Origin of the sequence: Enterobacter cloacae complex sp. IR5418, assembly GCF_049238105.1 — a bacterium.
GTDB classification, from domain to species: domain Bacteria; phylum Pseudomonadota; class Gammaproteobacteria; order Enterobacterales; family Enterobacteriaceae; genus Enterobacter; species Enterobacter hormaechei.
This window is the reverse complement of sequence record NZ_JBMKHS010000014.1, coordinates 1-57671: the sequence shown is the minus strand read 5'-3', so window position 1 is coordinate 57671 and position 57671 is coordinate 1. Positions and strand designations below refer to the sequence as shown.

Annotated in this window: 53 protein-coding genes; 15 read left to right on the top strand and 38 right to left on the bottom strand. The window is 55.6% G+C overall.

All coding sequences use genetic code 11. The features are described from left to right. Positions 1–109 precede the first annotated feature (109 nt). Positions 110–568: a redox-sensitive transcriptional activator SoxR gene (gene soxR / locus ACOTX7_RS12900; protein ID WP_003860275.1), complete on the bottom strand. Its 459-nt coding sequence runs from the start codon at positions 566–568 to the stop codon at positions 110–112. 97 nt (positions 569–665) lie between these two features. Between soxR and soxS the strand changes: the two genes are divergently transcribed. Continuing rightward, complete coding sequence (gene soxS, locus ACOTX7_RS12895; protein WP_003860277.1) at positions 666–992, top strand: superoxide response transcriptional regulator SoxS; 327 nt, start codon at positions 666–668, stop codon at positions 990–992. A 6-nt stretch (positions 993–998) separates the two neighbouring features. Here soxS and ACOTX7_RS12890 read toward each other — a convergent pair whose 3' ends face one another. Further along, entirely contained in the window at positions 999–2516 is a 1518-nt protein-coding gene (locus tag ACOTX7_RS12890) for an EAL domain-containing protein (protein ID WP_313771849.1), read from the bottom strand. Positions 2517–2900: 384 nt separating this feature from the next. Next, entirely contained in the window at positions 2901–3158 is a 258-nt protein-coding gene (locus tag ACOTX7_RS12885) for a hypothetical protein (protein WP_221813578.1), read from the bottom strand. A 64-nt stretch (positions 3159–3222) separates the two neighbouring features. Here ACOTX7_RS12885 and ACOTX7_RS12880 point away from each other — a divergent pair, with 64 nt between their 5' ends. After that, positions 3223–3504 carry a YjcB family protein gene (locus ACOTX7_RS12880; protein ID WP_022646751.1) on the top strand — a complete coding sequence of 94 codons (282 nt, stop codon included), beginning with the start codon at positions 3223–3225 and terminating at the stop codon, positions 3502–3504. 61 nt (positions 3505–3565) lie between these two features. Here ACOTX7_RS12880 and ssb1 read toward each other — a convergent pair whose 3' ends face one another. Then, positions 3566–4096 (bottom strand): single-stranded DNA-binding protein SSB1, encoded by a 531-nt coding sequence (ssb1, locus tag ACOTX7_RS12875; protein ID WP_006810470.1) that lies wholly within the window; start codon positions 4094–4096, stop codon positions 3566–3568. A gap of 251 nt (positions 4097–4347) precedes the next feature. Here ssb1 and uvrA point away from each other — a divergent pair, with 251 nt between their 5' ends. Further along, positions 4348–7170: an excinuclease ABC subunit UvrA gene (uvrA, locus tag ACOTX7_RS12870; protein WP_006810471.1), complete on the top strand. Its 2823-nt coding sequence runs from the start codon at positions 4348–4350 to the stop codon at positions 7168–7170. Between the two features lie 3 nt (positions 7171–7173). Here the strand turns inward: uvrA and ACOTX7_RS12865 are convergent, their stop codons facing one another. The 6 genes from ACOTX7_RS12865 to dnaB all read right to left on the bottom strand — a co-directional run bounded on the left by ACOTX7_RS12865 (position 7174) and on the right by dnaB (position 12800). Continuing rightward, the gene (locus ACOTX7_RS12865) at positions 7174–7527 is read right to left on the bottom strand and encodes an MmcQ/YjbR family DNA-binding protein (RefSeq protein ID WP_006810472.1); all 354 of its coding nucleotides are present in this window, start codon (positions 7525–7527) and stop codon (positions 7174–7176) included. Positions 7528–7529: 2 nt separating this feature from the next. Next, positions 7530–7946, bottom strand: a complete 417-nt coding sequence (locus tag ACOTX7_RS12860; RefSeq protein ID WP_214592563.1) for a secondary thiamine-phosphate synthase enzyme YjbQ — start codon at positions 7944–7946, stop codon at positions 7530–7532. 112 nt (positions 7947–8058) lie between these two features. Further along, a complete protein-coding gene (gene aphA / locus ACOTX7_RS12855; RefSeq protein ID WP_006810474.1) occupies positions 8059–8772 on the bottom strand; it encodes an acid phosphatase AphA in 714 nt (237 codons plus the stop codon). A 216-nt stretch (positions 8773–8988) separates the two neighbouring features. After that, positions 8989–10182: an aromatic amino acid transaminase gene (tyrB, locus tag ACOTX7_RS12850; RefSeq protein WP_006810475.1), complete on the bottom strand. Its 1194-nt coding sequence runs from the start codon at positions 10180–10182 to the stop codon at positions 8989–8991. A 109-nt stretch (positions 10183–10291) separates the two neighbouring features. Then, positions 10292–11371 (bottom strand): alanine racemase, encoded by a 1080-nt coding sequence (gene alr / locus ACOTX7_RS12845; protein WP_221256784.1) that lies wholly within the window; start codon positions 11369–11371, stop codon positions 10292–10294. 16 nt (positions 11372–11387) lie between these two features. Beyond that, complete coding sequence (gene dnaB, locus ACOTX7_RS12840) at positions 11388–12800, bottom strand: replicative DNA helicase (RefSeq protein ID WP_003860298.1); 1413 nt, start codon at positions 12798–12800, stop codon at positions 11388–11390. Positions 12801–12860: 60 nt separating this feature from the next. Here dnaB and ACOTX7_RS12835 point away from each other — a divergent pair, with 60 nt between their 5' ends. Continuing rightward, on the top strand, positions 12861–13844 hold the full coding sequence (locus ACOTX7_RS12835; RefSeq protein ID WP_221256783.1) for a quinone oxidoreductase: 984 nt from the start codon (positions 12861–12863) through the stop codon (positions 13842–13844). Between the two features lie 184 nt (positions 13845–14028). Here the strand turns inward: ACOTX7_RS12835 and pspG are convergent, their stop codons facing one another. Both pspG and dusA read right to left on the bottom strand, forming a co-directional pair. Next, complete coding sequence (gene pspG, locus ACOTX7_RS12830; protein WP_017382623.1) at positions 14029–14271, bottom strand: envelope stress response protein PspG; 243 nt, start codon at positions 14269–14271, stop codon at positions 14029–14031. Positions 14272–14407: 136 nt separating this feature from the next. Beyond that, positions 14408–15403: a tRNA dihydrouridine(20/20a) synthase DusA gene (dusA, locus tag ACOTX7_RS12825; RefSeq protein WP_006810479.1), complete on the bottom strand. Its 996-nt coding sequence runs from the start codon at positions 15401–15403 to the stop codon at positions 14408–14410. A gap of 147 nt (positions 15404–15550) precedes the next feature. On the opposite strand from dusA, the gene ACOTX7_RS12820 reads away from it, so the two are divergent. Continuing rightward, entirely contained in the window at positions 15551–15814 is a 264-nt protein-coding gene (locus ACOTX7_RS12820) for a type II toxin-antitoxin system HicA family toxin (RefSeq protein ID WP_006810480.1), read from the top strand. Next, positions 15811–16146 carry a type II toxin-antitoxin system HicB family antitoxin gene (locus ACOTX7_RS12815; protein ID WP_006810481.1) on the top strand — a complete coding sequence of 112 codons (336 nt, stop codon included), beginning with the start codon at positions 15811–15813 and terminating at the stop codon, positions 16144–16146. Before ACOTX7_RS12820 ends, ACOTX7_RS12815 begins: the two co-directional genes overlap by 4 nt. Positions 16147–16178: 32 nt before the next feature. Here ACOTX7_RS12815 and traF read toward each other — a convergent pair whose 3' ends face one another. Both traF and ACOTX7_RS12805 read right to left on the bottom strand, forming a co-directional pair. Next, a complete protein-coding gene (traF, locus tag ACOTX7_RS12810; RefSeq protein WP_260630871.1) occupies positions 16179–17465 on the bottom strand; it encodes a conjugal transfer protein TraF in 1287 nt (428 codons plus the stop codon). Positions 17466–17657: 192 nt separating this feature from the next. After that, entirely contained in the window at positions 17658–18146 is a 489-nt protein-coding gene (locus ACOTX7_RS12805) for a cupin domain-containing protein (protein ID WP_006810483.1), read from the bottom strand. A 117-nt stretch (positions 18147–18263) separates the two neighbouring features. Between ACOTX7_RS12805 and zur the strand changes: the two genes are divergently transcribed. Continuing rightward, complete coding sequence (zur, locus tag ACOTX7_RS12800) at positions 18264–18776, top strand: zinc uptake transcriptional repressor Zur (protein ID WP_006810484.1); 513 nt, start codon at positions 18264–18266, stop codon at positions 18774–18776. 47 nt (positions 18777–18823) lie between these two features. Here zur and ACOTX7_RS12795 read toward each other — a convergent pair whose 3' ends face one another. From ACOTX7_RS12795 to ACOTX7_RS12780, 4 genes are all read right to left on the bottom strand, one after another. Next, positions 18824–19033 (bottom strand): CsbD family protein, encoded by a 210-nt coding sequence (locus tag ACOTX7_RS12795; protein WP_003860314.1) that lies wholly within the window; start codon positions 19031–19033, stop codon positions 18824–18826. 119 nt (positions 19034–19152) lie between these two features. Beyond that, on the bottom strand, positions 19153–20490 hold the full coding sequence (gene dinF, locus ACOTX7_RS12790) for an MATE family efflux transporter DinF (RefSeq protein ID WP_221256781.1): 1338 nt from the start codon (positions 20488–20490) through the stop codon (positions 19153–19155). A gap of 62 nt (positions 20491–20552) precedes the next feature. Then, positions 20553–21161, bottom strand: a complete 609-nt coding sequence (lexA, locus tag ACOTX7_RS12785) for a transcriptional repressor LexA (RefSeq protein WP_006810486.1) — start codon at positions 21159–21161, stop codon at positions 20553–20555. Between the two features lie 108 nt (positions 21162–21269). Beyond that, positions 21270–21638, bottom strand: a complete 369-nt coding sequence (locus ACOTX7_RS12780; protein WP_006810487.1) for a diacylglycerol kinase — start codon at positions 21636–21638, stop codon at positions 21270–21272. Between the two features lie 154 nt (positions 21639–21792). Between ACOTX7_RS12780 and plsB the strand changes: the two genes are divergently transcribed. Beyond that, on the top strand, positions 21793–24213 hold the full coding sequence (plsB, locus tag ACOTX7_RS12775; protein ID WP_221256780.1) for a glycerol-3-phosphate 1-O-acyltransferase PlsB: 2421 nt from the start codon (positions 21793–21795) through the stop codon (positions 24211–24213). A gap of 89 nt (positions 24214–24302) precedes the next feature. Here plsB and ubiA read toward each other — a convergent pair whose 3' ends face one another. From ubiA to malK, 5 genes are all read right to left on the bottom strand, one after another. Next, complete coding sequence (gene ubiA, locus ACOTX7_RS12770; RefSeq protein WP_214592565.1) at positions 24303–25172, bottom strand: 4-hydroxybenzoate octaprenyltransferase; 870 nt, start codon at positions 25170–25172, stop codon at positions 24303–24305. Between the two features lie 12 nt (positions 25173–25184). Next, positions 25185–25682 (bottom strand): chorismate lyase, encoded by a 498-nt coding sequence (gene ubiC / locus ACOTX7_RS12765; RefSeq protein WP_003860326.1) that lies wholly within the window; start codon positions 25680–25682, stop codon positions 25185–25187. Positions 25683–25854: 172 nt separating this feature from the next. Beyond that, positions 25855–26793 carry a maltose operon protein MalM gene (gene malM, locus ACOTX7_RS12760; protein WP_006810491.1) on the bottom strand — a complete coding sequence of 313 codons (939 nt, stop codon included), beginning with the start codon at positions 26791–26793 and terminating at the stop codon, positions 25855–25857. Between the two features lie 114 nt (positions 26794–26907). Continuing rightward, on the bottom strand, positions 26908–28218 hold the full coding sequence (locus ACOTX7_RS12755; RefSeq protein WP_026080558.1) for a maltoporin: 1311 nt from the start codon (positions 28216–28218) through the stop codon (positions 26908–26910). A 42-nt stretch (positions 28219–28260) separates the two neighbouring features. Further along, positions 28261–29370 carry a maltose/maltodextrin ABC transporter ATP-binding protein MalK gene (malK, locus tag ACOTX7_RS12750; protein ID WP_003860329.1) on the bottom strand — a complete coding sequence of 370 codons (1110 nt, stop codon included), beginning with the start codon at positions 29368–29370 and terminating at the stop codon, positions 28261–28263. A 370-nt stretch (positions 29371–29740) separates the two neighbouring features. Here malK and malE point away from each other — a divergent pair, with 370 nt between their 5' ends. The 3 genes from malE to malG all read left to right on the top strand — a co-directional run bounded on the left by malE (position 29741) and on the right by malG (position 33501). Then, entirely contained in the window at positions 29741–30931 is a 1191-nt protein-coding gene (gene malE, locus ACOTX7_RS12745; RefSeq protein ID WP_032673704.1) for a maltose/maltodextrin ABC transporter substrate-binding protein MalE, read from the top strand. 120 nt (positions 30932–31051) lie between these two features. Beyond that, positions 31052–32596, top strand: a complete 1545-nt coding sequence (malF, locus tag ACOTX7_RS12740) for a maltose ABC transporter permease MalF (protein ID WP_213828431.1) — start codon at positions 31052–31054, stop codon at positions 32594–32596. Between the two features lie 14 nt (positions 32597–32610). Then, complete coding sequence (gene malG / locus ACOTX7_RS12735; protein ID WP_006810496.1) at positions 32611–33501, top strand: maltose ABC transporter permease MalG; 891 nt, start codon at positions 32611–32613, stop codon at positions 33499–33501. A gap of 96 nt (positions 33502–33597) precedes the next feature. On the opposite strand, the gene psiE is transcribed toward malG, so the two are convergent. The 6 genes from psiE to pgi all read right to left on the bottom strand — a co-directional run bounded on the left by psiE (position 33598) and on the right by pgi (position 39980). Beyond that, positions 33598–34008, bottom strand: a complete 411-nt coding sequence (psiE, locus tag ACOTX7_RS12730) for a phosphate-starvation-inducible protein PsiE (protein ID WP_000202963.1) — start codon at positions 34006–34008, stop codon at positions 33598–33600. Between the two features lie 181 nt (positions 34009–34189). Continuing rightward, positions 34190–36286, bottom strand: a complete 2097-nt coding sequence (locus ACOTX7_RS12725; protein WP_047354146.1) for a YjbH domain-containing protein — start codon at positions 36284–36286, stop codon at positions 34190–34192. Next, a complete protein-coding gene (locus ACOTX7_RS12720) occupies positions 36286–37023 on the bottom strand; it encodes a capsule biosynthesis GfcC D2 domain-containing protein (RefSeq protein ID WP_221256778.1) in 738 nt (245 codons plus the stop codon). Before ACOTX7_RS12720 ends, ACOTX7_RS12725 begins: the two co-directional genes overlap by 1 nt. Next, complete coding sequence (locus ACOTX7_RS12715; protein ID WP_221256777.1) at positions 37020–37658, bottom strand: YjbF family lipoprotein; 639 nt, start codon at positions 37656–37658, stop codon at positions 37020–37022. The genes ACOTX7_RS12720 and ACOTX7_RS12715 overlap by 4 nt, the downstream gene beginning before the upstream one ends. A gap of 63 nt (positions 37659–37721) precedes the next feature. Continuing rightward, on the bottom strand, positions 37722–37964 hold the full coding sequence (gene yjbE / locus ACOTX7_RS12710; protein ID WP_003860341.1) for an exopolysaccharide production protein YjbE: 243 nt from the start codon (positions 37962–37964) through the stop codon (positions 37722–37724). A 366-nt stretch (positions 37965–38330) separates the two neighbouring features. Next, the gene (gene pgi / locus ACOTX7_RS12705; RefSeq protein WP_047354149.1) at positions 38331–39980 is read right to left on the bottom strand and encodes a glucose-6-phosphate isomerase; all 1650 of its coding nucleotides are present in this window, start codon (positions 39978–39980) and stop codon (positions 38331–38333) included. A 374-nt stretch (positions 39981–40354) separates the two neighbouring features. On the opposite strand from pgi, the gene lysC reads away from it, so the two are divergent. From lysC to ACOTX7_RS12690, 3 genes are all read left to right on the top strand, one after another. After that, positions 40355–41704, top strand: coding sequence for a lysine-sensitive aspartokinase 3 (gene lysC / locus ACOTX7_RS12700; protein ID WP_006810501.1), 1350 nt, complete (start codon positions 40355–40357; stop codon positions 41702–41704). Between the two features lie 93 nt (positions 41705–41797). Next, positions 41798–42742, top strand: a complete 945-nt coding sequence (gene panS / locus ACOTX7_RS12695; protein ID WP_221256776.1) for a ketopantoate/pantoate/pantothenate transporter PanS — start codon at positions 41798–41800, stop codon at positions 42740–42742. Between the two features lie 50 nt (positions 42743–42792). Beyond that, positions 42793–43065, top strand: coding sequence for a DUF3811 domain-containing protein (locus tag ACOTX7_RS12690; RefSeq protein WP_047354151.1), 273 nt, complete (start codon positions 42793–42795; stop codon positions 43063–43065). Here the strand turns inward: ACOTX7_RS12690 and rluF are convergent, their stop codons facing one another. The 5 genes from rluF to metH all read right to left on the bottom strand — a co-directional run bounded on the left by rluF (position 43066) and on the right by metH (position 50358). After that, positions 43066–43938, bottom strand: coding sequence for a 23S rRNA pseudouridine(2604) synthase RluF (gene rluF, locus ACOTX7_RS12685; RefSeq protein WP_006810504.1), 873 nt, complete (start codon positions 43936–43938; stop codon positions 43066–43068). 53 nt (positions 43939–43991) lie between these two features. After that, positions 43992–44330, bottom strand: a complete 339-nt coding sequence (locus ACOTX7_RS12680; protein ID WP_006810505.1) for a helix-turn-helix domain-containing protein — start codon at positions 44328–44330, stop codon at positions 43992–43994. A 2-nt stretch (positions 44331–44332) separates the two neighbouring features. Continuing rightward, positions 44333–44683: a type II toxin-antitoxin system RelE/ParE family toxin gene (locus tag ACOTX7_RS12675; RefSeq protein ID WP_006810506.1), complete on the bottom strand. Its 351-nt coding sequence runs from the start codon at positions 44681–44683 to the stop codon at positions 44333–44335. Between the two features lie 142 nt (positions 44684–44825). Next, positions 44826–46457 carry a Na/Pi cotransporter family protein gene (locus ACOTX7_RS12670; protein ID WP_047354152.1) on the bottom strand — a complete coding sequence of 544 codons (1632 nt, stop codon included), beginning with the start codon at positions 46455–46457 and terminating at the stop codon, positions 44826–44828. A 217-nt stretch (positions 46458–46674) separates the two neighbouring features. Then, on the bottom strand, positions 46675–50358 hold the full coding sequence (metH, locus tag ACOTX7_RS12665) for a methionine synthase (RefSeq protein WP_221256775.1): 3684 nt from the start codon (positions 50356–50358) through the stop codon (positions 46675–46677). A gap of 193 nt (positions 50359–50551) precedes the next feature. On the opposite strand from metH, the gene iclR reads away from it, so the two are divergent. Then, positions 50552–51379, top strand: a complete 828-nt coding sequence (gene iclR, locus ACOTX7_RS12660; RefSeq protein ID WP_000258962.1) for a glyoxylate bypass operon transcriptional repressor IclR — start codon at positions 50552–50554, stop codon at positions 51377–51379. Positions 51380–51401: 22 nt separating this feature from the next. Here the strand turns inward: iclR and aceK are convergent, their stop codons facing one another. The 4 genes from aceK to metA all read right to left on the bottom strand — a co-directional run bounded on the left by aceK (position 51402) and on the right by metA (position 57409). After that, positions 51402–53153, bottom strand: coding sequence for a bifunctional isocitrate dehydrogenase kinase/phosphatase (gene aceK / locus ACOTX7_RS12655; protein ID WP_221256774.1), 1752 nt, complete (start codon positions 53151–53153; stop codon positions 51402–51404). A 118-nt stretch (positions 53154–53271) separates the two neighbouring features. Beyond that, the gene (gene aceA, locus ACOTX7_RS12650; RefSeq protein ID WP_047354155.1) at positions 53272–54576 is read right to left on the bottom strand and encodes an isocitrate lyase; all 1305 of its coding nucleotides are present in this window, start codon (positions 54574–54576) and stop codon (positions 53272–53274) included. Between the two features lie 31 nt (positions 54577–54607). Beyond that, a complete protein-coding gene (gene aceB / locus ACOTX7_RS12645; RefSeq protein WP_047354156.1) occupies positions 54608–56209 on the bottom strand; it encodes a malate synthase A in 1602 nt (533 codons plus the stop codon). Positions 56210–56479: 270 nt separating this feature from the next. After that, complete coding sequence (metA, locus tag ACOTX7_RS12640; protein ID WP_006810513.1) at positions 56480–57409, bottom strand: homoserine O-acetyltransferase MetA; 930 nt, start codon at positions 57407–57409, stop codon at positions 56480–56482. Between the last annotated feature and the right edge of the window lie 262 nt (positions 57410–57671).

The window sequence follows — 57671 nt, the reverse complement described above, 5'->3', positions numbered from 1 at the left end:
CCTCCCGTGAACCAGCGGGATAGAGAGAAAGACAAAGACCGGAAAAAACTAAAGCGCCCTGAGTGGCGCTTTAGTTCTTTATGCTGTTGCCGGGTGGCGGCTGCGCCTCTCAATCCTCCTCCAGCAGCCGTGCCCCTGTTCCCTGCTCGCCCAGCCTGTCGCCGGGGTTACGCAACGGGCAGTCGCTACGTGAGAGACAGCCGCAGCCGATACAACCGTCCAGCTCATCACGCAGCGCGACCAGCGTATGAATGCGCCTGTCCAGCTCCTCTCGCCACTGGGACGACAGCTGCTTCCACTCTTTCGCGCTCAACGAGTGCCCTTCCGGCAAAACGCCGAACGCGTCACCGATGGTGGCCAGGGGAATGCCAATACGTTGCGCAATTTTGATAATCGCCACGTAGCGGAGCACGTCACGGGTGTAGCGCCGCTGATTTCCGGCGTTACGGATACTTTTTATTAACCCTTTGCTTTCATAGAAGTGGAGCGCCGACACCGCCACACCGCTTCGCTTCGCCACTTCACCGGGGGTTAACAGCGCTTTGATGCGCGGTAATCTCTTTTCCATAAAACCTCTTTACCTCAAGTTAACTTGAGGAATTATACTCCCCCGCAGAGAAAACGACGAATCAACCGAGAAAGTTGTATCTACAGAGGGCAACCTTATGTCGCATCAGCAGATTATTCAGACACTTATTGAATGGATTGATGAACATATCGACCAGCCGTTGAACATTGATGTGGTCGCTAAGAAGTCGGGCTATTCGAAATGGTATTTACAGAGAATGTTCCGCACCGTAATGCATCAAACGCTGGGTGACTACATTCGCCAGCGCAGGCTACTGCTGGCGGCGCAGGCGTTACGTTCAACGCAGCGGCCCATTTTTGATATCGCAATGGATCTGGGCTATGTGTCGCAGCAGACCTTTTCCCGCGTCTTCCGCCGCGAATTTGACCGTACGCCGAGCGACTACCGCCATCAGCTTAATTAATGCGTGTTAACGCGAGGGTTGCTGCTGCCAGGCCATAAATGCCTGCGGCGGCATCGCTTTCGCGAAGTGCCATCCCTGACAATACTGCACGCCACGTTTCAGTAGCCAGTTCACCTGCTCCCCCGTCTCGACCCCTTCCGCAATGGTTTTCAGCCGCAGGCTTTGCGCCATCTCAATGATGTGCTCGGCAATCAGGTGGCTGGTGCTGTTGGTGGTTAAGGTATCGATAAAGGATTTGTCGATTTTCAGGATATCGACGTTGAGCGAATAGAGGTTATGCAGGTTAGAGTAGCCGGTTCCGAAATCATCGATCGCCACTTCATAGCCCGCCTGGCGAAACGCCTGGATGACCGGCGTCGTTTTAGGTACATCAATAAAACCACGCTCTGTCACCTCAATTTTGATTTGCTGCGCGCGAACCGAGTAATAGCGGGCTTTGTCGGAGATCAGAGCGATAAGACGCGAGGAGTGGAAATCTGAGGCCGACAGGTTTATTGAGACATACAGATGAGGATGAGCGGCAAGGAAATGCCCCAGATCGCTGAACACCTCCTCCACGACGTAGTCCGTAATGCGCTCAATCATCCCCTCTTTTTCTGCCAGGGGAATAAATTCCGCGGGGCTCATAACCTGCCCGTTGAATCCCGGCCAGCGTAACAACGCCTCTGCCCCCACGCACTGATTATGTTTAATATCAATAATGGGCTGATAATGGACGCACAGCTGGCGTTTATTCAGCGCCCGATGCAGAAGACGGCCAGGCGAATTGAATTCACGGTGTGTACGCGACCACACCAGCAGCATAATAATGCTGCAAATCATCCCCAGCGGTAGCGTCAGGGTAGCCTGATGATAAAGCGTTTTATAAAAACGGGCATTGGACGTTGAAACGATAGCCGCAATCGGTCGCTGCTGCGATTTGACGATCGTATAAAAACGCTCACCTTTCTGAAAAGTCGTTTCCTGATGTCGAATCATCGAATGCATTAAAGAAATATTGGCTTTCTGGCTGACAGAAAAGAATGCATTGCTGACGGTGTCATACACTCCCCACGACAGAGAACGATCGTCTGACATCACCTCACTGTACGAAAGCGGATTAACCACGACGACATAATTTCCGCGCTGCATATATATCATTTTATAACCATTAAAAAATGGCGTATCGCGAAAATAATAGATGGCAACGTCGGGTTTACGTGTGTAATTGGCAGCGGGGATAGTGTAAGGATGGTCCGGTGTGAAAAGGGTCGAGCAAAGAAAACGCTGCCCTTCAGCGTAAATTAAATCGGCAACAAAAAGACGACCGCGTGCAACGTTCAACATATATTGACGATGCGTCGGCGTACAAACGTTACCCTGATATTTTTCCGCCTCTTCCCGAGCCAGATCAACCTGTTGAATAACCCGTTCAGTTTTGTTTAAAGTAAGTTCAGCAAACGTGCGCAGCTGGGCGCTGATTTCCGACACGGCTCTGATCTGGGCAAACCATAGCGCAAGCATCACCGGCAGCATAACTACCATGAAAATCCCGACCACGTTGAGCATTTTGCGCCGCGCTACGATTCATTTCCCGCTCTGTATCCCTGCATGTTGTACGCCTGTAGTAATGAAGGCCGGCTGCTGTGATAAACAGGTGATTACGTTGCATGAATCATGCGAAGTTAGCAACTGACTTTTGGTATTAAAAATCCTAAAATTCGTGATGCCGATAATATTTTCCCGTAAGCTAAACTGAAAGTATTCGTTCAATTTCTATTAAGGAAAATAATTATCCAGCACAGCCGGGCGGTTTAAGTTAGCACGGCAGAGAATCGTTGATTTAACCAAACGTCTGAGCGCATGAAAAAGATGCAGGATGAACCAGCAACGCCGTGATAATTGTTCGTGGATGCTACGTTATTTGATTTATTCATAATCAGATGCGACCACATTATTTTTTGCAACGCCCGACAAATAGCGTTTCCATTTTTCCGTAAAACGACTCACCCGACGCATTCCCTGCATGGGCCGCGTGTTCACCTGCTCTCTTGCGCACATGCCCACGCCGACGCGGCGCTGAGGCACCAGCCCCGCTGACAAAGATATATTCTCCAGGGTGATAAATCGCCCATTTTTCCTCAATGTGACACTGGCGAATAAAACAGCAAATGTGATATAGTTCACACATCTTATGTAACGAGAAACATTGTTTCATTCTAGTTCGTCTGTTTTGTCGAGGATGGGTTTTATGGCAACCATTACCACCAGCATGGTGCTCCTGCGCTGGCCGTTGTTGAGCGCGGTTTTGATGTTTTTAGCCAGCACGTTAAACATTCAGTTCCGAAAGTCCGACTACGCAGGTCTTGCGGTGATTAGCACCCTGTTAGGGTTGGGCGCCGCATGCTGGTTCGCGACAGGTTTGCTCGGCATTACGTTGGTGGATATGGCCGCCGTCTGGGAAAACATTAAAGTGGTGATGGTTGAAGCCATGAGCCATACGCCGCCAGACTGGCCGATGGTGATTACCTGATCGCCTGTTATTAAAAAACCCAGACAGGTGTCTGGGTTTTTTTGTTTTACGCGTCTGGATATCAGAACGGAATATCGTCGTCGAAGTCCATTGGCGGTTCGTTAGACGGTGCCGGAGCAGACTGCTGCTGCGGACGAGACTGCGCGCCGCCGCTAAACTGGTTGCCGCCCTGTGGCTGCTGAGGCTGACCCCAACCGCCCTGCTGCTGGTTCTGGCCGCCACCTGCCGGTGCGCCACCGCCCTGACGGCCACCCAGCATCTGCATGGTGCCGCCCACGTTTACCACCACTTCCGTGGTGTATTTTTCCTGACCGGACTGATCGGTCCATTTGCGGGTACGCAGCTGGCCTTCGATATAGACCTGAGAACCTTTACGCAGATACTCACCGGCCACTTCTGCCAGTTTGCCAAACAGCACAACGCGGTGCCATTCGGTCTGCTCTTTCATTTCACCGGTCGCTTTATCACGCCAGGATTCGGAAGTAGCCAGCGTAATGTTGGCAACTGCGCCACCACTCGGCATGTAGCGTACTTCCGGGTCCTGGCCCAGATTACCGACGAGAATCACCTTGTTTACGCCTCTGCTGGCCATGTTCGTGTCTCCTGAATACGTTTCTTAATAGTGTAAACGCGCGAGTGTACCATTTCCATGCGACACTTTGATAGTTGCGTAGCATGTTCCAGAGTTCTCTTGCGGACTCGACATTGTTACACAGTGAATCAGAAAATGCATTCCAATACTGTATATTCAAACAGGTCATTTTGTGTCATAATTAGCCGTTTCTGACAGCCGTTTGTCCTTCAAACAAATCAGGCAATCCGTGTTCCAACCGGGAAAGGTGAATGGATAAGATCGAAGTTCGGGGCGCCCGCACCCACAATCTCAAGAATATCAACCTCATAATCCCTCGCGACAAACTCATCGTCGTGACCGGGCTTTCGGGGTCTGGCAAATCCTCACTGGCTTTCGACACCTTGTATGCCGAAGGACAGCGTCGTTACGTTGAATCACTCTCGGCGTACGCGCGTCAGTTCCTGTCGCTGATGGAAAAACCGGATGTCGACCACATTGAAGGGTTGTCCCCTGCTATCTCCATTGAGCAGAAATCCACGTCGCATAACCCGCGTTCAACGGTCGGTACCATTACCGAAATTCATGACTACCTGCGCCTGCTGTATGCACGCGTGGGCGAGCCGCGCTGCCCGGATCACGACGTCCCGCTGGCAGCCCAGACCGTCAGCCAGATGGTCGATAACGTGCTGTCGCAGCCGGAAGGCAAACGCCTGATGCTGCTGGCGCCAATCATTAAAGAGCGTAAAGGCGAACACACCAAAACGCTGGAAAACCTGGCAAGCCAGGGGTATATCCGCGCCCGTATCGACGGCGAAGTGTGTGACCTGTCCGATCCGCCAAAGCTGGAGTTACAAAAGAAACACACCATCGAAGTGGTGATTGACCGCTTTAAGGTACGTGAAGATCTGGCGACACGTCTGGCGGAATCTTTTGAAACGGCACTGGAACTGTCGGGCGGCACGGCGGTGGTGTCAGACATGGACGATGCGAAAGCGGAAGAGCTGCTCTTCTCCGCCAACTTCGCCTGCCCGATTTGCGGCTACAGCATGCGCGAGCTGGAACCGCGCCTGTTCTCGTTCAACAACCCGGCGGGCGCGTGCCCGACCTGTGACGGCCTCGGCGTTCAACAGTATTTCGACCCCGACCGCGTGATCCAGAATCCGGAGCTGTCGCTGGCGGGTGGCGCCATTCGCGGCTGGGATAAGCGTAATTTTTACTACTTCCAGATGCTGAAGTCGCTGGCAGAGCACTATAAGTTCGACGTTGAAGCCCCGTGGGCCAGCCTGAGCGCGAACGTACATAAAGTGATCCTGTTCGGTTCCGGCAAAGAGAACATCGAGTTCAAGTACATGAACGATCGCGGTGACACCTCCGTGCGTCGACACCCGTTCGAAGGGGTGCTGCACAATATGGAACGCCGCTACAAAGAGACCGAATCCAGCGCGGTGCGCGAGGAGCTGGCGAAGTTTATCAGCAACCGCTCCTGCGCCACCTGTGAGGGCACACGTCTGCGTCGCGAAGCGCGTCACGTGTTTGTGGAAAACACGGCGCTGCCGACCATCTCAGACATGAGCATCGGTCACGCGATGGACTTCTTCAACAACCTGAAGCTCTCCGGCCAGCGCGCGAAAATCGCCGAAAAAGTGCTGAAAGAGATCGGCGATCGCCTCAAGTTCCTCGTGAACGTCGGCCTGAACTACCTGACGCTTTCCCGCTCGGCTGAAACGCTCTCCGGCGGTGAAGCTCAGCGTATCCGTCTGGCGAGCCAGATTGGTGCCGGTCTGGTCGGCGTGATGTACGTGCTGGATGAGCCGTCTATCGGCCTGCACCAGCGCGACAACGAACGCCTGCTCGGTACGCTGGTTCACCTGCGCAATCTCGGCAATACGGTGATCGTGGTGGAGCACGACGAAGATGCGATCCGCGCGGCTGACCATGTGATTGACATTGGCCCGGGCGCTGGCGTGCACGGCGGCCAGGTGGTGGCTGAAGGGACGCTGAAAGACATTATGGCGGTGCCCGAGTCGCTGACCGGTCAGTACATGAGCGGCAAGCGTAAAATTGAAGTGCCAAAACAGCGCGTGGCGGCGAACCCGGAAAAAGTGCTGAAGCTGACCGGCGCGCGCGGCAATAACCTGAAAGACGTGACCCTGACGCTGCCTGTCGGGCTGTTTACCTGCATCACCGGCGTGTCCGGTTCCGGTAAATCGACGCTGATCAACGATACGCTGTTCCCGATTGCACAGACGGCGCTGAACGGCGCAACGCTGGCCGAACCTGCACCGTACCGCGACATTCAGGGGCTGGAGCATTTCGACAAGGTTATCGACATCGACCAGAGTCCGATTGGTCGTACGCCACGTTCCAACCCGGCGACCTATACTGGCGTCTTTACGCCCGTACGTGAACTCTTTGCCGGTGTGCCGGAATCACGTTCACGTGGCTATACGCCAGGACGTTTCAGCTTTAACGTGCGCGGTGGCCGCTGTGAAGCGTGCCAGGGCGACGGCGTGATCAAGGTTGAGATGCACTTCCTGCCGGATATCTACGTGCCGTGCGACCAGTGCAAAGGCAAGCGCTATAACCGCGAAACGCTGGAGATTAAGTACAAAGGCAAGACCATCCACGAAGTGCTGGATATGACCATCGAAGAGGCGCGCGAGTTCTTTGACGCCGTCCCTGCGCTGGCGCGTAAGCTGCAAACCCTGATGGACGTGGGTCTGACCTATATTCGTCTGGGGCAGTCAGCGACAACGCTGTCCGGCGGTGAAGCGCAGCGCGTGAAGCTGGCGCGCGAGCTGTCCAAACGTGGAACCGGTCAGACGCTGTACATTCTGGATGAGCCGACCACCGGCCTGCATTTTGCGGATATTCAGCAACTGCTTGATGTGCTCCACCAGCTGCGCGATCAGGGCAACACCATCGTGGTGATTGAGCACAACCTGGACGTGATTAAAACCGCAGACTGGATTGTCGATCTCGGCCCGGAAGGCGGCAGCGGCGGCGGTGAAATCCTCGTCTCCGGTACGCCAGAGACCGTTGCAGAGTGCGAAGCCTCGCACACCGCACGCTTCCTCAAACCGTTGCTGTAATCGTCATACGGAGAGCTGCTGTCGGATCGTTTCCGGCAGCAGTTCAACCGCCTGTTGATACGACGCATCCACCAGGTAGTAAATTTGCGAATCTGGCAGCGAGCCGTCGAGAAACACCGTACTCCAGTGCGCTTTATTCAGATGCTTACTTGGCCTGACATCATCGTGCTGCTGGCGCAGTAAATCGGCCAGTTCCGGACTGGTTTTCAGCGATGCTGCCGGGCGACCTTCCACCTCTTTCACCATTGCGAACAGCACATCACCCACTTTTATCTGCGTGGCTTTCCAGTCGCTGTGAACGCTTTGTTCCGCACCCGGCTTACTCATGCAGTACTGAAGTATCTCCGAAATTGTCATCTTTATTCCCCTTGTAGCGTTGCGATAATTTTACGCGAACCACCGTGAATGCGATGTTCTCCCAGCCAGATCCCCTGCCACGTGCCCAGCAGTAGCCGTCCGTTGTGGACCGGCAGCATCAGCGAGACGCTCAGCAAAGAGGATTTGATGTGCGAAGGCATATCGTCCGCCCCCTCGTAATCATGCTCATACGGAGCGTTATCCGGGACGGTTTTCAGAAAATGCCGCTCCATGTCAGACCGGACGGTGGGATCGCAATTTTCATTGAGCGTGAGAGAAGCAGACGTGTGCTGAAGCAGCAGATGCAGCAAACCCGTTTTGACGCGCGAGAGGTCGCGGATTTGCCCGATGACTTCGTCCGTCACAAGGTGAAATCCGCGTGGTTTTGCGCTTAAGGTCAGGGTCTGTTGATACCACATGTGCTGCTCCATTATGAAAGGTGAATCTTTCTAAGTGTGCAGCAAGAAAGCGAAAGGTAAAACCCGCGCGGCGATATTTGAATAAAAAAGCATCCACCCCGCCGTTAATGCATCAGTATTCCGAGTTAACGATCACCTCTTCACCAAATTTTCCGGCCATGGGCAGCGGTCGGTAGGTGGAGTTCGAGGCGCGTAACACCCTGATGCCTCTGGCTCCCACGTCCTGCGCCGCGGTGATGTCGTTATCTGAATCACCGTAGAACACTTTGATATTTTTCTTTTCCAGCCACTGGGTTTTGGTGTTTTGCCCTTCATGGTCCCCGGCAAAAATGACCGGGTTCATGCTGGCTGCCGGGATCAGAAAATCATCCTGTAGCGTTTTCGAGACGGTTTCGGTTTTGGTCTGGCTACGTCCGGTCACGAAGTAAATGCTGTCGCCGCGCTTTACGTGCATGGCGATCAGCGCACGGGCAACCTCTTTCGGGATACTGAACTCATCCCAGCCGTTGTTCATCTTTTCCCAGAACTCCGGGTTTTTCAGATAGGCTTCGCTGTCCGGGGAGTACGTTTTTTTGCCGCGCCAAAAACCGGGGCTGGAGAAGAGAACGGTATCGTCAATGTCGAAGCCCACGGCCATCGGCGGGCGGCCCGTCAGGCTGTTTTCGATTTGTGCCACTGAAACCCAGTGAATGGGCGCCTGTTCGGCAAGAATGGCGGCGGTGGTGCCGGTGTAAAGCGGCGTCGGTGCAGAAGCCCGCGCAACAACGGTACTATTTAGCGAGAATAATAAGCAGGCGGCGCTGAGCGCCAGTGTGATCTTGCGCATATTTTCCCCTGAATATTCAGTTTGTTATCGTTTTATTTTGAGCGGATGGTCAAAAAACTATCCGACCATAACCCCAGCGGGAGGGGAAGGAAAGGAGTTTTTACTTATGAAGTTGAATAAAAAGAAGACGATCACATAATGCCGGGCATCCTGTTTGTGCGGCCTGATGCCCTCACCCCAGCCCTCTCCCACGGGGAGAGGGAGGTAAGTGAATACTTACATTACGGCAGCGAAGGCCTGCGCCACGCGCTGGACGTTGCCAGCATTCAGCCCCGCCACGCACATACGGCCGCTGGCGATCAGGTAGACGCCGAACTCTTCACGCAGGCGATCGACCTGCGCAGCGCTCAGTCCGGTGTAGCTGAACATCCCGCGCTGCTTAAGCAGATAGTCGAAATTCTGCCCTGGCACTGCCTCTTTAAGCACGTTAACCAGCGCCTGACGCATCGACAGGATCCGCTTACGCATGCCTTCCACTTCCGCAAGCCAGGTGGCTTTCAGCTGTTCGTCGCCCAGTACGGTCGCGACCACCTGCGCACCAAAGTTTGGCGGGCTGGAGTAGATGCGGCGGACCGTCGCTTTCAGCTGACCGAGTACGCGTCCCGCGGCTTCGGCGTCTTCACACACCACGGACAGACCGCCAACGCGCTCACCGTACAGGGAGAAAATTTTTGAGAAGGAGTTGCTGACCAGAGCGGGAAGCCCCGCGCTGGCAATCGCGCGAATGGCGTAGGCGTCCTCCTCCATGCCCGCGCCAAAGCCCTGATAGGCGATGTCGAGGAACGGGATCAGGTTACGCGCCTTCAGCACCTCGATCACCGCATCCCACTGGGCATGGGTGAGGTCCGCACCGGTCGGGTTATGGCAGCACGGATGCAGCAATACGATGCTGCGCGCCGGTAACGTGTTAAGCTTTTCCAGCAGCGCATCAACGCGCACACCGTTGGTTTCGCTGTCGAACCACGGATAGGTTTCAACCCTGAAGCCTGCGCCTTCGAAGATCGCAACGTGGTTTTCCCACGTCGGGTCGCTGACCCATACGCCGGAATCCGGGAAGTACTTTTTCAGGAAATCTGCGCCCACTTTCAGCGCCCCCGAGCCACCCAGCGTCTGGATAGTCGCCACGCGCTTTTGCGCGAGCACCGCGTGGTCCGCACCAAACAGCAGCGGCGCGATGGTGTTGCGGTAGGTGTTTAACCCTTCCATCGGCAGATAAAGTGAAGCACCGTGCGGGGTTGCGTTAAGACGCGCTTCGGCCTCGGCAACGGCTTTCAACTGAGGAATGATGCCCTCTTCGTTGTAGTAAAGACCAATGCTGAGGTTCACTTTGTCGCTGCGAGGATCTTCTTTGAAACGCTCCATCAAGGAGAGGATAGGGTCGCCAGCGTAGGCGTCTACTTTCTGAAACACGCGATGTTCTCCGGATTATTATCAGGCAGGGAATTCAACAATAAACCGGAAGCGGAAGAAGATCGAGGGGATGTTAACAGAAGCGGGATGCATCGCATCCCGCTAACGCTCAGTCGACGTATTTCATCGCGACCCTTGAGGTAAGGCGCGTGATAAGTTCGTAAGCACTCACTTTTGTTATTTCAGCAATCCGCTCTACGGGCAGGCCTTCGCCCCACATCACCGCATCGTCCCCCGCTTTATCCTGCGCGTCCGGCCCCAAATCAACACAAATCATGTCCATCGCCACGCGGCCAACAATCTTCACTTCACGGCCATTCACCAGCACCGGCGTGCCCGTTGGTGCGGCGCGCGGATAGCCATCGCCGTAGCCCATCGCCACCACGCCAAGACGCGTGTCGCGCTCGCTGGTCCAGGTGCCACCGTAACCCACCGGCTCTCCCGCTTTGTGCTCACGCACGGCAATCAGCTTTGACACCAGCGACATCACCGGCTTAAAGCCAAAGTCCGGCCCCCAGGGTTTGTTCTCCAGCGGCGAAACGCCATAAAGAATGATGCCCGGACGCGCCCAGTCGAAGTGCGACTGCGGCCACAGCAGGATCCCGCCGGACGCCGCAATCGAGCGCATCCCCGGTTTGCCTTCGCAGAAGGTATTAAAGATATCAAGCTGCCGCTCGGTTGCGCCGCAGTCAGGTTCATCAGCACGGGCAAAGTGGCTGACGATGTTCACCGGCTGACGCACATTTTTGCACTGGCACAGGCGCTGATAAAACGCCTCGGCGCCTTCAGGACGCACGCCAAGACGGTGCATGCCCGTGTCGAGCTTCATCCAGACGGTGACCGGCTCGCTCAGCGCAGCGGTTTCCAGCGCGGCCAGCTGTTCTTCGTTATGTACCGCCGTGTGCAGGTGCTGATCGGCAATGGTCGGCAGGTCCGAGGCTTCAAAAAAGCCTTCGAGGAGCAAAATTGGTTGCGTAATTCCACCTGCGCGCAGGCGGAGAGCTTCTTCGAGACGGGCAACGCCAAAAGCGTCGGCATCGGGGAGCGTTCGCGCGGTCTCAAGAAGATCGTGTCCGTAAGCGTTCGCTTTCACGACTGCAACGAGCTTACTGGCGGGCGCCAGTTCACGCAGACGTTGCAGGTTGTGTCGCAGAGCGCGGCGGTTAATCACAACAGTTGCCGCTTGCATTTGAATTCCTTAGAAATTACTCATCATCATATTGAGGACCGGCATAGTTGTCGAAACGCGACCACTGGCCGTTAAAGGTCAGACGTACCGTACCGATGGGGCCGTTACGTTGCTTACCAATAATAATTTCGGCGATCCCTTTCAGATCGCTGTTCTCGTGATAAACCTCATCACGGTAGATGAACATGATTAAGTCGGCATCCTGCTCGATGGAGCCGGACTCACGCAGGTCGGAGTTGACCGGGCGTTTATCGGCGCGTTGTTCCAGAGAGCGGTTAAGCTGCGACAGCGCCACCACCGGCACGTGTAGCTCTTTGGCTAACGCCTTGAGCGAGCGGGAAATCTCGGCGATCTCCAGCGTACGGTTGTCAGAGAGCGACGGGACGCGCATCAGCTGAAGGTAGTCGATCATGATAAGGCCGATACCGCCGTGTTCACGGGCGATACGGCGCGCGCGGGAGCGTACTTCCGTCGGCGTCAGGCCAGAGGAGTCATCAATATAGATGTTCCGTTTTTCCAGCAAAATGCCCATGGTGCCGGAGATCCGCGCCCAGTCCTCATCGTCCAGCTGACCGGTACGAATGCGGGTCTGATCCACGCGCGACAGGGACGCCAGAGAACGCATCATGATCTGTTCTGAGGGCATCTCAAGACTGAAAATGAGCACCGGCTTATCCTGCAACATCGCCGCGTTTTCGACGAGGTTCATCGCAAATGTCGTTTTACCCATCGACGGACGCGCCGCGACGATAATCAAATCCGACGGCTGAAGACCCGCCGTTTTCTTGTTGAGATCGTCATAGCCGGTATTTACGCCGGTGACGCCATCGTGCGGCTGCTGGAAAAGCTGTTCAATACGCGCAACGGTGGCATCGAGCACATCGGCGATGTTTTTCGGGCCTTCGTCTTTGTTCGCACGGCTTTCAGCGATTTTAAAGACGCGGGACTCCGCCAGGTCGAGCAGATCTTCACTGGTGCGCCCCTGGGGATCGAAACCGGCTTCGGCGATTTCGTTTGCCACCGAGATCATCTCGCGTACAACGGCACGTTCACGGACGATATCCGCATAAGCGCTGATGTTCGCGGCACTTGGCGTGTTTTTTGACAGTTCTGCCAGATAGGCGAACCCGCCGACGCTGTCCAGTTGCCCCAGACGCTCCAGCGATTCTGCGAGCGTAATCAGGTCAATCGGGCTGCCCGACTCCTGCAAACGCGCCATTTCCGTGAAGATGTGGCGGTGCGGGCGGGTATAGAAATCTTCCGCGACAACGCGCTCGGCAACGTCGTCCCAGCGTTCGTTATCCAGCATTAAACCGCCCAACACCGACTGTTCCGCTTCAATCGAGTGCGGCGGGACCTTTAACCCGGCGACCTGATAATCACGCTCACGAGGTTCAGTCTGTTTGTTGAAGGGTTTGTTTCCTGCCATAGTGAATGGAGTTACCGAGATAAAGAGTGGGTCGAAAGATTACCACATTCTGGAGGAAGCATGGCAACACGTATTGAATTTCACAAGCATGGTGGCCCTGACGTACTCAAAGCGGTGGAATTTACCCCCGCTGCGCCTGGCGAGAACGAAATCCAGGTTGAAAACAAAGCGATCGGCATTAACTACATCGATACCTATATTCGCGGCGGCCTCTATCCGCCTCCGTCAATGCCGAGCGGACTGGGCACCGAGGCGGCCGGTATCGTCAGCAAAGTGGGCAGCGCGGTTAAGCACATTAAGGAGGGCGATCGCGTAGTCTATGCGCAATCTGCCCTGGGTGCTTACAGCTCCATCCATAACGTTCCGGCCGATAAAGCGGCGCTTCTGCCAAATGCGATCAGCTTCGAGCAGGCTGCCGCCTCATTCCTGAAAGGGCTGACGGTCTTTTATCTGCTGCGTAAAACTTACGAAATTAAGCCTGACGAGCAATTTCTGTTTCACGCAGCCGCAGGTGGCGTGGGGCTGATTGCCTGCCAGTGGGCGAAAGCCCTGGGGGCGAAGCTTATCGGCACCACCGGCAGCTCGCAAAAAGCGCAGCGTGCGCTGGACGCGGGCGCATGGCAGGTGATCAACTACCGGGAAGAGAGCATCGTTGAGCGGCTGAAAGAGATCACCGGCGGCAAAAAGGTGCGTGTGGTGTATGACTCTGTGGGGAAAGACACCTGGGAATCTTCGCTGGACTGCCTGCAACGCCGCGGGCTGATGGTGAGCTTCGGTAACGCCTCCGGCGCCGTCACCGGCGTTAATCTCGGCATTCTGAATCAAAAGGGGTCGCTGTACGTCACTCGCCCTTCCCTGCAAGGTTACATCACCAACCGGGAAGAACTTGAGGAAGCCAGCAACGAGCTGTTCTCACTGATCGCCAGCGGGGTGATTAAAGTGGATGTGGCAGAAGCGCAGAAATATCCGCTGACCGATGCGCAACGTGCGCATGAGGTGCTGGAGAGCCGGGCAACGCAGGGGTCTAGTCTGTTAATCCCCTGAGCCTTAAAAAGAAATTGGGCTTCCCGTGGGAAGCCCTTTCTTTTTTTAGTTCGGCTGTATGTAGGGTACAGCTCGATGAATTCTTTAGCGGCAGCAATAGTGACAGATTCGATAAGTAAATCCTATTCTGTTCTAAGGATTGCGGCCGGAAAAGTTGCAGGTATGTGACGTACCCCTCAATACCTTAGTAACGGAAGCGGTTATTACGCTGATAAGTGGGCAGTTTTGGCGATTTAATCGCCCGTATCGCCCATACCACCGCAATGGCCAGAAGTAACCACGGCAAGAGTTTAATCGTCAGCGCAAATAAACCGCCGACAAACATCACCACCGTGGCCACCACGAGCGCGGCCAGAATACCGAGCAGCGACACGCCCGTAACCATCAGCATAATAAAGAAGCCAATCACAAAAAGTAGTTCCAGCATGGTGCTCTCCCACGAGTTCCCGAATGATGCTGCGATCATTACAAGAAACATGCCAAAAATAAGTTGTTGTTCTGAAAGCAAAACGCCCTGCAAGGGTTTGCAGGGCGTGGCGTATTTGACCATCTTTTAGCGAAATTTAACGTTTATCCGCAACCAGACGCAGCGCGTGTTCCAGCACCTCAATGTCCGCACCGGCTTTATGCGCGTTCTCGCTGAGATAACGACGCCACTGGCGCGCACCGGGAATGCCCTGGAACAGGCCAAGCATATGGCGGGTAATGTGGCCCAGATACGTACCATTGCTCAGCTCGCGCTCAATGTACGGATACATGGCGCGCACCACGGCCACCGGATCGGTATCGGCACCTTCAACGCCGAAGATTTCACGGTCAACCGTCGCCAGAATGCCCGGATTCTGATACGCCTCGCGTCCGACCATCACGCCATCCATATGTTCGAGATGCGCTTTGGCCTCGTCCAGGGACGTAATACCGCCGTTGATCGACATGGTCAGGTGCGGAAAGTCGCGTTTCAGCTGGTACACGCGAGGGTAGTCCAGCGGCGGGATCTCACGGTTCTCTTTCGGGCTAAGGCCAGAGAGCCAGGCTTTTCGGGCGTGGATGATAAACATCTCGCATTCGCCCTTCCCTGACACCGTGTTGATGAAATCACACAGGAATTCGTAGCTGTCCTGGTCGTCAATGCCGATACGGGTTTTGACCGTGACCGGGACAGAGACGACGTCGCGCATCGCTTTGATGCAGTCCGCCACCAGGTGTGCATTCCCCATCAGACATGCGCCGAACATACCGTTTTGCACACGGTCGGACGGGCAACCGACGTTGAGGTTAATCTCGTCATAGCCACGTTCTTCGGCCAGTTTCGCGCACTGCGCCAGCGCAGCCGGATCGCTGCCCCCCAGTTGCAGCGCAACCGGATGCTCCTCTTCGCTGTACGCCAGATAATCGCCCTTGCCGTGAATAATTGCCCCGGTAGTCACCATTTCGGTGTACAGCAGCGTATGGCGGGAGAGCTGACGCAGGAAGTAGCGGCAGTGTCTGTCCGTCCAGTCGAGCATCGGCGCAATGGAGAAACGGTGTGCAGGAAAAGCGGTCTGGTGTTCTGACAACATGGCGAAGTTTTAAGCATCTGGTGGAAAAGGGGCGCTACTATAGCACAGGCTTAAAAAGGATACGATCCGGCTTGATGTGATATCAAAAAGTGATATCATTCATTGCAACTTTGGCGGGGAAGAAAATTAAAATGGACTCTATCAACTATGAAAACATTGAACGCCCGCCACCAAAAAACATTGCAGCTGATTTTCTCTGTACCAACGCCAAGTTCTCTGGAATGGCGCAGGATTGAAGCACTTTTCATTGCTCTGGGTGCGAAAGCCTCAGAAGGTAGCGGTTCAAGGGTAAGATTCGAAATCAATGGAGTTGTGGCTTCGTTTCATCGTCCTCACCCGGATAAAGAAGCGAAGGTTTATCAGGTTCGCGACGCAATGGCTTTTCTCATCGCAACGGGGGTATCTCCATGATTAACACCATGACTTATAAAGGCTATGCCGCAAAAATTGATTACAGCGACGAAGATCTGTGCTTCGTTGGGCATGTTGCGGGCATAAGAGATGTTATCGGTTTTCATGCTGATAACGTCGCAGCCCTCCGCAAAGCGTTTGAAGAAGCAGTTGATGATTATCTTGCCTACTGTACAGAACAAGGTCGAGAACCTTTGCGCCCGGCAAGCGGGAAAATCAGCCTGCGCATCGCGCCTGAAATACATTCCGCAATTAACATCGCAGCCGAAGTTTCAGGTAAAAGCGTAAATCAATGGATCAGCGATACGCTGAGCAAAGCGGCACACGGATAAGCTTAGGGCACCATTAACGGTGCCCTTAATATTTAGAACGTCATGCTCAACTGTGCCCCGGCGCCCCAAGTCTCGTCTTCGCCATAAAGCCCCATCAGGTCAACATGGACGGAGTTAAACGGCGCAAAACCGACACCGCCGGTGAAGACGTTGCTGTCGTTCCCTTTCATATCCGCACGATAACCGGCGCGCACTGCCAGCCAGCTCAATGGCGTGACTTCAGCACCAACGCCAACGTACTGGGAGGTGTCTTCGCTTTTAAAGCCCTTGGTTTCGGTCAGGTCGCCGTCCGCGGTCAGCGTGACCAGATCGTTATGCCAGGCGGCCCCGGCAGTGACCAGCGGTCGGATCTGATAGGTGTCTTTATAACTCACCACCTCTCCTGTGCGCCCGTTGCGGATGCGGATATCTTTGGTATCGATATCGCGCGACATCAGGTTTTGCCCGCTCACCCCGACCGTCCAGTGTTCGCCAAAGTCAGCGGCAATACCGGCATCCACGTTAAAGCCAGTGTCGTCGGTTCGGTAGCGGCTGTCGTTCCACTTATTACTGTCATAGTCGTAGATCGAGGTGGTGTAGTTATAGAGCCAGGTTTTTTGCAGCTTCGGCGTGACGCCAACGGAAACCGGAACGCCGCCAAGATCGAACTGACGGGCTACCGCAATACCGTAATCGGACACAATCGCCGCCCGACCAGACGCCGTAGAGTTAAGGTTTTTGGTGATCTGATCGGTACCGTTTAGCGCGGCGTCCAGCGCCACACCGGCAGCCACCGCATCGTTTCGTTGTATACCGCGCAGATAATCAATGTCCTGCTGATCGATTGATGAGCTGACGCGGCCATGGGCATAGCCTTTTGCCATAAAGGCCACGGAAAGGACATCGTTAGGGATACTGACGGCAATCCCCGCCCCTGCGGTGGCGCGTGCGGTTTTGCCTTTCAGGTAGTCCAGCTCATCGGCGAGATCTTTCGCTGCGCCCTGGAACTGATTAATCGAACCTAGAGGATTGGTGATAACTTCAATGGGCGTCAGACTATCAACCACATCCTTGTAATGATTGATTTTGTCGTTAATGGTATCAATCTCGTCCTGAAGATTGTCTTCATCAGTTATCTGCACGCCCACGGACGGCAAAATGACCGTCACATCATCCTCGGGCTTAGATTTTGCCAGCAATGCGGGGTTGATTAACGCCCCGCTGCCATAGCTCCCTGCCGCGACGCCTGTGCCACCCATTGCGTCACTGCGCGCTTCCGTCCAGGTATTGGCTGCTCCCGCCTGATTTGCCATAAAAAAGGAGACAGCAATGCTAACCATCGAAAATTTAAAATGTTTTTTCACAGTGTGCTCGTAAATAGTTTGTTATTAGTTAACCCTGTCTGTTATCACCCAAACAGGAACGAACTATTGCTGTGAATAAGTGCAAAAAGACCCGCTATTTCCTTAAGTTAAATTCCATCCCGGCCTGTTGTAATATGTGACGGCCATCAATATTTATAGAAGAGGAAATTATTTTCGCCCAGGTTTTCCATCGTGCGGCCCAAAAAACTGCGGCGGATGGTCCACCCAGCGGTCTTCGCGCGTCGCGGCATACTCCGGATTGAGCGGATAGTAGATGCGGTTATGTTTTTTATTGGCCTCACCCACCACCAGTAAGCGCACCTCTTCATCGGTATTGTTGATAAAGGTATGGCACACGCCCGTCCCGGCAGGGAACCCCACGCTGTCTCCGGGTTCGAGCTTCCACAGATAGCCATTAATCCAGGCTTCAGGGTAACCCTCCAGAACGTAAACAAACTCCTCTTCGTCGCTTTCCGCATGCGGATAAGACGTGCGGCGTCCGGGCGGCAGCCGTTCATGGTGAATACCAATGCGGCCCAGTCCCAGCTTTCGGGCCAGCGGCGCGCCAACAGAAAAACGTTCGTTGCTGTCAGGATACGTTGCGTCATCGGCGCCTTCCACGTCCCGCCAGTGCCGAATACAGTCAGGTCTTTTCATTATGCGATCTCCCGATTTGCGATGCGTCAGGTATAGCACAGCCTGGCGGATCTCGGTGTTTTTAGCAGAACATGATAAAGTGAGGGTTTTCACCCCTTACCATATCCGAGGTGCCCGATGGACAAGTCCACAAAAGAGCTGTTAGCGCAAGCTGAAAAGCTGTGCGCGCAACGCAATGTGCGCCTGACCCCGCAGCGCCTTGAGGTACTGCGTCTGATGAGCCTGCAACAGGGTGCCATCAGCGCCTACGATCTGCTCGACCTGCTGCGTGAAAGCGAGCCGCAGGCAAAGCCACCGACCGTCTATCGGGCGCTGGATTTTCTGCTGGAGCAAGGGTTTGTGCATAAAGTGGAATCAACCAACAGCTATGTGCTGTGCCATCTTTTTGACCAGCCGACTCACACGTCCGCCATGTTTATCTGCGATCGCTGTGGCGTGGTGAAGGAGGAGTGTGCGGAAGGGGTAGAAGATATTATGCATACGCTGGCAGCCAGAATGGGCTTTGCGCTGCGCCATAACGTGATCGAAGCCCACGGCTTATGTTCTGCCTGCGTGGAGGTGGAGTCATGTCGCCATCAGGACGCCTGTCAGCACGATCACTCTATTCTGGTGAAGAAAAAGCCACGTTAAAGCCAAAGAAAAAGGCGGCTTATAGCCGCCCTTGGGGATAGTGCCGGTTACCAGCGGTAGTCGTTACGGGTTTCCCAGTCTTTGACTTCATTTTCCGCCTGATCTTTTTCGTAACCGTAGCGCTCCTGGATTTTACCTACCAGCTGATCGCGCTTACCTTCAATGACGGTCATATCGTCATCTGTCAGCTTACCCCACTGTTCTTTCGCTTTACCTTTGAATTGCTTCCAGTTGCCGCCGATTTCGTCTTTATTCATAATCGTGTCCTCGTGTTAAGCGTCTATGAGTATCGTCCGCTTCGTTCTTTTCTGCTGGACGTGATTATTATTGTAGTTAAGGATTCGGCAGTTGTTTTTATATTCGGAATCTTTAACCGTTACGATATATCGTGCGAAGCTGGAAACCAGGTATTGTTTCGCCAGTGACGATGCCAGATAACGGCCAGCGAAAGGCCACGCAGTGAAAGAAAGACCGCCAGCGCCAGCCACAGACCGTGATTACCGAGATATGGCAGGGTCAGCAGCGTCAGGCCGAACCCCGCCGCAGCGACGGCCATGCTGTTGCGCATCTCCGCCCCCCGCGTGGCGCCAATAAACATCCCGTCCAGCAAATAGCACCATACGCCCACCACGGGTAGAACCACCTGCCAGAGAAGGTAGCGATCGGCCAGCTCACGTAGCGCGGGTATTGAGGTCAGCAGTGCGACAATATGCTCGCCAAAACAGGCGTAAACGAAGGCAAATACCAGGGCCACCAGACCCGCCTGACGGCAGGCAGCACGCCAGACTTCACGCAACTGGCCGCCTTCACGCGCGCCATAGGCCTGCCCTGAATGTGCCTCCACGGCGTAAGCAAAACCATCCAGCGCGTAAGCGGTAAAGGTCAATAACGTCATGAGCACTGCGTTGACCGCGACGATCTCTGGCCCAAGACGCGCACCAAACACGGTTAATGCGCCAAAGCAGAGTTGCAGCAGGAGCGAACGGAGCATGATGTCGCGATTAAGCGCCAGCAGCTTACGAATGTTACCGCGCCAGGCCGTTTTCAGCAGCGCAAGCGAGATACCGCGCATCGCCAGCACGCGCCAGACCATCCACAAACCGATCAGCAGCGTACCGTACTCGGCAATTGCCGTGGCCAGCGCTGCGCCCCGGACGTTCATGTGCAGTCCCATCACCAGCCAGAGATCGAGCACAATGTTAAGCAGATTGCCCACCACCAGCAGGATCACCGGCGCGCGGGCGTACTGTACGCCCAGTAACCAGCCCAGCAGGACCAGGTTTGCCAGTGACGCGGGCGCGCTGAGCCAGCGAATTTCGAGGAACCGCCGGGCCTGCTCCAGTACGGCATCACTGCCACCCACAATATGCAGCGCAAGATCAATCAGCGGCGTTCGCAACAGAACGATTAACGCGCCAGCACCGAACGCCAGGATAAGCGGCTGAACCAGCGCACGCGCCAGACGGAGGGGATCTTTTGCACCATACGCCTGAGCCGTCAGGCCTGTCGTACTCATGCGCAGAAAGAGTAGCAGCATAAAGAGGAAGCTGGTCGCCGTTGCGCCGATCGCGACACCGCCCAGATAAATCGGCGAATCCAGATGCCCGATTACCGCCGTATCCACCAGCCCCAGCAGAGGAACGGTGATATTGGAAAAAATCATCGGTAGCGCAAGACGCCACAACGCCTTATCGGCAGAAGTTAGCAATGCCATGGAAAGTACCGGAATCAAAAATAGGCCAGGCTGTAGAGAAACTACAGCCTGTCAGGAAGAGATTACAGCCATTCACCGTTGCGGATAACGCCGACGGCCAGGCCTTCAATGGAGAAGCTCTGCTCGCGGAGATCCACCACAATCGGGGAGAATTCGTTGTTTTCTGGCAGAAGCTGAACGGTGTTACCTTGTTTTTTCAGGCGCTTAACCGTCACTTCATCGTCAATGCGCGCTACCACGACCTGGCCGTTACGCACGTCCTGCGTTTTGTGTACCGCCAGCAGATCGCCATCCAGAATACCGATATCTTTCATGGACATCCCGCTAACACGCAGCAGGAAATCGGCGCTCGGCTTGAACATGCCTGGGTCAACCTGATAGTGCCCTTCGATGTGCTGCTGTGCCAGCAGGGGTTCACCTGCGGCCACGCGGCCCACCAGCGGAATACCGGTCTCTTCTTCCACCAGCAGACGAATGCCGCGTGATGCGCCGGAAACAATCTCAATCACGCCCTTACGCGCCAGCGCCTTAAGGTGCTCTTCGGCAGCATTAGGAGAACGGAAGCCCAGACGCTGTGCAATTTCTGCACGCGTGGGTGGCATACCCGTCTGGCCGATATGATCCCGAATGAGATCAAACACCTCTTGCTGCCTGGTCGTTAACGCTTTCATACCGCCCCCTGGGTGTATATACAGTTATGCTGTGAGTATATACAGTCAAAGGCGATTTTGGAACCAAAAACTGCACAAAAAACCAGGGACTTAATTATTCCTCGAGGCTCATCGGAAATGCGACCAAAGCAGCGTGACCCAGGTGATCGCCGCAGTGATAATCGACAGCAGTACGGCAGCGGAACCCATGTCTTTCGCCCGGCCAGACAGTTCATGGAATTCCGACCCAATCCGGTCCACAACGGCCTCAATAGCGCTATTAAGAATTTCCACTATCATCACCAGAAGGACAGATCCGATGAGCAGTACGCGGGTGATAGCATCAACATCAAGGAAGCAGGCGATGACAACCGCAACGATTGCGGCAACCGCCTCCTGGCGGAAAGCGGCTTCATTAACCCATGCGGCGCGGAAACCTTTCCATGAATAACCGGCAGCTTTAATGATTCGGGTTAACCCAGTGGTATTATTGGCCATTAAAAGAACCTTTTATGATAAATAGCGTCAGTTACTACAGGCGCAGCGCGTTTCGCTGCAACCTGAAGTATGACGGGTAACAACAGAAATTTTGCGCGCTTTCTGTTATCCTTGCGCCGCAATTGCATTATTAACCAGAGGCTTTACATCGTTTATGTCCGGCTGGCCACGAATTTACTACAAATTACTTAATTTACCATTAAGCGTACTGGTAAAAAGTAAGTCTATCCCAGCAGAACCCGCGCTGGAATTAGGGCTCGATACGTCGCGCCCGATTATGTACGTTTTGCCTTATAACTCGAAGGCAGACCTGCTTACGCTTCGCGCTCAATGTCTGGCGCATGATTTACCTGACCCGCTTGAACCGCTGGAAGTCGACGGTACGCTGCTGCCGCGCTACGTGTTCATCCATGGCGGACCGCGCGTGTTCACCTATTACACGCCGAAAGAAGAGTCCATTAAGCTGTTCCATGATTACCTCGATCTGCACCGCAGCAACCCCGAACTGGACGTGCAGATGGTGCCGGTGTCGGTAATGTTTGGGCGTCGTCCGGGACGCGAAAAAGGGGAAGAGAACCCGCCGCTGCGTATGCTCAACGGCATTCAGAAGTTCTTCGCCGTCTCCTGGCTGGGACGCGACAGCTTTGTCCGCTTCTCGCCTTCCGTTTCACTGCGCCGCATGGCGGATGAACACGGCACCGACAAAATTATTGCGCAAAAGCTGGCGCGCGTTGCGCGTATGCACTTTGCACGTCAGCGTCTGGCGGCCGTTGGGCCACGTCTCCCGGCACGTCAGGATCTCTTCAACAAGCTGCTGGCTTCCAAAGCGATTGCCCGTGCCGTAGAAGACGAAGCGCGCAGCAAGAAAATTTCGCACGAGAAAGCGCAGCAGAACGCAATCGCGCTGATGGAAGAGATCGCCGCGAACTTCTCCTACGAGATGATTCGCCTCTCCGACCGTATCCTCGGCTTCACGTGGAACCGCCTCTATCAGGGGATTAACGTCCACAACGCCGAGCGCGTGCGTCAGTTAGCGCACGACGGCCACGAGATTGTCTACGTGCCCTGCCACCGCAGCCACATGGACTACCTGCTGCTCTCTTACGTCCTCTATCACCAGGGGCTGGTGCCGCCGCACATTGCTGCCGGTATCAACCTGAACTTCTGGCCAGCAGGCCCGATTTTCCGCCGTCTGGGTGCCTTCTTCATTCGCCGTACCTTCAAGGGCAACAAGCTCTACTCCACCGTCTTCAGGGAGTATCTGGGCGAGCTGTTCAGCCGCGGTTATTCCGTGGAGTACTTTGTTGAAGGGGGGCGCTCCCGTACCGGTCGTCTGCTCGATCCGAAGACCGGCACGCTGTCGATGACCATTCAGGCCATGCTGCGTGGCGGTACGCGTCCTATCACGCTGGTGCCTATCTACATCGGGTATGAACACGTGATGGAAGTGGGCACCTACGCGAAAGAACTGCGCGGTGCGACCAAAGAGAAAGAGAGTCTGCCGCAGATGCTGCGTGGGCTGAGTAAATTGCGCAACCTCGGCCAGGGATACGTTAACTTTGGCGAACCCCTGCCGCTGATGACATATCTGAACCATCATGTTCCGGAGTGGCGCGAGTCTATCGATCCTATCGAGGCGGTACGTCCGGCCTGGCTGACGCCAACGGTCAACGGCATCGCATCCGAGCTGATGGTACGCATCAACAATGCCGGTGCGGCAAACGCCATGAACCTGTGCTGTACCGCGCTTCTGGCCTCTCGCCAGCGTTCACTGACCCGTGAGCAGCTGACCGAGCAGATTGATTGCTACCTCGACATCATGCGCAACGTGCCGTATTCCGTGGATTCGACCGTACCGTCTGCCACTGCCAGCGAGCTTATCGATCACGCGTTGCAGATGAACAAGTTCGAAGTCGAGAAAGATACGATTGGTGACATCATCATTCTGCCGCGCGAGCAGGCCGTGCTGATGACCTACTACCGTAACAACATCACGCATATGCTGATGCTGCCGTCGCTGATGGCGGCCATTATTACCCAGCATCGCCGTATTTCACGTCAGGAGCTGCTGCGCCACATTCAGGCCATCTACCCGATGCTGAAAGCGGAGCTGTTCCTGCGCTGGAGTGAAGATGAGCTGGCGGCAGAACTCGATAAAATGACCGCAGAGATGCATCGTCAGGGGCTGATTACCATCAGCGATGACGAACTGCATATCAACCCGTCACGTTCTCGTACCTTGCAGCTGCTGGCTTCCGGTGCCCGTGAGACGTTGCAGCGCTACGCCATTACCTTCTGGTTGTTGAGTGCAAACCCGTCAATCAACCGCGGTACGCTGGAAAAAGAGAGCCGGACGTTGGCCCAGCGCCTCTCCGTTCTGCATGGCATTAATGCCCCGGAATTCTTCGACAAAGCGGTATTCAGCTCCCTGGTGCTGACGCTGCGCGACGAAGGGTATATCAGCGATACGGGCGATGCCGAGCCGGAAGAGACGATGAAGGTTTATCAGATGCTGGCAGAGCTGATTACCTCGGATGTGCGTTTGACGATTGAGAGTTCGACGCAGGGCGAATGATGCTAAAGCCGGGTGGCGCTAACGCTTACCCGGCCTACATGTTACGCTAAATCGTAGGCCGGGTAAGGCGAAGCCGCCACCCGGCTTTTTTATGACCAGTAACTCATCGCCAGCCCCAGAAACAGCACCAGCCCGACGTAGTTGTTATTCAGAAACGCTTTAAAGCAGGCTTCACGCTCGCGCTTCGCGATCAGCTTCTGCTGATACGCAAACAGCAGTCCCGCCACCAGTACGGACCAGTAAAACGCCCAGTTCAGCCCGTTCAGGCGACCAATCGTCACCATCAGCGCCAGCACCGCCACCTGCAATATGCCGATGATCAGTTTGTCGTGACGACCAAACAGGATCGCCGTCGATTTGATGCCAATCTTGAGATCGTCATCGCGATCGACCATCGCGTATTGGGTATCGTACGCAACGGCCCAGAGAATATTCGCCAGGAACATCAGCCAGCAGCTGAGTGGAACGGACTCGCTGACTGCGGCAAATGCCATGGGAATCGACCAGCCAAATGCCGCACCCAATACCACCTGCGGCAGATGGGTGTATCGCTTCATAAACGGGTAAACCCAGGCCAGCGCCAGGGCTGCAACGGAGAGCAGAATGGTCATGGTGTTAAGCGTTAACACCAGCAGGAAAGAGAGAAGCACCAGCACCACAAACAGGATACGCGCCTCTTTCCCGGTCACCTGACCGCTCGGCAGAGGTCGATTCGCGGTACGCTTCACATGCCCGTCAAATTTACGGTCGGCATAGTCGTTAACCACACAACCCGCAGCGCGCATCAGCCAGACACCCGCCACAAACACCGCCAGGATCCACAGCGGCGGCACGCCCGGCGTGGCAACCCACAGCGCCCATAAGGTCGGCCACAGCAGCAGCAGCGCGCCAATGGGTTTATCAGTACGCATCAGGCGGTGATAGGCCAGCAGCTTATTCTGCGTCAGACTCCACTCCATTTTTTCTCCCTCTTAGTACAACGGCGATGCAGGCAAAAAGAGTTCCGTCAGTATTAACGGCTTGCCACTCAAACGAAGGCGGGAACGGCGCCCCCACAAATCGGCATCGCAACCAATTTCAATAAAATCACGGGTCAGTTCAGACGAGGTGAACAGATAGCGCCCCAGGGGCGTTTTGCCGAGGCGTTGCAATGCCAGCTCCGGCCCCGAAAGTGTAGACTCCGGAACCACCGTCCGCCCGGCAAGCCACGGCTCGCCATCCGCACAAAGTAAAATTTCACGCAGCCAGTAGCGTTCTTCCTGCGGCAGCAGCGGCAACTCGCTGGCAATCTCCGCAGGCGAGACAAACCCTTCCTGAATCATCGTCACCGTGACCGTTTTACCCTGTTGCTCAAAACGTTTTGTCATGGAATCTTCCAGCAGCAGCCAGTCCAGTTGCTCCGGGTTAAGCGCGGGTATTTGGTCGAAATAGCGTAGCGCACGCAGCTGCGTTAGCGCGGGGTGTGACATGCCAGACTCTCCGATACATAACGTAAAGGCATTGTATCGCAGATTGGCAAAATGAGGACGGACAAACCAAATTTAGCGATCACTATCGCAACAATGGTGCAACTTGGCCAAAAAAAGTGCGCCCGGTAAGGCGCACTAAACGACTAACAAAATCAGCACTGCGGGGAGACGGTTACCCCTTGCCTTTTACACTGCTGATAAAGGTGGAACGGGCAGTGGTTGAACCTAAACGCTCGGCTTCATCAAGCAGTTTCAGCGCTTTATCGACGTCGCCGTTTTTAACCGCCTGCTTGATGGCGTTGTTGAAGTACGTTTCCGTGTCGTTAAGCACCGGCTCGGCTTTTTTCGTCGGGGCCGGGGCTGCGGCTGGTGCGGCGGCTGGTGCGGCATACACAGGGGCGGCAGTATTACCCACCGTTACCGGGCCAGGACCCGATGAGCCAAACAGTGGGCCAACGAGCACGCTGGAGGCGCTGTTGGTGGAGACTTTCAGCTTGATCAGACCATCGGTGGTGTGACGGGCAAGCGGGTCAGGAATATCCGGGACGGAGTTACCCGTGCCTTTCGCATAGGCTTTTGCCGGATCAACAAGCTTCGTTGTCTGTTGCAGATCTTTTTCAGTCGTGAACACCAGAACATAAATCTTCTGCTGACCCAGGGCAGGCGTCAGGCGCATAACGCCTTCCAGACGGTCAGCGCTCATGACGCCGGGTTCCTGATAGCTGAAATAGTCGCTTGGGAAGAAAGCGGACGGCGTCATGTTCTGATCGAGGATCAGCACGTTAGGCGCGAAGACGCTGGTCTGTTTATTGACTTCACTGGTCAACGTCAGGGTCAGCTCACCGATATTCGCAGGCACGCTGAAAGCCGCAACCGGACCGCTGACACCCGGCACGTTCAGTGACTGACCACCCGCTGAAAGCTGGGTAGTTTGTGTTTTTGATTGATCAACTGGCGTCCACACCAGTTGCTGAAGTGCCGCGGCCGGAATAGCTGGCGCAGCACTGGTATTCTGAGGAACAAAATTCACATCTGCAAAAGTAACCGCAGGCGCACAGGCCAACAGCCCCGCAGAGAGGCACAGCGCGACGAGACTTTTCTTCATTTTCATTGTTATTACCTCTGATAGCGTGAGCACTGCGGTGGCCAGGCAATAGCGCGCAGCACCCTAAGGAGAGAGGGGCTTACGCCCCTCTTTTCAGATCATTACGTCAGGCTTGACGAATTACCACCAGATTTCCATCTGGGCGCCGAAGGTCCACTCATCGTTGTCGCCACGGCTGAAGGTTTTCGCGGAGGTGTCGCTATACGCTACGCCAGAGGTGTAACCTGCACCAGAGTCGTTGTTTGCATAGCCCCATTTCTCATCCCACTTCGCGTAGGTTGCGAAGACACGGATAGCCGGACGAGACCAGATGCTGTCGCCTGCCTGCCATTGCTGTGCCAGGGTGATTTTGTACTGGCTGTTTTTGTCGTCAGTTTTCTGAGATTTGACGTTGTCGTAGCCCACTTCCAGCAAGGTGCTCATGATCGGCGTCCATTTGAACATTGGACGAACACCCACGGTCCACCACTCGGTACCGTTGTTGTTGTCACGATCGATGTTCTGGTACATACCGACGTACATCAGGTCCCAACGGTCTGCCAGGGTGATTGCACCGTGGTCCAGCACACGCCACATAGAACCGTCGTTATCGATGCTGCCGCCCTGTGGAATCCCTTTACCGTTAGAGGTCATGGAGTCCGTACCGTATTGCAGGACGAACTTGTTGAAGCCTTTCATCATGCTCTGGGTGTGTTCAGCGGTGAACAGCCAGCCATCTTTAGAGGCGCCAGGTTGCAGATAGTAGTCGTCAGGAATGTTGGTATGGCCGTAGTCAACGCCCAGCTCCAGCGTACCGCCCGGGTTGGTTTCCAGACCGGCTAAACGGACGTCGAAGACATCGTTTGGTACCACGTTGTCATAAATACGGTCACCGTTCGCATCACGATCGGCGAAGGTTGCAGAACCGCCGGACTCTGAAGAACGGGTTGCAGCCAGAGAAAGTTTACCAAAGCCCAGATCGATGTTTTCAATACCGGCACCAGGACCAGAAATATCCCAGTAGTAGAAGTCGATCATGTGTACGTCATGACGCTGATAGAAGCGCTTACCGGCCCAGATAGTAGAGCCTGGCAGCCATTCAATCAGGTTTTTACCCTGCACGTTTGCTTCACGGAAGGCCGGGCTGGTGGATTCCCAGTCGTTCTGCTGAGAAACGGAGTACGCTACGTTGGTGTCGAAATAGAAGCTCTTATCGCCTTCTTTCCACACTTCCTGGCCCAGTTTCAGTTCGGCGTAGGTTTCACATTCGTTACCGAGACGGTATTTACTTTGTGCGCCTGTTGCCTGGAAACATTGTTGTTCACCGCCACTTCCGGTCCAGCCAATGCCGGAACGAGCATAACCTTTAAAGTCTACGGCGCCCGCCTGGGCAGACAGGATGCCTGCCGCAATGGCGACAGCCAGAGGGACTTTGCGCAGAGTAATCATTATTCTATCTCCTGAGATCATTGCTTTTCTTTGTAATTGGAATGCTTAAACGCCTGGCTCTTTGTGCAACCGACGACATGCAGTGCCATCCTCACGGAACAGATGGCAACGCTCTGGCGGCAAACCGATAGCGAATGTGGCACCCTCTTCTACCAACACCACGTCATTCTGGCGGTAGACCAGGTTCTGACGGATGGCGGGGATCTGGATATGAATCTGTGTTTCGTGACCAAGCTGTTCGACGACCTGAACTTCACCTTCCAGCGTCACATCAGCGATGTGGCTCGGCAGTAAATGTTCAGGGCGGATACCGAGGGACATATTGGCCCCCACCTGTACGTTGGCGCTGTCGACCGGCAGCCAGACTTGCTGACGGTTTGGCAGCTCCACCTGTACCTGTTCGATTGCCGTCGCGGTCACTTTAACGGGCAGGAAATTCATCTTTGGCGAGCCAATAAAGCCCGCAACAAAGCGGTCTGCCGGGTAGTGATACAGCTCCAGCGGTTTGCCCACCTGCGCCACGCGACCGGCGTCCAGCACCACGATTTTGTCGGCCAGCGTCATCGCTTCGACCTGATCGTGGGTGACGTAAATCATCGTGCGCCCAAGGCGCTTGTGCAGACGGGAGATTTCGATACGCATCTGGACGCGCAGGGCGGCATCCAGGTTGGAAAGCGGTTCATCGAGCAGGAACACGCGCGGCTCGGCTACCAGCGTACGGCCAATCGCCACACGCTGACGCTGACCACCGGAAAGCGCTTTCGGTTTACGCTCCAGCAGATGTGCCAGCTGGAGCACTTCCGCCACCTGGGTGACGCGCTGGTTAATGGTCTCTTTTTTCGCGCCGGCCAGCTTCAGGCCAAAGGACATGTTCTCGGCAACGGAAAGATGCGGATAGAGTGCATAAGACTGGAACACCATGCCCACGCCGCGTTCAGCAGGCGGGATGTCGTTCATTCGGGTATCACCAATAAAGAGATCGCCACTGGTGATGGTTTCAAGACCGGCAATCATACGCAGCAGAGTCGATTTACCACAGCCTGATGGACCCACGAACACCACAAACTCACCTTCGTGGATGTCCAGATTGATGTCTTTTGACACCACTACGTCGCCCCAGGCTTTCGTTACATTACGCAGCTGTACGCTCGCCATGCCCTTCTCCCTTCGTTACAACCTGTCACCGACAGAAACATTCAAGATAAGTTCACTATGCGTGTTCCATTACTTTCGTGAATCCTCCACCCCCCGGCTTTTTTATGGGGGAGGAGGCGGGAGGATGAGAGAGCAGGCTCTGCGACCGCAGCTGAGGGGCTGAGGCGAAAATCGTGAAGCGGCCTGCAAAATTCAGTGGGTTTTTATGTGCGCCAGCACTCATAACTTAAATTTATGTTACAGGGATCACACAAACAGGGGGTGGGGCGTAGGGACTGGGAGGATGGAAAGAGGATGTCAAATAAGGAGACTGAGTCACGTTGAACCACCTTATGTATCCACGAGCACATCACCAAAAAGGATGGCAGATATGAATATCAAGACTGGCGCACGCGTTTTCGCATTGTCCGCCCTCGCAGCAATGATGGTTTCCGCCCCAGCGCTCGCCAAAATTGAAGAAGGCAAGCTGGTAATCTGGATTAACGGCGACAAGGGCTATAACGGCCTGGCCGAAGTGGGCAAAAAATTCGAGAAAGACACCGGTATCAAAGTCACCGTAGAGCACCCGGACAAACTGGAAGAGAAATTCCCGCAGGTTGCAGCAACTGGCGACGGTCCGGACATTATCTTCTGGGCGCATGACCGTTTCGGGGGCTACGCGCAGTCTGGCCTGCTGGCAGAAGTGACGCCAGACAAAGCCTTCCAGGACAAACTGTTCCCGTTCACCTGGGACGCCGTTCGCTATAACGGCAAGCTGATCGCTTACCCAATCGCGGTTGAAGCCCTGTCACTGATTTACAACAAAGACCTGGTGCCAAACCCACCAAAAACCTGGGAAGAGATCCCTGCCCTGGATAAAGAGCTGAAGGCGAAAGGTAAATCCGCCCTGATGTTCAACCTGCAAGAGCCGTACTTCACCTGGCCGCTGATTGCTGCCGATGGCGGTTACGCGTTCAAGTTTGAAAACGGCAAATATGACGTGAAAGACGTGGGCGTGGACAATGCGGGTGCGAAAAAAGGCCTGACCTTCTTGGTTGACCTGATTAAGAACAAACACATGAACGCGGATACCGACTACTCCATCGCGGAAGCGGCGTTCAACAAAGGCGAAACCGCGATGACCATCAACGGTCCGTGGGCCTGGACCAACATCGACAAGAGCAAAATCAACTACGGCGTGACCCTGCTGCCAACCTTCAACGGCAAGCCGTCTAAACCGTTCGTTGGCGTGCTGAGCGCGGGTATCAACGCCGCCAGCCCGAACAAAGAGCTGGCGAAAGAGTTCCTCGAAAACTACTTGCTGACCGATCAGGGTCTGGATGAAGTGAACAAGGACAAACCGCTGGGCGCCGTTGCGCTGAAATCCTTCCAGGATCAGCTGGCGAAAGATCCACGCATCGCGGCCACCATGGATAACGCCCAGAAAGGCGAAATCATGCCGAACATCCCGCAGATGGCTGCGTTCTGGTACGCCACCCGTACTGCGGTTATCAACGCTGCAAGCGGTCGCCAGACTGTCGATGCCGCGCTGAAAGATGCTCAGGGTCGTATTACTAAGTAAGCAGAAAAACGGCGGGTGGCGCGTGCGCTTACCCGCCCTACGACTACGGCACGATCCGTAGGTCAGGTAAGCGCAGCGCCACCTGACGAAAAGTTTCCACCGTTGTAGAGGAAGAACCCCATGGATGTCATTAAAAAGAAGCACTGGTGGCAAAGCGACGCACTGAAGTGGTCAGTGATAGGTCTGCTGTGTCTGCTGGTGGGTTACCTTGTTGTTTTAATGTACGTACAAGGGGAATATCTCTTTGCCATCATGACGCTGATCTTAAGCTCTGCTGGCCTGTATATTTTCGCCAACCGTAAAGCCTATGCCTGGCGCTACGTTTACCCAGGTGTTGCCGGAATGGGGCTGTTTGTCCTCTTTCCGCTGATCTGCACCATCGCAATCGCCTTTACCAACTACAGTAGCACCAACCAGCTCGCGCAGGAGCGCGCCACCCAGGTGCTTCTGGATCGCTCTTATCAGGCGGGTAAAACCTTTAACTTCGGTCTGTATCCCGCGGGAGATGAATGGAAGTTAGCGCTCACTGACGGCGAGAGCGGCAAAAACTATCTTTCCGACGCGTTCAAATTTGGCGGCGAGCAGAAGCTGGTCTTAAAAGAGGCTGCGGCCCTGCCGGAAGGTGAACGCGCCAACCTGCGTATCATTACCCAGAACCGTCAGGCGCTGACCCAGCTCACCGCCGTGCTGCCCGATGACAGCAAAGTGACCATGAGCTCGCTGCGTCAGTTCTCCGGCACGCAGCCGCTGTATACCCTGGCGGATGACGGCACGCTGACCAACAACCAGAGCGGCGTGAAGTACCGTCCGAACAACGATATCGGTTTTTATCAGTCAGTGAATGCTGACGGCAACTGGGGTGACGACAAGCTCAGCCCGGGCTACACCGTCACCATCGGCTGGGACAACTTTACCCGCGTGTTTACCGACGAAGGTATCCAGAAACCGTTCTTCGCCATCTTCGTCTGGACGGTGGTCTTCTCGGTACTGACCGTGATCCTGACCGTGGCCGTGGGCATGGTGCTGGCCTGCCTCGTGCAGTGGGAGTCCCTGAAAGGGAAAGCGATTTACCGCGTACTGTTGATTCTGCCTTACGCCGTACCGTCGTTTATCTCAATTCTGATTTTCAAAGGGCTGTTTAACCAGAGCTTCGGTGAAATCAACATGATGCTGAGCGCGCTGTTCGGTATCAAACCGGCCTGGTTCAGCGACCCGACCACCGCACGCTCGATGATTATCATCGTCAACACCTGGCTGGGTTATCCGTACATGATGATCCTGTGCATGGGCCTGCTGAAGGCTATCCCGGACGATCTGTACGAAGCCTCGGCGATGGACGGCGCGGGTCCGTTCCAGAACTTCTTCAAGATTACGCTGCCGCTGCTCATTAAGCCGCTGACGCCGCTGATGATTGCCAGCTTCGCCTTTAACTTTAACAACTTCGTGCTGATTCAGCTGTTGACCAACGGTGGCCCGGACCGTCTCGGCACCACCACGCCAGCAGGCTATACCGACCTGCTCGTGAGCTACACCTACCGTATCGCCTTCGAGGGCGGCGGTGGTCAGGACTTCGGCCTGGCGGCAGCGATTGCCACCCTGATCTTCCTGCTGGTTGGCGCCCTGGCGATTGTGAATCTGAAAGCCACACGTATGAAATTTGACTAAGGAGGGCACTGAACATGGCAATGGTACAACCCAAATCTCAGAAACTGCGCCTCCTCGCGACGCACTTAGGCCTGCTGATTTTCATCGCGGCGATCATGTTCCCGCTGCTGATGGTTATCGCCATCTCCCTGCGTTCGGGGAACTTCGCCACCGGGAGTCTGATCCCGGATGAAATTTCCTGGGAGCACTGGAAGCTCGCGCTGGGCTTCAGCGTGGAACATGCCGATGGCCGCGTCACGCCGCCGCCGTTCCCGGTGCTGCTGTGGTTATGGAACTCAGTGAAGGTGGCGACCATCACCGCGATCGGCATCGTGACGCTCTCCACCACCTGTGCTTACGCCTTCGCCCGTATGCGTTTCCCGGGCAAAGCAACCCTGCTGAAAGGGATGCTGATTTTCCAGATGTTCCCGGCAGTGCTGTCGCTGGTGGCGTTGTATGCCCTGTTTGATCGTCTTGGCCAGTACGTGCCGTTTATCGGCCTGAACACCCACGGCGGCGTGATCTTCGCCTATCTTGGCGGCATCGCCCTGCATGTGTGGACCATCAAAGGCTACTTCGAAACCATCGACGGTTCGCTGGAAGAGGCGGCGTCGCTGGATGGTGCCACCCCGTGGCAGGCGTTCCGTCTGGTGCTGCTGCCGCTGTCGGTGCCGATTCTGGCGGTGGTGTTTATTCTGTCGTTTATCGCGGCGATCACCGAAGTCCCGGTTGCCTCACTGTTACTGCGCGATGTGAACAGCTACACCCTGGCCGTAGGTATGCAGCAATACCTCAACCCGCAAAACTACCTGTGGGGCGACTTTGCCGCGGCGGCCGTACTTTCCGCCATCCCGATTACCGTGGTGTTCCTGCTGGCCCAGCGCTGGCTGGTGAATGGCCTGACGGCGGGCGGTGTGAAAGGTTAAGTTTCATCTGTTATGCCACTGCAACCCTCAACTTTAGACGTATTGTATTGAACCAACTTGTGACTGTTGTTAGGCGCTCTTCGGAGCGCCCTTTTTTTATTCCCGTTTCAGCCGCTTCGAGTTGCACAGCCAGAGGGTGATCACCAGCAGCAGGATCGCCGCCGAGTAGATCAGCACGTCGAGTGGGGATTTATGATCGACGATGATCAGCCGCACAATGGCGGTGATGCCAATGTAGACAAAATAGCGTAGCGGGAAGTGAAAGCCGGACTGAAAGTACTTCACAATCAGGGCGATAAATTCGAAGTAGAGAAAGTAGACCACCAGGCCTTCCACCAGCGCATATTTGCTGGTTTGCTCAGGGGCGAACAGCACATCCGCCAGATGTACCGTCTCTTTGCCGAGAAAGACAACCAGAATCAGACCAAGACTTAGCAGACCGAGGTTCAGCACGGTCTGGAGGATGGTTGAGATAAACTCAACGCGCGGACGAGTCAGGGATGTCATACAGCACCTCATTCTCCAGGGCGAGGTTCCTGTATAACGCAAAAATGTGACGGGGATCTATATTTTTTGTTTATGTTTGGCGCAACGGAAAGGATTACCCTCACCCCGGCCCTCTCCCTGAAAGGGAGAGGGAGCAAATCATCCCCTCTCCCTTTCAGGGAGAGGGTTAGGGTGAGGGGCATCAGCGGAAGTTAATGTTCTTATCGCTGGTCATGTCATACAGCTGGAATTTACGTCCAAGCTGCTGGCCGCCGTCGCGTGTCAGCGGCGTCCAGCCCACTGCCGCGCGGCTGCGGGTTGGGCCTGACGAGAACAGATCCAGCGGAATCGACACGTACACCCCTTTGGTGAAGTCCCCTTCCCCGTACTCGTCCGGCGAAACGTTGGTGATGGTGGCATAGCCGCCCACCACGACGCCGCTGTCGAAGTGTTTGGAGATATCCAGCGTGCCGCCCTTATCACCCGCCAGGTACTGCCCGACGCTGGCTTTCACCAGCACGTCCTGCGCGAACGACGGCGTCCAGTAGGCGGTCAGGTGGCCGGTTTTGACGCTGTAGTCGGTGAACTTCATCATGTCCTGCGCGCTGCGCCAGTCACGCTGTTTCACGTAGTTGGCATCAATCCCAAACGCCCAGTTGCTGTCAACAGGACGATAAAGCACCTCCGCCCCCGCGCCGCCAAACATGGTTTCCAGATAGCCACCGTAAACCTGGCCGTAGAAGCCGTTGCCGAAGTACTGGAAGTAGTTGGCCTGGAGGTTATTCACGTAGATATCGTTCTGCACATATTCACGAACGCGGGTACGCACGCGCGGCAGTTTTGAATCGTTCGGCGGGTTGGTGTAGTTAAATTTGTCGTAGTTGTTCGCAATGTTGCCGAACAGACTACCGGTGGTCAACAGGTGGTCTGTCACCCACAGATCTGCCGTCGCCATCGCGCCCAGCTGATACATGTAGAAGTTTTCCGGCCCGCCCACGGACTGGTTCAGCACCGGATCGATATGGAAATCGAAGCGGGATTTATCGATATACCAGCCCTGCTCGGTGCTCTCTGGCACCACCGGTTCAACGCGTTTTTGCACCAGCTCGGTTTCATGTCCCAGCGGTTCGCCTTCAAGATGACGCTTAAGGCTGGCAACATCGGTTTCGGTGGTGACCTGCGGCAGGTTGAGACGGTTCTCCGTCACGCGGATCGTGCGGATCCCCTCCGGCAGATCGTTCATGACGATCCGGTTGGCGCGCTCGATCCCTTCCCGGGAGTCGCGGTATTTCACCTGCTCGCCGGTGACGTACAGCGTATCGCCTTTGGTCTGGATCTTCGGATCCGCCAGGCCCGCGTTATATTTCAGCAGCGTCAGCTGGTTCGCTACCACGGAGTGCTGAATGATCGCATCCTGCGGCTCCGGCTGATATTTTGGCCGCGGGTTGTCATTGTAGTGCGGCCGCATGTCGTTAAAGTTAGTGCGCAGGGTAAAGCCAAACATCAGGGTATTACCGCGCTCATAGCTGAGGTTAACGTCGGCCCAGTCGGTGACGCGGTAAATGGCGCCGACGTTAAACTTGCTCTTCTGCTCTATTTTGCCAGCAAAATCTTCGCTGTAGTTATTGCCTTCGTACTCCAGCTTCAGGCGCAGCGGCTGCCATGGTGTCTGGTATTCCACGCCGCCAAACAGCGAGGCCGGGCCGTGGAACATCTGGTCCCCGTTGATGGAACCGGCTTTCTGGTAGCTGTTATCACGGTAGCAGTATTTATCACTGTAGGAGCAGAACGGGTTTTTGACGTTGCCGCTGGTGCCGAGATAGCCCCACCCCAGACCGAGTGAGAAATCAAACGGTCCCCAGGCTTTGCTGGCCACGATGTATTCCGCGTCAAACAGGCCAGTCCCGCCGATATCCTTCGCGCCAACAGAGACCTGCGGCATCCAGTAGCTCTCTTCCCACAGGCGCAGCTTCACGTCGAAAGCTTTATCTTTGTAGGTCTGGTCGCCGGAGAAGGCATCCACGCTGCTGTACTGTTTAGTACGTACGTCGGTGTAGCGCAGCGTGGTCTCCAGCCAGGGGAACAGCTGCACGGACGCAGAGTAGTAACGGTACTGATCGTTATCGCGATAGTTAAGGCTGATTTCCCCCTCGCGGGCCATACGCGCCGTCGGGGTTTGCAGTAAGCCCACGCCGCCAAAATCGGACTGCGACGGGCCGATGGGTGCCGGATACGTTTCTGCATGACAGGCGGCACTTACGCACAGTGCAAGCATGCTGTAGAGATAGGTTTTTTTCATTATTCCGGTATCCGCTGTATCAGGGAGCGAAGGATATCGGCATTAAGCCCGTCATACGCTTTCGTCCAGAAATGGTCGGTAAATCCGACAAAAATGATGCTGCCTGGCATAGGTTCGATATGGCGTTTATTCCAGTAAGCCACCGGCGCTTTTTGGGTATGCCCGTCCGGATAGACCACCCAGGCATAGCTGTTATCCGCGCCGCTGAGCAGGCTTTGCTCGTCGAGATAGCTCGCGACGTCCCGGCCCGGCGTAAACGGCTTTTTGCCGGGGCTGCTGATGAGTCCCATCACGGTGACGGTGGAAGGCTGAGCCGGGAGCCACAGGGTATAGTCCCCTTCCAGCGACGGATTGCCGTTTTCCGCGACGCGCACCTCATCCGGATCGAGATTCACCTTCTGGCGACCCGTCACCTTCACCGCCTGAAGCTGCTGACGCAGGCTGTTAATGGCCGCGGCATCGTCGGCATCTTCCTGTTGTGCCAGCCCGCTTAATCGGGCGAGCAGCGCCTGATGTTTTTGTTCCGCGACTACCGTCGCCTGACGCTCGCTAATAACCGCCCCGGTCCACCAGCTTTTCGCCAGCCTCGGCTGCCCCACCAGATCGAGCAGATGCCCGGCATTGGTTAAGGTTTTTGGTTTTTCGCTGTCCGGGGTGTAGACCTGTACCGTTCCCGCAGACCATGCCAGCGGCGAGGCCAGGCTGGCGAGAAGCGCAACGTGGATAAGCATTTTCATGATTTCGCCGCCTTGATCAGGGTGGTTTTCACCGGGAAGAAACCGGCACCGAGATACTGTAAGGACTGGCGGATTTGCCCCTCTTCGTCCACCCAGAAGCGGTTATGCCAGGTGGCCTGATCGGTAGTCACCTCTTCATCCAGTACGCGCACCTGCGTTTCGTCGCTGCCCACTTTGACACTGTCCGAACCGTCCCAGCGGAAGGTGGAGCGGGCCGTGGCGTAGCGAACCTGCTTATGCTCGGTCCAGCCCATCGTGCGCGTCCAGCTTGCGCCATCGACAATCTGATTAGGCTTGATAAGCGGATCTTCCGCCAGGTTGTTCACCTCAAGCAGATTGTCGCCGCCGAGCAACGTTTTCACGAGCCGGGCATGCTGCGTCACGATGGTGGCCTGATCCTGCGTCACCCATTTCTGCTGCCCGTTTTCGTCGAAAGCGAGCACCACAAACAGTTGCGGACCATCGTTTAGCTGCATGTACTGGCTGGCGTACGGCATGTTCTGAAGTTCGTCATCGGTCAGTTGCACGCCCGGCGTACCGAACAGGCTGTCCCACAGTGAGTGGCCCAGCCCTTTGGTGGTAGCTGAGCAGGCCTGCAACAGCAGGCAAATCAGGATGATTGCAGGTCGCTTCACGACTCTTCTCCGAAGGGGCGAAATAACCACACCGAAGTGTGGTTATGATTAAAACACCCGGTATTACTGGGTGCTGGTCGTCGTAGTGGTCGTGGTTCCGGTATTGGAGCCATCACCGCCACCGGTTGCCGCCAGCGCGACACCCACGGCTGAACTTACGGCGCTGGTGCTGGCTGCGGTAGAACTCCCCGCAGACGCAGACGTCGCTGCCGACCCAGCCGCTTCCCCGACCTGGACCGGAGCTGCATAGACAGACGTCGCCGCAAGTGCAGATATGGCAAAAATGCCATACAGTACTTTCTTCATAACAATTTCCCTTCAATGAATGAATGGAGATTTGCCCGAAAAGAAATTCAGGCGGATTCGAGTATACACAACTAAAGCAGTGGGTTTACCGTGGGGGTAAATAGGAAGGAGGTTTTCAGACTAATGGTTAAAAATGAAAAGAAAGCAGAATTAATTAAATATATAATTACTTAAAATCAATAAGTTATAATATATAACTATTAAAGTGCCACTCCGTATTTTCTTAAAATAAACCGCAGCAATTAACGGGTTAACCGTCTTTTTCGGATTAAACTCAGATTCAGAATTTGAGTTAACTAACAGACATCAGGAATTATCCGATAAAAAAATGCCGGCATATCGCCGGCATTGTTCATGACATATTTATTACGCGCGCCATGCTTTATAACGGTTAATCAGACCATTGGTGGAGCTGTCGTGGCTGTCGATCGCTTTATCGTCACCCAGCTCTGGCAGAATACGGTTTGCCAGCTGTTTGCCCAGCTCAACGCCCCACTGGTCAAAGGTGAAGATGTTCAGGATAGCGCCCTGCGTGAAGATCTTGTGCTCATACAGCGCAATCAGCGCGCCCAGGCTGAACGGCGTGATTTCGCGCAGCAGGATGGAGTTGGTCGGGCGGTTGCCTTCGAACACTTTGAACGGCACAACGTGGTCCAGCGTGGCCGGATCTTTACCCTGGTCACGGTACTCCTGCTCAACCACCTCGCGGGATTTACCGAACGCCAGCGCTTCGGTCTGAGCGAAGAAGTTAGACAGCAGCTTCGGATGGTGGTCGGACAGCGGGTTGTGCGTGATAGCCGGGGCGATGAAATCGCACGGTACCATTTTGGTGCCCTGGTGGATCAGCTGGTAGAACGCGTGCTGACCGTTGGTGCCCGGCTCGCCCCAGATGATTGGGCCAGTCTGGTAATCCACCGCGTTGCCGTTACGGTCAACGTACTTGCCGTTGGATTCCATGTTGCCCTGCTGGAAGTAGGCCGCAAAGCGATGCATGTACTGGTCGTACGGCAGAATCGCTTCGGTTTCAGCGCCGAAGAAGTTGTTGTACCAGATCCCGATCAGCGCCAGCAGCACCGGCAGGTTTTTCTCAGGCGCGGTGGTGGAGAAGTGTTTGTCCATCGCATGCGCGCCGGAGAGCAGCTCAACGAAGTTGTCGAAGCCCACGGACAGGATGATGGACAGGCCAATCGCAGACCACAGAGAGTAGCGACCGCCAACCCAGTCCCAGAACTCGAACATGTTCGCGGTGTCAATACCGAACTCGCCCACGGCTTTACCGTTGGTGGACAGCGCCGCGAAGTGTTTCGCCACGTGCTTTTCGTCACCCGCAGTTTTCAGGAACCAGTCGCGCGCGCTGTGGGCGTTGGTCATGGTTTCCTGGGTGGTGAAGGTTTTGGACGCCACCAGGAACAGGGTGGTTTCCGGGTTCACCTTTTTCAGCACTTCAGCGATGTGCGTCCCATCGACGTTAGAGACGAAATGCATGTTGAGGTGGTTTTTGTACGGGCGCAGCGCTTCGGTCACCATGAACGGGCCGAGGTCAGAGCCGCCGATACCAATGTTCACCACGTCGGTAATCGCCTTGCCGGTGTAGCCTTTCCACTGACCGGAGATGATCGCTTCAGAGAAGGTTTTCATCTTTTCCAGCACCGCGTTCACTTCCGGCATCACATCTTTGCCGTCAACGATAATTGGAGTATTGCTACGGTTGCGCAGCGCCACGTGCAGCACGGCACGGTCTTCGGTGCGGTTGATCTTCTCACCGGAGAACATGGACTTGATGGCATCTGCCAGCTCAGTCTCTTTCGCCAGATCTTGCAGCTTCGCCAGCGTCTCTTCGGTGATACGGTTCTTGGAGAAATCCACCAGCATCAGGTCATCGAAGGTGGCGGAAAACTTGCTGAAACGATCGGCATCTTTCGCGAACAGATCCGCGATGGTGACGTCTTTTATTTCATCAAAATGTTTCTGTAGTGCCTGCCATGCAGCGGTCTGCGTTGGGTTGATGTTTTTCATAGCAATACTCTTCTGATTTGAGAATTGTGACTGCGGTCGATTGTAGCGCCTGCAAATAAAAATTGTGATGGTTTTTATGCCATTGCCCTGGTCTGCATCAAACGCAGGTGAAAAGACCCGAAAAGTATAGCTGCTGTCGCGCCCTTCCGGCGTGGCGAAATGTTGGTCAAAATGGGGTAAAAAGGAGCATAAAATGTGGGCCTGTTATAAGTCCTGTTTCTCAGGGGTACCCCCCCATAAAAAATCCGCATAATCCCAGCATTGACAGGACCTCCCCCACATTTTATTTATAGGGCCGTATTTTGCGCCTGCACCTGTTCTCGCTTCATTCTTGTGCCAAGGTCGCTCTATTCATTCCCTGACACGAGGTTGTTATGACGAGTTTTGTGGTCGCCAAGTTTGGCGGCACCAGTGTGGCAGACTACGATGCCATGAACCGCAGCGCCGATGTGGTGCTGGCCGATCCGAATACCCGCCTGGTGGTGCTGTCCGCCTCAGCCGGCGTGACGAACCTGCTGGTTTCTCTGTCTGAAGGACTGGAAGCGACCGAACGCTTCGTGAAGCTGGATGCACTGCGCAAAATTCAGTTCGATATTCTTGAGCGTCTGCAAAACCCGAACGTTATTCGTGAGGAAGTGGAACGCCTGCTGGAAAATATCACCACCCTGGCAGAAGCCGCGTCGCTGGCCACCTCCAGCGCACTGACCGACGAACTGGTCAGCCACGGCGAACTGATGTCCACCCTGCTGTTTGTTGAGATCATGCGCGAGCGCAATATTCAGGCGCAGTGGTTCGACGTGCGTAAAGTCATGCGCACCAGCGACCGCTTTGGCCGCGCCGAGCCGGACGTTGAAGCCCTGGCAGAGCTGACTAACCAGCAGCTTGCTCCGCGCCTGGATGAAGGCATTGTGATCACCCAGGGTTTTATCGGCAGTGAAGCCAAAGGGCGCACAACCACGCTGGGCCGTGGCGGCAGCGACTATACCGCCGCCCTGCTGGGTGAAGCCCTGCACGCGACCCGCGTGGATATCTGGACGGACGTGCCGGGTATCTATACCACCGACCCGCGCGTAGTGTCTGCGGCAAAACGTATTGATGTGATCGCGTTTGAAGAGGCGGCCGAAATGGCTACCTTCGGCGCGAAAGTGCTGCACCCGGCCACGCTGCTGCCCGCCGTGCGCAGCGACATTCCGGTCTTCGTCGGCTCCAGTAAAGATCCGAAAGCAGGCGGGACGCTGGTCTGCAAGAAAACCGAGAATCCGCCGCTGTTCCGCGCGCTGGCCCTGCGTCGTAAGCAGACGCTGGTTACCCTGCACAGCCATAATATGCTGCACTCCCGCGGCTTCCTGGCAGAAGTGTTTGGCATCCTGGCGCGCCATAATATCTCTGTGGATCTGATCACCACGTCAGAAGTCAGCATTGCGCTGACGCTCGACACCACCGGCTCCACCTCAACCGGCGACACCCTTCTGACGCAGTCGCTGTTGATTGAGCTTTCTGAGCTGTGCCGCGTGGAGGTGGAAGAAGATCTGGCGCTGGTCGCTATCATCGGCAACAAGCTGTCGCGCGCCTGCGGCGTGGGCAAAGAGGTCTTCGGCGTGCTCGACCCGTTCAATATCCGTATGATTTGCTACGGTGCCTCCAGCTACAACCTCTGCTTCCTGGTCCCTGCCGATCAGGCCGAGCAGGTGGTGCAGAAACTTCATCAGAATTTGTTTGAATAAAATTCGTTAGCACGATAAACAATATCAATAAGCCGGGCACAGACCCGGCTTTTTCATAACTAAACAACACGACAATACTGCAAGGAATTCACTATGTTATCCGCTATCACCCGGCTGTTCCCGTTATGGGCGCTGCTGCTCTCTGTACTCGCGTATTATACCCCCTCCACCTTCACGGGCATTGGTCCGTGGGTCACCACGCTGCTGATGCTGATTATGTTCGGCATGGGCGTGCATCTGAAAATCGACGATTTTAAACGCGTGCTGTCTCGCCCGGCGCCGGTTGCCGCAGGGATTTTCCTGCACTACCTGGTGATGCCCCTCGCGGCGTGGCTGCTGGCGATGGCCTTTAAGATGCCACCCGACCTTTCCGCCGGGATGGTGCTGGTGGGGAGCGTCGCCAGCGGCACGGCATCTAACGTGATGATCTATCTCGCGAAAGGCGACGTGGCGCTCTCTGTCACCATCTCGTCCATCTCCACGCTGGTGGGCGTGATTGCCACGCCGCTGTTAACCCGCCTGTACGTGGACGCGCATATTCAGGTGGACGTGATCGGCATGCTGCTGAGCATCCTGCAAATCGTGGTGATCCCGATTGCGCTGGGGCTGGTGATCCACCATCTCTTCCCACGGGTAGTGAAAGCGGTTGAGCCGTACTTGCCCGCGTTTTCGATGGTCTGCATTCTGGCCATCATCAGCGCCGTGGTAGCTGGCTCTGCATCGCACATTGCTTCGGTAGGCTTTGTCGTTATCATCGCGATAGTGTTGCATAACACTATTGGTCTGCTGGGCGGATACTGGGGCGGGAAGCTGTTTGGCTTTGACGAATCCACCTGCCGCACGCTGGCGATCGAAGTGGGGATGCAGAACTCGGGCCTGGCGGCGGCGCTGGGTAAAATTTACTTCTCACCGCTGGCAGCGCTGCCGGGGGCGCTGTTCTCCGTCTGGCACAACCTGTCCGGTTCACTGCTGGCGGGCTACTGGTCCGGTAAACCGATTGATGGACAACCGAAAAAAGATGCGGTGAAACAGGGTTAATTGACTCGGCTTGCTTTACACTGAAGCCTCCCCATCAGGAGGCTTCAGCAATGGCTACACCACGTTTAACCCAGAAAGACATGACCGAAGCCGAGCAGCGCGAACTGAAAACGCTTCTCGACCGCGCCCGCATCGCACATGGCCGCACGCTGACGAACGCCGAAACCAATCAGGTTAAAAAAGAGTACATCGATAAGCTGATGGCGCAACGTGAGGCTGCGGCGAAAAAAGCCCGCAAGCTGAAAAAAGAGCAGGCTTATAAGCCGGATGCAGAGGCGACCTTTTCCTGGTCCGCCAGCACATCAACCCGTGGAAGGCGCTAATCAGCGCCCTTTCTTTTTGCGCCCCGGCTGGGTAAAGCGTTTTCCGTTGCCCGGCTTGCCTCGCCCTTTCTCTTCCGTCTGCGGTGCCTTCACCACCGGACGCTTAATCGCCTGTGTTTTCGGTTTCGCTTTAGCTTTCGGCTTCGCTTCGGACGAGGAGTTCTCGATAAGTTTGAACAGCTCGATCAGCTCGTCATCCGTTAAGTCACGCCACTCGCCCAGCGGGATCCCGGACAGGCTGACGTTCATGATGCGTGTGCGTTCCAGCTTCGTCACTTCATAACCGAAGTACTCGCACATGCGGCGGATCTGGCGGTTCAGGCCCTGCACCAGCGTGATACGAAACGCAAACGGCGCCTCTTTTCTGACTTTACACTTCTTCGTCACGGTGCCCAGAATCGGCACGCCTGCGCCCATCCCACGGATGAACTCGTCCGTGACCGGCTTGTTCACCGTAACAATGTACTCTTTCTCGTGATCGTTACCGGCACGCAGAATTTTGTTCACCAGATCGCCGTGGTTGGTGAGGAAAATCAGCCCCTGAGAGTCCTTATCCAGGCGGCCAATCGGGAAGATACGGCTGCTGTGGTTCACGAAATCAACGATGTTGTCCCGCTCGCCGTCTTCCGTGGTACTGACAATCCCAACCGGTTTGTTCAACGCGATAAACACCAGGTCTTCGGCATCACGTGGTTCGATGACCTGACCATTCACTTTCACCACATCGCCAGGTACCACCTGATCGCCAATGGTGGCGCGTTTGCCGTTAAGAAACACGTTACCCTGTTCAATGTAACGGTCAGCCTCGCGACGTGAGCAGATCCCGCTCTCGCTAATGTATTTGTTTAATCGAGTTGATTGAGTTGGCAGCATAGTTTCTCCTGTGAAGGGCGAAATATACCTTAGGTTTGGGCTGGAAAAAAAGATTAGCCGACGGTTACTGAGACGGGTTTTCCAAGTTTGCACAACATCATGACCAGCGTGTCGAGCGTAAACTTGTTGGTTTTAAGATTCACCACGTCGGAGACACGTGGTCGGGATACATTAAGCCTGGCGGCAACATCCACCTGACGGAGTTTGTTTTCCGTGATCCATGTGGAAATTTCCTGCATAAGTTGCCGCTTGATAGCAAGCAGTTGCTCGACTTCTTTCTCAGCGTTTTCCTGTAACTGTTTAGCCTCTTTTTCTTCAAAGCCCAACTCTGCGAAAATATTCGTTTCGGCCGCTGTCACATGCCGAATTTTTGTATCAACGTGAATCCCCATTTTTACCCTCTCCGAGCATCAAGCACTGCCTGAAAACGTGCCTTTGCTATGTATTTATCATGGCCAGATGTCCGCTGCGTCTTCTTGTTGAAGCAATGCAGGACGTACACAACATCTTCATATCGAGCCAAATAGAGAATTCGATAAGCGCCAGAATTATCACGAAGCCGTACCTCCGCAACGCCTTTACCGATCTCTGACATCGGCTTCCAGTCAGCCGCTTCTAACCCTGCCTGGAGCCGGTGTAACTGGTAGCCAGCGTCTTTACGTATTCCCTCCGGGAAACTGAGTAAATCTGCGAAGGCACTACCCATCCACGCAATGGGCCGCAGTATCGGCCTTTCTGATAGCATATCACATCCTTGTATAAAATTTTATACATTCATAAGCGTAAAAATGGCGGCGCAGGTTTATTAGCCCCCACGCCGCCACGTTACGTTTTTACCAGGATTTAGTCATGCCAGATGGAACGATACTGCGAGGTGCTTTCCGGAATTAATACTCATCTCGCTCGTCGTCTTCATCCGGCTGTTCCATTACGCTATAGGCCACCGCACAGAACAACGAGTTGAGACGCTTCATATCCCCCAGCAGCCCCAGATGCAGGGAGCTGGTCTCGATACTCTGCACGTTCTGCTGGTGCAGACGTTCAACGTGGGCGTGCGAGTAACGGCGATTAAGGATGCGGAAACGGTGTTTATTGCGGCGCAGGCGGCGCGCGCTCGGCACGTCGCTGGAGAAGAAGACCGACATCGCCAGCTTCAGGTTGCTGACCAGCTGTTCATGCAGCGCTTCCAGCTCCTTCAGCCCTTCAACAGAAAACGCCCGACGTGCGGCCAGGGATTTGTCCGCGATTTCGCTGCCCATACGCTCGACGATATCCGAAGCCTGTTCAAGGTTGAGGGACATCTCAATAATTTCCGCCCAGCGACGGGACTCTTCTTCCGCCAGTTCGTCCTGCGGGATACGCGCCAGATAGAGCTTGATGGCGGTATACAGCACGTTGATATCGTCCGCCAGCCTGCGCAGTTCTTTCTCTTCGCGCGGCTCGCCGTGCATCACCTTTTGCAGCCCTTCCAGCATGGTTTCCATCGCATCGCCCATGCGCAGCGTTTCGCGGGCGGCATTTGCGATGGCCAGTGCGGGCGTGTCCAGCACCGCGGTGTCCAGATGCTTCGGTTTGAGGCGTGCGTCCAGTTCCGGCTCATCACGAATAAGCCGCTCGCAGAAGCGGGCCATCGGCGCGGCAAAGGGTACCATCGCCAGACAGCGCACGAGGTTGTAGAAGACGTGGAAGTAGATCACCAGCTCCGCTTTCGGCAGCGGGAGGTTGTCCATCAGGTTCGCCAGCGGATGGACAAACGGCAGAATAATCAGGCTACCCACCAGCTTAAACAGCAGGCTCCCGAGCGCCACGCGGCGGGCGGCGGCATTGGCCGCGCTGTTATTGAGCATCGCCAGCAGGCCAGAGCCAAGGTTGGCACCAATGACCAGACACAGCGCCACCGGGAAGGAGATTACCCCTGCGGCGGTTAAGGTCGCCGTCAGCAGGACTGCGGCCAGGCTGGAGTAGCTGACGATGGCAAACACCGCGCCAATCAGCGCATCCAGCATAATATCGCCGGTCAGCGAGGCGAAAATCACCTGCACACCGTTGGCCTGGGTGATTGGCGTGACCGCCTGCACAATCAGCTCCAGCGCCAGCAGGATCAGCCCGAGTCCAATGCCGACGCGACCAAGCTGCCCGGCACGGCTTTGCTTACGGCCGAGGAAGAAAATGACGCCGATAAAAATCAGCAGCGGCGACAGCCAGGAGAGATCGAACGTCAGGATACGCGCCATCAGCGCGGTACCGACGTCGGCGCCAAGGACAATCACCAGCGCCGGGGCGAGCGCCACCAGATCCTGCGCCACGAACGAGGTGACGAGCATAGTGGTGGCATTACTGCTTTGCACCAGCGCCGTCACGCCAATGCCCGCGCAGAAGGCGAGCGGCTTCTTCTCAACGCTGCCGCTGAGCACGGTACGTAAACGTGCGCCAAACACACGCATCACGCCGGTACGAACGATATGGGTGCCCCATACCAGCAGTGCGACTGCGGAGAGCAGGTGTAACAACGTCAACACGGTAGGTTTTCCTCCTTATCGTTATCTGTTTTCCTGAGGCTTGTTGCGCGTTGTCTTGCCGGATGGCGGCTACGCCTTATCCGGCCTACGCGTAGGCCCGGTCAGCGCAGCGCCACCGGGCAATGTGGTAAGAACCTTCTTCCAGTATAAGGGTTTAAATGTAAGAAAGAGACAGGGCACCGTTGAGGTGCCCTGTTTGTTGTAAGGAAAGGTGACGTTAGTCTGCGTCGTAGCCTAAATTCGGCGCCAGCCAGCGTTCTACCTCTGACACGCTCATGCCTTTACGCAGGGCGTAATCCTCAATCTGATCGCGCTGAAGCTGTGCCACGGCGAAGTACTTGCTGTCCGGGTGGCTGAAATACCAGCCGGAAACGGACGCGCCCGGCCACATGGCGAACGACTCGGTAAGTTTCATCCCCGTATGCGCTTCGACGTCGAGCAGTTTCCAGATGGTACCCTTCTCGGTGTGTTCCGGGCAGGCCGGATACCCCGGCGCCGGACGAATGCCCTGGTAATTTTCGCGGATCAGCTCCTCGTTGCTGAGGTTCTCATTCGCCGCATAGCCCCAGTGCACCTTGCGCACGCGCTCGTGGAGGTACTCGGCGAACGCTTCCGCCAGGCGATCGGCAATCGCTTTCACCATGATTTTGTTGTAATCATCGTGCTGCGCGTCGAACGCATCCGCCAGCGCGTCTTCTTCCAGACCGCCGGTTACGGCAAACGCGCCGATATAGTCGGCTTTACCGCTCAGCTTCGGCGCGACGAAATCCGCCAGGCAATAGTTGGCAAAGCCCACTTTCTCGGTTTGCTGGCGCAGGTGATGGCTCACGGCCAGCACGTGGGTGCGGGTTTCATCGCGGTAGATTTCCACGTCGTCGCCCACGCGGTTCGCCGGAAACAGCCCCACCACCCCGCGCGGGTTGAGGGCTTTTTCTGCGCTAAGTCTGTCGAGCATGTCGTTGGCATCTTTAAACAGACGCTTCGCCTCTTCGCCCACCACCTCATCTTCAAGAATGCGCGGATATTTGCCCGCCAGCGACCAGGTCATGAAGAACGGCGTCCAGTCGATGTAGTTTCGCAGCGTTTCGATGCTGGCCGTCACGTCCTGCACGCCCAGACGGTGCGCGACCGGCGGCGTATAGCTGGACCAGTCGAACGCCAGATCGTTATCGCGCGCTGCCTGAAGTGAAACCGGCGGGGTACGCGGTTTCTTGCGACCATGCTGAATGCGGACGGTTTCGTACTCTTTGCGGGTGCGCGCCACAAAATCATCGCGCTGGGTGTCCGACAGCAGCGCGGAGACCACGCCCACGGTGCGCGAGGCGTTCTGCACATACACCGTCGGGCCGCTGTAGTTCTGCTCGATCTTCACTGCCGTGTGCGCTTTCGAGGTGGTCGCCCCGCCAATCAGCAGCGGAATGGTGAAGCCCTGACGCTCCATCTCTTTTGCTACGTTGACCATTTCGTCCAGCGACGGCGTGATCAACCCGGAAAGACCAATCAGATCCGCATTCACTTCGCGCGCGGTCTTGAGGATTTTGTCCGCCGGGACCATCACGCCCAGGTCGATAATTTCATAGTTATTGCATTGCAACACCACCCCGACGATATTCTTGCCGATGTCGTGCACGTCGCCCTTCACGGTGGCGATAACCATCCTGCCGTTGCTGGAGCCTTTCTCTTTGCTGGCCTCGATAAACGGCTCCAGATAAGCGACGGCCTGCTTCATCACGCGGGCAGATTTCACCACCTGCGGCAGGAACATTTTGCCCTCGCCGAACAGATCGCCGACCACGTTCATGCCGTCCATCAGCGGCCCTTCGATCACTTCAATCGGACGGGCGGCCTGCTGACGCGCCTCCTCAGTATCCTGTTCAATGAACTCGGTAATGCCTTTCACCAGCGAATATTCCAGACGCTTTTTCACGTCCCAGGCGCGCCATTCGGCCTGTTGAACGTTGGCTGATTCGTCAGATTTACTGCCGCGGTATTTTTCCGCCAGATCCAGCATGCGCTCGGTGGCATCGTCACGACGATTGAGGATGACGTCTTCTACGGCGTCGCGCAGCTCGGCAGGCAGATCGTCGTAAATCGCCAGCTGGCCGGCGTTGACGATCCCCATATCCATCCCGTTGCGAATGGCGTAGTAGAGGAACACGGCGTGGATCGCCTCACGCACCGGGTCGTTGCCGCGGAACGAGAACGACACGTTCGACACGCCGCCGGAGATCAGCGCGTGCGGCAGCTCGCGTTTAATGTCTTCACACGCGCCGATAAAGTCCTGGGCGTAGTTGTTGTGCTCTTCAATCCCGGTCGCGACGGCGAAGATGTTCGGGTCGAAGATAATGTCTTCCGGCGGGAAGCCCACCTCTTCGGTCAAAATTTTGTACGCGCGGCGGCATATCTCGATTTTGCGCTCGCGGGTATCGGCCTGGCCCACCTCGTCGAAGGCCATGACCACCACGGCGGCACCGTAGTGTCGCACCCTCTTCGCGTGGTGGATAAAGGTATCGACGCCCTCTTTCATCGAGATGGAGTTAACGATACCTTTACCCTGAATGCACTTCAGCCCTTTTTCGATGACTTCCCATTTGGAAGAGTCAATCATGATCGGCACGCGGGCGATGTCCGGCTCACCGGCGATCAGGTTGAGGAAACGCACCATCGCCGCTTCGGCGTCGAGCATCCCCTCGTCCATATTGATATCGATGATCTGCGCCCCGCTTTCCACCTGCTGGCGAGCGACGTCCAGCGCTTCGCTGTACTTCTCTTCTTTGATCAGGCGCTTGAACTTCGCGGAACCGGTAACGTTTGTACGTTCACCCACGTTCACAAACAGGCTATCGTCGCCAATGGTTAACGGCTCCAGGCCGGACAGACGGCAGGCTACCGGAAGCTCGGGCAGCTTGCGCGGCGGCAGCCCGGCAACGGCGCGGCTCATGGCGGCGATATGCTCAGGCGTGGTGCCGCAGCAGCCGCCGACGATGTTGAGGAAGCCAGACTCGGCCCACTCGCGGATTTGCGCCGCCATGGTGTCGGCATCCAGATCGTACTCGCCGAACGCGTTCGGCAGACCGGCGTTCGGGTGGGCGGTGACGTAGCACTCTGCAATGCGCGAAAGCTCCTGCACGTACTGGCGCAGTTCGTCTGGCCCCAGCGCGCAGTTCAGGCCGAAGGAGAGCGCTTCGGCGTGGCGCAGGGAGTTGTAAAACGCTTCGGTTGTCTGCCCGGACAGGGTGCGGCCTGAGGCGTCGGTGATGGTGCCGGAAATCATGATCGGCAGGTCAACGCCCAGCGCCTCGAACTCCTCTTTCACCGCGTATATCGCGGCTTTGGCGTTGAGGGTGTCGAATACGGTTTCAATCAGGATCAGGTCAGAGCCGCCTTCCACCAGCGCTTTGGTCGATTCACGGTAGGCCGCAACCAGCTGGTCAAAGGTGATATTGCGAAACGCCGGATCGTTGACGTCCGGTGAAATCGACGCGGTGCGGTTGGTTGGGCCAAGCACCCCGGCAACGTAGCGCGGCTTGTCCGGCGTGCGGGCCGTCCATTCGTCGGCGCAGGCGCGGGCGAGTCTGGCCGCTTCAAAGTTGATCTCCGCCGACAGGGATTCCATCTGGTAATCCGCCATGGCGATGGTTGTCGAGTTGAAGGTATTGGTTTCAACGATATCCGCGCCCGCTTCAAAGTAGGCGTTGTGGATATCCCTGATGACGGACGGTTTGCTCAACACCAGCAGGTCATTGTTTCCTTTCAGGTCACAAGGCCAGTCGGCAAAGCGCTCGCCGCGGAAATCGTCTTCACTCAGACGATAGCCCTGGATCATGGTGCCCATGCCGCCGTCCAGCACCAGAATTCGTTCATTTAACTGCGCACGCAGTTGCTCTACTTTGCTGCTCACACTTGCTCCCGACAACGCTCAACAAGGCCAAAAGGCTGCGTTCCATACTGGCACAATCTTGCAGGGTGGAAAAGTCACACGGCGGTAACATGAGACATGTTCACCATCACTCCTCCGATCAGTCAGGAAAGCGGTTGCAAAACCACCAAATAAAACGAAAATGATTTCCACGATACAGAAAAAGGAGTTCGTCATGGTTACGACCGTTCCCGCTAAACGCGGCAGAAAACCTGCTGCCAACCCTGCCGCACAGCCCGGTGGACAGGTTCAATCCCTGACGCGCGGCCTGAAGCTGCTGGAATGGATAGCCGAATCGCATGGCAGCGTGGCCCTGACGGAGCTGGCGCAACAGGCGGGACTGCCGAACTCCACTACGCACCGTCTGCTGACTACCATGCAGCAGCTGGGTTTTGTGCGTCAGGTGGGCGAGCTTGGGCACTGGGCGGTGGGCGCACATGCGTTTATTGTCGGCAGCAGTTTCCTGCAAAGCCGCAACCTGCTGGCGATTGTGCACCCGATTCTGCGCAAGCTGATGGAAGAGTCCGGCGAGACGGTAAACCTGGCCGTGCTGGACCAGAGCGACCACCAGGCGATTATCATCGACCAGGTACAGTGTACGCAGCTGATGCGTATGTCCGCGCCGATTGGCGGCAAGCTGCCAATGCATGCCTCTGGCGCAGGGAAAGCGTTTCTCTCACAGCTTAGCGAAGAGCAGGTGACGGGTCTGCTGCACCGTAAAGGACTGCACGCCTACACCCACGCCACGCTGGTGTCCCCGGTGCATCTGAAAGAAGATCTGGCTCTGACCCGCAAGCGCGGCTATTCGTTTGATGACGAAGAACATGCCCTCGGGCTGCGCTGTCTCGCGTCCTGTATTTTCGACGAACACCGCGAGCCGTTTGCCGCCATCTCCATCTCCGGGCCGATTTCACGCATGACCGACGACCGCGTGACCGAACTGGGCGCGCTGGTGATTAAGGCCGCGAAAGAGGTGACGCTGGCGTATGGTGGGATTCGTTAATATTAAGTGCGGTCTGATGCCCTCACCCCGGCCCTCTCCCACAGGGAGAGGGAGAAAACCTTATGCAAAACCGCTGTTTACGGCGGTAAGCGTAGACATCTTCCACGTGCCCATTTTTGATCCGCGTTTGCAGTCCGCGCCAGTAGCTGGCGCGGAACAGATCGGCATGCATCTCTTCAAATAACGGGCCGATGCGCGGGTCGGCGCACAGCCAGTGGCGAAACTCCTCCGGAAACACGTCCCCCGGCGAGACGCTGTACCACGGCTCGCTGGACAGTTCATCTTCCGGGTAACGGGGCGGCGGAATATCGCGGAAGTTCACCTCGGTCATGTAGCAAATTTCATCGTAATCGTAGAACACCACCCGACCATGCCGGGTGACGCCAAAGTTTTTAAACAGCATATCGCCGGGGAAAATATTGGCGGCGGCAAGCTGGCGAATCGCGTTGCCGTACTCTTCTATGGCATCCCGCAGCGCCTGACCTTCGGACTGCTCCAGCCAGATATTTAGCGGCACCATGCGACGTTCAATATAAAGATGGCTAATCACGATTTTATCGCCAAGATCGGTGATTTTCGCGGAGGCTTCCTGCATCAATAGCGCCATGAGCGCCGGGTCGATCTGCTGTTTATCCAGCACAAAGTTTTCAAACTCCTGGGTATCCGCCATCCGCCCAACGCGGTCATGCTCTTTGACCAGTTGATAGCAGGCGCGGACGTGCGCGGCGCTCATCTCTTTCTGCGGGGCGAATTTATCCTTAATCACCTTAAATACCCGGTCGAAGCCCGGCAGCGTGAAGACCAGCATCACCATACCGCGAATGCCGGGCGCCTCGATAAACTGCTCATCGGCCGTGGTGACATAGCGCAGGTATTCCCGGTAGCTTTCCGTTTTGGCGTGCTTCTGGCAGCCAATCGCCATATACAGCTCGGCGGTGGTTTTGCCTGGGAGGATCTCGCGCAGCCACTCCACCAGGGCGGCAGGCAGCGGGGCGTACACCATAAAATAGGAGCGGGCGAAGCCAAACACGATGCTGGCCTCGGCGCTGGTGGTCAGGCAGGTATCGACAAACAGTTCCCCGTCGTCGGTACGGTGGATCGGTAACAGAAACGGGACGATGGTCGACGGCGTTACCAGTTTGCCTGCCAGCCAGGCGGCTTTGTTGCGATAGAAAAGCTCGTTGGCAACCTGCAAATGGCTTTGACTGAGTACCTCAGCACCGAAGGCTTCATTCAAATGCGCATGGATATAGCCGATATCCCGCGCTTTATTCTCCCACGGCAGGCGCAGCGGTAAATCCGTTAAGACGCGGTGCAGGAGCTTTTCCCAGCCGCGATCGGGAAAGAAATCTTTCGCCAGCGGACGCGGAATGGTACGGAAGCGGCGTTCCGGCTGGGAGCTGAAGATAAATAACCGCTCAGGAGATAATGAGCGGTGGTCAAATAACCGGCAATAGACGGAGTTGAAAAAGCTCTCCGCAATCTCGAAGCGCGGGTAGTCGGGTAACAAATGGGTGTAATGCTCTTTCACGCGCAGTAAAAATTCCGCATCCGGGCTTTTACCCTCGGTAATACAGCGCAGTTGCTCCACCACCAGACCAACGTGGTGGTCATAGAGATGGATACGCTGCTTCATGGCCTGCTGAACAGCATGCCAGTCAGCGTGCTCAAAACGCTGTTGCGCGCCGGAGGTGACTTCCAGAAAGCGGCCATACTGGGCATCAAAGCCCTGCAAAATAGTCTGTGCAATCAGCAATTCCAGGCCACGCGACATAGTTTCACCTTACCCCTCACCCCGGCCCTCTCCCCGGAGGGGAGAGGGAGAAATACAAACCAGTGCCTAACCGTCCCCTCTCCCCTCTGGGGAGAGGGTTAGGGTGAGGGGAAAAACATCAGAACTGTGCTTCTTCGGTTGAGCCTGTTAAGGCAGTGACGGAAGAGGTCCCGCCCTGAATAATCGTAGTCACGTTATCAAAGTAACCGGTTCCCACCTCCTGCTGGTGAGACACGAAGGTATAACCCTCTTTGCCCGCCGCAAATTCTGGCTGCTGCACCTTCTCAACGTAGTGCTTCATGCCTTCGCCCTGCGCGTAAGCGTGTGCCAGATCGAACATGTTGAACCACATGCTGTGAATACCCGCCAGGGTGATGAACTGGTACTTGTAACCCATATCTGAAAGCTGCTGCTGGAAGCTGGCGATGGTGGTATCGTCCAGATTCTTTTGCCAGTTGAAGGACGGCGAACAGTTATAGGCCAGCAGCTTGCCCGGATATTTCGCATGAATCGCATCGGCAAAGCGCTTCGCCAGCGCCAGATCCGGCGTGGAGGTTTCACACCAGACCAGGTCCGCGTAGGGGGCATACGCCAGGCCACGGCTGATCGCCTGTTCAATACCAGCATGCGTGCGATAGAACCCTTCGCTGGTGCGCTCGCCGGTGATGAATTCACTGTCGTACGGGTCGCAGTCAGAGGTGATCAGGTCCGCCGCGTCCGCATCGGTACGGGCAATCACCAGCGTCGGCACGCCGAGCACGTCTGCGGCCAGACGCGCGGCAACCAGCTTCTGAATCGCCTCCTGGGTCGGCACCAGCACCTTGCCGCCCATATGTCCGCACTTCTTCACCGACGCCAGCTGATCTTCGAAGTGAACGGCCGCTGCACCGGCTTCAATCATCGATTTCATCAGCTCGAAGGCGTTCAGCACGCCGCCGAAACCGGCTTCCGCATCCGCGACGATCGGCAGGAAATAGTCGATAAATCGCGGATCGTGAGGCTCGATACCCGCCGCCCACTGGATCTGATCCGCACGGCGGAAGGTGTTGTTGATCCGATCCACCACTGACGGCACCGAGTTCGCCGGATACAGCGATTGATCCGGATACATGCTGGAGGCCAGGTTTGCATCCGCCGCGACCTGCCAACCGGAAAGATAGATAGCTTCAATACCGGCCTTCGCCTGCTGCAATGCCTGACCGCCGGTCAGTGCGCCGAGGCTGTTGATATAGCCTTTTTTGGCGCCGCCGTGCAGCAGCTTCCACATTTTCGCCGCGCCGTTCTGTGCCAGCGTGCATTCCGGGTTGACCGAGCCGCGTAATTTCACCACTTCCTCTGCGCTGTACGGACGACGAATGCCTTCCCAGCGCGGTTGAGTCCACTCTTTCTGTAATTCTTCGATTTGTTGGGTACGGGTTTTCATGTGCAGATGCTCCATATTGTTATGTGGTGGATTACGCCAGGAAGCGGTAGCCCGGCAGGGTCAGGAAGTCGATTAAGTCATCTGAGGTGGTGATTTGCTCCATCAGGCGTGCGGCGTCGTCAAAACGCCCGCTGCTAAAGCGGTGCTCGCCCAGTTCGTCCTGGATAACCCGCATCTCTTCGGCCAGCATCTGGCGGAACAGGGCTTTGGTTACCGGTTTGCCGTTGCTGAGCGTTTTTTGATGATGGATCCACTGCCAGATGGAGGTACGAGAGATTTCCGCCGTCGCAGCATCTTCCATCAGGCCGTAGATCGGCACGCAGCCGTTGCCGGAGATCCACGCTTCGATGTACTGCACGGCGACGCGGATGTTGGCGCGCATCCCCTCTTCCGTCCGCTCTCCCGCACACGGCGCCAGCAGTTGTTCTTCTGCGATTGGCGCATCCTCTTCACGGGTGACAAACAGCTGGTTTTTGTTGTCGCCGAGGACGCGGTTAAAGACTTCCATCGCCGTATCGGCAAGACCAGGGTGTGCAATCCACGTGCCGTCGTGACCGTTGCGGGCTTCCAGCTCTTTATCGGCTTTCACCTTGTTGAGCACCTGGTTGTTGCGCTCGACGTCTTTGCTCGGGATAAAGGCCGCCATGCCGCCCATCGCGAACGCGCCACGCTTGTGGCAGGTTTTAATCAGCAGACGCGAGTAGGCACTCAGGAAAGGCTTATCCATGGTGACAACCTGACGATCCGGCAGTACACGATCGGCATGGTTTTTCAGCGTTTTAATGTAGCTGAAGATGTAATCCCAGCGGCCGCAGTTCAGGCCGACAATGTGGTCGCGCAGCGCATGCAGGATCTCGTGCATCTGGAATACGGCAGGCAGGGTTTCAATCAGCAGCGTAGCTTTAATGGTGCCGCGCGGCAGGCTGAAGCGGTCTTCAGCATAGCTGAAGACTTCACTCCACCACGCCGCTTCCTGCCAGGACTGGGTTTTCGGCAGGTAGAAATAGGGACCGCTGCCTTTCGCCAGCAGGTTTTTATGGTTGTGGAAGAAGTACAGCGCAAAGTCGAACAGGCTGCCCGGAATGGCTTCCCCGCGCCAGGTAACGTGTTTTTCAGGCAAATGCAGACCGCGTACGCGACAGATCAGCACCGCCGGATTCGGCTTAAGCTGGTAAATTTTACCGGCTTCATTGGTATAGCTAATGGTGCCGTTGACGGCGTCGCGCAGGTTGATCTGCCCGTCGATAACTTTCCGCCAGTCCGGCGCGAGAGAATCTTCGAAGTCCGCCATAAACACTTTGACGTTAGCGTTCATGGCGTTGATCACCATTTTGCGCTCTACCGGGCCGGTGATCTCTACACGACGATCCTGCAAATCGTCAGGTATTCCGCGGATTTTCCATTCACCGTGGCGAATGGAAGCAGTTTCCGAAATAAACCCTGGCAACTTGCCGTTATCGATCTCCTGCTGTTGATGAATGCGTGCCGCCAGCAGCTTATTACGTTGTGGCGTAAAGCGGGTCACCAGTTCAGTCAGAAACTCTACCGCTTCGGCCGTTAAAACGTGCTGTTCTTGCTCACCATTCGGCTGGGTAAAGGTCAGTTCATCGACCGTTGTTGCCTGTTGAGTCATCGTTCTGCTCCTCATCAAAGATCCAAAATCACGCCCCCGATGCGAACGAAAGATCGTTGTGTAGTTTTCGCTCAGCAGAATTAAGACTATCTATAATTTTTCCAAAATCAAAAACAATTTCCATTTTAATTTATTTTGATGCACAACAGATTGATTAGTATGGAATTAAAGTTTTATCGGATGTTGAGTGGGATTTCGGAAATAAAAAAAGCACCCGAAGGTGCCTGATTTGAATAGCTGAAACGCTTTAGGATCGTTTAATGCAGACGATTACTCCAGCGTCGGATTCATGTGGCGAAGATCGTACGGCGTAATCTGGTAGACGTAATAGTTGAGCCAGTTGGTGAACAGCAAATTTCCGTGGCTACGCCAGGTTGCCCGAGGCGTGTTTTGTGGATCGTTTTTCGGGAAATAGTTGTACGGGACATCCGGATTCAGACCCGCTTCAACATCACGAAAATACTCTGACGCGAGGGTATGCGGATCGTACTCAGGATGGCCGGTAACGAACGCGATGCGTTTGTCTTTGCTGGCGAACAGGTAGGCATCGCCGTCTTCCGTTTCGGCCAGGATTTCCAGGTCGGTGTAATCGCGGATCAGCTGAGCCGGAAAATCGGCGTAGCGAGAATGCGGGGCCAGGAAGGTGTCATCGAAACCACGCGTCAGCAACGCATGTGGGTGAAGTATGTGGTGTTCATATACACCGGAAAGTTTGTCACTGCGGGTTTGCTTGGGAATGCCATAGAGGATGTTCAGTGCGGCCTGTACCGCCCAACAGACAAACAAGGTGGACGTAACGTGATCTTTTGCCCACTCCAGCACCTGCTTGATCTGCGGCCAGTAGGCTACGTCATTAAATTCCACCAGACCCAGCGGTGCACCAGTGACGATCAGTCCATCGAAGTTCTCATCGCGAATGTCGTCAAAGTTACAGTAGAAGTTATTCAGATGCTCAGCAGGCGTGTTGCGTGACTCACGCGCGTCAATGCGCAGCAGCTGAATATCAACCTGAAGCGGAGAGTTCGAAAGCAAACGCAGGAACTGGTTCTCCGTTTCGATCTTCTTTGGCATCAGGTTAAGGATCAGCACCTTCAGCGGGCGAATTTCCTGACCAGAAGCACGTGAAGTTGTCATTACGAAGACATTCTCTTCACGCAAGAAATTGACGGCTGGTAGCTCGTCCTGCACCCGAATCGGCATAACCTTAAATCCTCACAGCATACGTATAAACGTTTAGACATCCAGACAGCTAACGATACCCAGAAACAGGCTTAATGTCGAGTCTGCAAGCAGAAGGTGAGAAAGTTTCAAGGAGGGGATGGTGCGGTTTGATGCCCTCACCCCGTCCCTCTCCCACAGGGAGAGGGAGAAAACAAAAGCAAAAAACCCCGCACCTTTCGGTACGGGGTTTCTTTAATTGATGCCTGGCAGTTCCCTACTCTCACATGGGGAGACCCCACAC

What these genes read in the sequence shown, in the direction of transcription:
- alr (WP_221256784.1), bottom strand. Translation starts at nt 11,371, where the DNA reads ATGCAAGCGGCAACTGTTGTGATTAACCGCCGCGCTCTGCGACACAAC.
- iclR (WP_000258962.1), top strand. Translation starts at nt 50,552, where the DNA reads ATGGTTACGACCGTTCCCGCTAAACGCGGCAGAAAACCTGCTGCCAAC.
- malM (WP_006810491.1), bottom strand. Translation starts at nt 26,793, where the DNA reads ATGAAAATGAAGAAAAGTCTCGTCGCGCTGTGCCTCTCTGCGGGGCTG.
- panS (WP_221256776.1), top strand. Translation starts at nt 41,798, where the DNA reads ATGTTATCCGCTATCACCCGGCTGTTCCCGTTATGGGCGCTGCTGCTC.
- ACOTX7_RS12835 (WP_221256783.1), top strand. Translation starts at nt 12,861, where the DNA reads ATGGCAACACGTATTGAATTTCACAAGCATGGTGGCCCTGACGTACTC.
- zur (WP_006810484.1), top strand. Translation starts at nt 18,264, where the DNA reads ATGGACAAGTCCACAAAAGAGCTGTTAGCGCAAGCTGAAAAGCTGTGC.
- ubiC (WP_003860326.1), bottom strand. Translation starts at nt 25,682, where the DNA reads ATGTCACACCCCGCGCTAACGCAGCTGCGTGCGCTACGCTATTTCGAC.
- malG (WP_006810496.1), top strand. Translation starts at nt 32,611, where the DNA reads ATGGCAATGGTACAACCCAAATCTCAGAAACTGCGCCTCCTCGCGACG.
- ACOTX7_RS12820 (WP_006810480.1), top strand. Translation starts at nt 15,551, where the DNA reads ATGAAAACATTGAACGCCCGCCACCAAAAAACATTGCAGCTGATTTTC.
- ACOTX7_RS12680 (WP_006810505.1), bottom strand. Translation starts at nt 44,330, where the DNA reads ATGGGGATTCACGTTGATACAAAAATTCGGCATGTGACAGCGGCCGAA.
- metA (WP_006810513.1), bottom strand. Translation starts at nt 57,409, where the DNA reads ATGCCGATTCGGGTGCAGGACGAGCTACCAGCCGTCAATTTCTTGCGT.
- yjbE (WP_003860341.1), bottom strand. Translation starts at nt 37,964, where the DNA reads ATGAAGAAAGTACTGTATGGCATTTTTGCCATATCTGCACTTGCGGCG.
- lexA (WP_006810486.1), bottom strand. Translation starts at nt 21,161, where the DNA reads ATGAAAGCGTTAACGACCAGGCAGCAAGAGGTGTTTGATCTCATTCGG.
- psiE (WP_000202963.1), bottom strand. Translation starts at nt 34,008, where the DNA reads ATGACATCCCTGACTCGTCCGCGCGTTGAGTTTATCTCAACCATCCTC.
- ACOTX7_RS12675 (WP_006810506.1), bottom strand. Translation starts at nt 44,683, where the DNA reads ATGCTATCAGAAAGGCCGATACTGCGGCCCATTGCGTGGATGGGTAGT.
- ACOTX7_RS12890 (WP_313771849.1), bottom strand. Translation starts at nt 2,516, where the DNA reads ATGGTAGTTATGCTGCCGGTGATGCTTGCGCTATGGTTTGCCCAGATC.
- dinF (WP_221256781.1), bottom strand. Translation starts at nt 20,490, where the DNA reads ATGGCATTGCTAACTTCTGCCGATAAGGCGTTGTGGCGTCTTGCGCTA.
- dnaB (WP_003860298.1), bottom strand. Translation starts at nt 12,800, where the DNA reads ATGGCAGGAAACAAACCCTTCAACAAACAGACTGAACCTCGTGAGCGT.
- pspG (WP_017382623.1), bottom strand. Translation starts at nt 14,271, where the DNA reads ATGCTGGAACTACTTTTTGTGATTGGCTTCTTTATTATGCTGATGGTT.
- ACOTX7_RS12860 (WP_214592563.1), bottom strand. Translation starts at nt 7,946, where the DNA reads ATGTGGTATCAACAGACCCTGACCTTAAGCGCAAAACCACGCGGATTT.
- ACOTX7_RS12780 (WP_006810487.1), bottom strand. Translation starts at nt 21,638, where the DNA reads ATGGCCAATAATACCACTGGGTTAACCCGAATCATTAAAGCTGCCGGT.
- ACOTX7_RS12795 (WP_003860314.1), bottom strand. Translation starts at nt 19,033, where the DNA reads ATGAATAAAGACGAAATCGGCGGCAACTGGAAGCAATTCAAAGGTAAA.
- aphA (WP_006810474.1), bottom strand. Translation starts at nt 8,772, where the DNA reads ATGCGCAAGATCACACTGGCGCTCAGCGCCGCCTGCTTATTATTCTCG.
- aceB (WP_047354156.1), bottom strand. Translation starts at nt 56,209, where the DNA reads ATGACTCAACAGGCAACAACGGTCGATGAACTGACCTTTACCCAGCCG.
- ssb1 (WP_006810470.1), bottom strand. Translation starts at nt 4,096, where the DNA reads ATGGCCAGCAGAGGCGTAAACAAGGTGATTCTCGTCGGTAATCTGGGC.
- ubiA (WP_214592565.1), bottom strand. Translation starts at nt 25,172, where the DNA reads ATGGAGTGGAGTCTGACGCAGAATAAGCTGCTGGCCTATCACCGCCTG.
- ACOTX7_RS12725 (WP_047354146.1), bottom strand. Translation starts at nt 36,286, where the DNA reads ATGAAAAAAACCTATCTCTACAGCATGCTTGCACTGTGCGTAAGTGCC.
- aceK (WP_221256774.1), bottom strand. Translation starts at nt 53,153, where the DNA reads ATGTCGCGTGGCCTGGAATTGCTGATTGCACAGACTATTTTGCAGGGC.
- pgi (WP_047354149.1), bottom strand. Translation starts at nt 39,980, where the DNA reads ATGAAAAACATCAACCCAACGCAGACCGCTGCATGGCAGGCACTACAG.
- malK (WP_003860329.1), bottom strand. Translation starts at nt 29,370, where the DNA reads ATGGCGAGCGTACAGCTGCGTAATGTAACGAAAGCCTGGGGCGACGTA.
- ACOTX7_RS12865 (WP_006810472.1), bottom strand. Translation starts at nt 7,527, where the DNA reads ATGACAATTTCGGAGATACTTCAGTACTGCATGAGTAAGCCGGGTGCG.
- ACOTX7_RS12815 (WP_006810481.1), top strand. Translation starts at nt 15,811, where the DNA reads ATGATTAACACCATGACTTATAAAGGCTATGCCGCAAAAATTGATTAC.
- soxR (WP_003860275.1), bottom strand. Translation starts at nt 568, where the DNA reads ATGGAAAAGAGATTACCGCGCATCAAAGCGCTGTTAACCCCCGGTGAA.
- aceA (WP_047354155.1), bottom strand. Translation starts at nt 54,576, where the DNA reads ATGAAAACCCGTACCCAACAAATCGAAGAATTACAGAAAGAGTGGACT.
- malE (WP_032673704.1), top strand. Translation starts at nt 29,741, where the DNA reads ATGAATATCAAGACTGGCGCACGCGTTTTCGCATTGTCCGCCCTCGCA.
- uvrA (WP_006810471.1), top strand. Translation starts at nt 4,348, where the DNA reads ATGGATAAGATCGAAGTTCGGGGCGCCCGCACCCACAATCTCAAGAAT.
- plsB (WP_221256780.1), top strand. Translation starts at nt 21,793, where the DNA reads ATGTCCGGCTGGCCACGAATTTACTACAAATTACTTAATTTACCATTA.
- malF (WP_213828431.1), top strand. Translation starts at nt 31,052, where the DNA reads ATGGATGTCATTAAAAAGAAGCACTGGTGGCAAAGCGACGCACTGAAG.
- traF (WP_260630871.1), bottom strand. Translation starts at nt 17,465, where the DNA reads ATGGTTAGCATTGCTGTCTCCTTTTTTATGGCAAATCAGGCGGGAGCA.
- rluF (WP_006810504.1), bottom strand. Translation starts at nt 43,938, where the DNA reads ATGCTGCCAACTCAATCAACTCGATTAAACAAATACATTAGCGAGAGC.
- lysC (WP_006810501.1), top strand. Translation starts at nt 40,355, where the DNA reads ATGACGAGTTTTGTGGTCGCCAAGTTTGGCGGCACCAGTGTGGCAGAC.
- ACOTX7_RS12880 (WP_022646751.1), top strand. Translation starts at nt 3,223, where the DNA reads ATGGCAACCATTACCACCAGCATGGTGCTCCTGCGCTGGCCGTTGTTG.
- ACOTX7_RS12805 (WP_006810483.1), bottom strand. Translation starts at nt 18,146, where the DNA reads ATGAAAAGACCTGACTGTATTCGGCACTGGCGGGACGTGGAAGGCGCC.
- soxS (WP_003860277.1), top strand. Translation starts at nt 666, where the DNA reads ATGTCGCATCAGCAGATTATTCAGACACTTATTGAATGGATTGATGAA.
- dusA (WP_006810479.1), bottom strand. Translation starts at nt 15,403, where the DNA reads ATGTTGTCAGAACACCAGACCGCTTTTCCTGCACACCGTTTCTCCATT.
- ACOTX7_RS12720 (WP_221256778.1), bottom strand. Translation starts at nt 37,023, where the DNA reads ATGAAAATGCTTATCCACGTTGCGCTTCTCGCCAGCCTGGCCTCGCCG.
- ACOTX7_RS12690 (WP_047354151.1), top strand. Translation starts at nt 42,793, where the DNA reads ATGGCTACACCACGTTTAACCCAGAAAGACATGACCGAAGCCGAGCAG.